52 protein-coding genes and 1 riboswitch (2 of these 53 running past the window's edge) are annotated in these 57210 nt (G+C 59.3%); of the genes, 24 read left to right on the plus strand and 28 right to left on the minus strand.

What is annotated here, in order from left to right; translation table 11 throughout:
- Both BVU99_RS15825 and BVU99_RS15830 read left to right on the plus strand, forming a co-directional pair.
- Positions 1-39, plus strand: the final stretch of a protein-coding gene (locus BVU99_RS15825; RefSeq protein ID WP_025302876.1) for an amino acid permease. The gene continues 1419 nt to the left of window position 1, outside the view; only the last 39 of its 1458 coding nucleotides appear in the window; the start codon falls outside the window, past its left edge; the stop codon is at positions 37-39.
- Positions 40-149: 110 nt separating this feature from the next.
- Positions 150-770, plus strand: coding sequence for a PAS domain-containing protein (locus BVU99_RS15830; RefSeq protein WP_016927684.1), 621 nt, complete (start codon positions 150-152; stop codon positions 768-770).
- A gap of 67 nt (positions 771-837) precedes the next feature.
- Here the strand turns inward: BVU99_RS15830 and BVU99_RS15835 are convergent, their stop codons facing one another.
- The gene (locus tag BVU99_RS15835) at positions 838-1752 is read right to left on the minus strand and encodes a LysR substrate-binding domain-containing protein (protein ID WP_089196524.1); all 915 of its coding nucleotides are present in this window, start codon (positions 1750-1752) and stop codon (positions 838-840) included.
- Between the two features lie 176 nt (positions 1753-1928).
- On the opposite strand from BVU99_RS15835, the gene BVU99_RS15840 reads away from it, so the two are divergent.
- Positions 1929-2705, plus strand: coding sequence for an SDR family oxidoreductase (locus BVU99_RS15840; RefSeq protein ID WP_043137268.1), 777 nt, complete (start codon positions 1929-1931; stop codon positions 2703-2705).
- A gap of 176 nt (positions 2706-2881) precedes the next feature.
- On the opposite strand, the gene BVU99_RS15845 is transcribed toward BVU99_RS15840, so the two are convergent.
- Positions 2882-5071: a TonB-dependent siderophore receptor gene (locus tag BVU99_RS15845; protein WP_099817271.1), complete on the minus strand. Its 2190-nt coding sequence runs from the start codon at positions 5069-5071 to the stop codon at positions 2882-2884.
- 201 nt (positions 5072-5272) lie between these two features.
- On the opposite strand from BVU99_RS15845, the gene fes reads away from it, so the two are divergent.
- From fes to entS, 4 genes are read left to right on the plus strand one after another with little or no spacing between them, the layout of a single operon-like run.
- On the plus strand, positions 5273-6580 hold the full coding sequence (gene fes / locus BVU99_RS15850) for an enterochelin esterase (RefSeq protein WP_235614443.1): 1308 nt from the start codon (positions 5273-5275) through the stop codon (positions 6578-6580).
- A gap of 29 nt (positions 6581-6609) precedes the next feature.
- Positions 6610-6834: an MbtH family protein gene (locus BVU99_RS15855; RefSeq protein WP_025302871.1), complete on the plus strand. Its 225-nt coding sequence runs from the start codon at positions 6610-6612 to the stop codon at positions 6832-6834.
- A gap of 51 nt (positions 6835-6885) precedes the next feature.
- Entirely contained in the window at positions 6886-15396 is an 8511-nt protein-coding gene (locus BVU99_RS15860) for a non-ribosomal peptide synthetase (protein ID WP_099817272.1), read from the plus strand.
- A 60-nt stretch (positions 15397-15456) separates the two neighbouring features.
- Entirely contained in the window at positions 15457-16740 is a 1284-nt protein-coding gene (gene entS / locus BVU99_RS15865; RefSeq protein ID WP_099817273.1) for an enterobactin transporter EntS, read from the plus strand.
- Positions 16741-16744: 4 nt separating this feature from the next.
- Here the strand turns inward: entS and BVU99_RS15870 are convergent, their stop codons facing one another.
- Entirely contained in the window at positions 16745-17104 is a 360-nt protein-coding gene (locus tag BVU99_RS15870; protein ID WP_025302868.1) for a helix-turn-helix domain-containing protein, read from the minus strand.
- A gap of 102 nt (positions 17105-17206) precedes the next feature.
- Between BVU99_RS15870 and BVU99_RS15875 the strand changes: the two genes are divergently transcribed.
- Both BVU99_RS15875 and BVU99_RS15880 read left to right on the plus strand, forming a co-directional pair.
- Positions 17207-17761, plus strand: a complete 555-nt coding sequence (locus BVU99_RS15875) for an NAD(P)H-dependent oxidoreductase (protein WP_043137298.1) — start codon at positions 17207-17209, stop codon at positions 17759-17761.
- 92 nt (positions 17762-17853) lie between these two features.
- Positions 17854-18504 carry a LysE family translocator gene (locus BVU99_RS15880; RefSeq protein ID WP_072008229.1) on the plus strand — a complete coding sequence of 217 codons (651 nt, stop codon included), beginning with the start codon at positions 17854-17856 and terminating at the stop codon, positions 18502-18504.
- Positions 18505-18519: 15 nt separating this feature from the next.
- Here the strand turns inward: BVU99_RS15880 and BVU99_RS15885 are convergent, their stop codons facing one another.
- Positions 18520-19296 carry an NAD(P)H-dependent oxidoreductase gene (locus BVU99_RS15885; protein WP_099817274.1) on the minus strand — a complete coding sequence of 259 codons (777 nt, stop codon included), beginning with the start codon at positions 19294-19296 and terminating at the stop codon, positions 18520-18522.
- Positions 19297-19380: 84 nt separating this feature from the next.
- Between BVU99_RS15885 and BVU99_RS15890 the strand changes: the two genes are divergently transcribed.
- Positions 19381-20274, plus strand: coding sequence for a LysR family transcriptional regulator (locus BVU99_RS15890; RefSeq protein WP_049295626.1), 894 nt, complete (start codon positions 19381-19383; stop codon positions 20272-20274).
- Between the two features lie 22 nt (positions 20275-20296).
- On the opposite strand, the gene BVU99_RS25140 is transcribed toward BVU99_RS15890, so the two are convergent.
- From BVU99_RS25140 to BVU99_RS15910, 5 genes are all read right to left on the minus strand, one after another.
- Positions 20297-20458 carry a hypothetical protein gene (locus BVU99_RS25140; RefSeq protein ID WP_162837924.1) on the minus strand — a complete coding sequence of 54 codons (162 nt, stop codon included), beginning with the start codon at positions 20456-20458 and terminating at the stop codon, positions 20297-20299.
- A 141-nt stretch (positions 20459-20599) separates the two neighbouring features.
- The gene (locus BVU99_RS15895; protein ID WP_337661672.1) at positions 20600-22612 is read right to left on the minus strand and encodes a TonB-dependent copper receptor; all 2013 of its coding nucleotides are present in this window, start codon (positions 22610-22612) and stop codon (positions 20600-20602) included.
- Between the two features lie 280 nt (positions 22613-22892).
- On the minus strand, positions 22893-23294 hold the full coding sequence (locus BVU99_RS15900) for a DUF2946 domain-containing protein (protein WP_071826117.1): 402 nt from the start codon (positions 23292-23294) through the stop codon (positions 22893-22895).
- A 338-nt stretch (positions 23295-23632) separates the two neighbouring features.
- Entirely contained in the window at positions 23633-24934 is a 1302-nt protein-coding gene (locus BVU99_RS15905) for a sorbosone dehydrogenase family protein (protein ID WP_099817275.1), read from the minus strand.
- A gap of 10 nt (positions 24935-24944) precedes the next feature.
- Positions 24945-25370, minus strand: a complete 426-nt coding sequence (locus BVU99_RS15910; RefSeq protein ID WP_025302860.1) for a DUF2231 domain-containing protein — start codon at positions 25368-25370, stop codon at positions 24945-24947.
- Between the two features lie 168 nt (positions 25371-25538).
- Here BVU99_RS15910 and BVU99_RS15915 point away from each other — a divergent pair, with 168 nt between their 5' ends.
- Complete coding sequence (locus BVU99_RS15915) at positions 25539-25997, plus strand: YbaK/EbsC family protein (protein ID WP_025302859.1); 459 nt, start codon at positions 25539-25541, stop codon at positions 25995-25997.
- A gap of 85 nt (positions 25998-26082) precedes the next feature.
- Here the strand turns inward: BVU99_RS15915 and BVU99_RS15920 are convergent, their stop codons facing one another.
- Positions 26083-26460 (minus strand): VOC family protein, encoded by a 378-nt coding sequence (locus BVU99_RS15920; protein ID WP_025302858.1) that lies wholly within the window; start codon positions 26458-26460, stop codon positions 26083-26085.
- Between the two features lie 312 nt (positions 26461-26772).
- On the opposite strand from BVU99_RS15920, the gene BVU99_RS15925 reads away from it, so the two are divergent.
- Entirely contained in the window at positions 26773-27150 is a 378-nt protein-coding gene (locus tag BVU99_RS15925; protein ID WP_099817615.1) for a GrpB family protein, read from the plus strand.
- Positions 27151-27343: 193 nt separating this feature from the next.
- On the opposite strand, the gene BVU99_RS15930 is transcribed toward BVU99_RS15925, so the two are convergent.
- From BVU99_RS15930 to BVU99_RS15940, 3 genes are all read right to left on the minus strand, one after another.
- Positions 27344-27724, minus strand: coding sequence for a nuclear transport factor 2 family protein (locus BVU99_RS15930; protein WP_025302856.1), 381 nt, complete (start codon positions 27722-27724; stop codon positions 27344-27346).
- Between the two features lie 86 nt (positions 27725-27810).
- Positions 27811-28323, minus strand: coding sequence for a hypothetical protein (locus tag BVU99_RS15935; RefSeq protein ID WP_025302855.1), 513 nt, complete (start codon positions 28321-28323; stop codon positions 27811-27813).
- 39 nt (positions 28324-28362) lie between these two features.
- Positions 28363-29373 (minus strand): LacI family DNA-binding transcriptional regulator, encoded by a 1011-nt coding sequence (locus tag BVU99_RS15940; protein WP_049295620.1) that lies wholly within the window; start codon positions 29371-29373, stop codon positions 28363-28365.
- Between the two features lie 317 nt (positions 29374-29690).
- On the opposite strand from BVU99_RS15940, the gene BVU99_RS15945 reads away from it, so the two are divergent.
- The 3 genes from BVU99_RS15945 (at position 29691) to BVU99_RS15955 (ending at position 32809) form a co-directional block, all read left to right on the plus strand.
- On the plus strand, positions 29691-30614 hold the full coding sequence (locus BVU99_RS15945) for a substrate-binding domain-containing protein (RefSeq protein WP_049204043.1): 924 nt from the start codon (positions 29691-29693) through the stop codon (positions 30612-30614).
- Between the two features lie 67 nt (positions 30615-30681).
- The gene (locus tag BVU99_RS15950) at positions 30682-31857 is read left to right on the plus strand and encodes a Gfo/Idh/MocA family oxidoreductase (protein WP_043137340.1); all 1176 of its coding nucleotides are present in this window, start codon (positions 30682-30684) and stop codon (positions 31855-31857) included.
- Between the two features lie 10 nt (positions 31858-31867).
- Entirely contained in the window at positions 31868-32809 is a 942-nt protein-coding gene (locus tag BVU99_RS15955) for a sugar phosphate isomerase/epimerase (RefSeq protein WP_099817616.1), read from the plus strand.
- Positions 32810-32852: 43 nt separating this feature from the next.
- Here the strand turns inward: BVU99_RS15955 and BVU99_RS15960 are convergent, their stop codons facing one another.
- The gene (locus BVU99_RS15960; protein WP_025302850.1) at positions 32853-33938 is read right to left on the minus strand and encodes an NAD(P)-dependent alcohol dehydrogenase; all 1086 of its coding nucleotides are present in this window, start codon (positions 33936-33938) and stop codon (positions 32853-32855) included.
- Between the two features lie 293 nt (positions 33939-34231).
- On the opposite strand from BVU99_RS15960, the gene BVU99_RS15965 reads away from it, so the two are divergent.
- A complete protein-coding gene (locus tag BVU99_RS15965) occupies positions 34232-34645 on the plus strand; it encodes an energy transducer TonB (protein ID WP_049207593.1) in 414 nt (137 codons plus the stop codon).
- A gap of 30 nt (positions 34646-34675) precedes the next feature.
- Here BVU99_RS15965 and BVU99_RS15970 read toward each other — a convergent pair whose 3' ends face one another.
- On the minus strand, positions 34676-34990 hold the full coding sequence (locus BVU99_RS15970; protein ID WP_049204041.1) for a metalloregulator ArsR/SmtB family transcription factor: 315 nt from the start codon (positions 34988-34990) through the stop codon (positions 34676-34678).
- Positions 34991-35175: 185 nt separating this feature from the next.
- Here BVU99_RS15970 and BVU99_RS15975 point away from each other — a divergent pair, with 185 nt between their 5' ends.
- Both BVU99_RS15975 and BVU99_RS15980 read left to right on the plus strand, forming a co-directional pair.
- Complete coding sequence (locus BVU99_RS15975; protein WP_025302848.1) at positions 35176-35598, plus strand: MAPEG family protein; 423 nt, start codon at positions 35176-35178, stop codon at positions 35596-35598.
- Positions 35595-35951 (plus strand): thioredoxin family protein, encoded by a 357-nt coding sequence (locus BVU99_RS15980; RefSeq protein WP_099817617.1) that lies wholly within the window; start codon positions 35595-35597, stop codon positions 35949-35951. The genes BVU99_RS15975 and BVU99_RS15980 overlap by 4 nt, the downstream gene beginning before the upstream one ends.
- Here the strand turns inward: BVU99_RS15980 and BVU99_RS15985 are convergent.
- The 9 genes from BVU99_RS15985 to BVU99_RS16025 form a co-directional block, all read right to left on the minus strand.
- Positions 35932-37467 (minus strand): phospholipase D family protein, encoded by a 1536-nt coding sequence (locus BVU99_RS15985; RefSeq protein ID WP_099817618.1) that lies wholly within the window; start codon positions 37465-37467, stop codon positions 35932-35934. The two genes, BVU99_RS15980 and BVU99_RS15985, sit on opposite strands and share 20 nt — an antisense overlap.
- 186 nt (positions 37468-37653) lie before the next feature.
- The gene (locus BVU99_RS25145; RefSeq protein WP_168186807.1) at positions 37654-37827 is read right to left on the minus strand and encodes a hypothetical protein; all 174 of its coding nucleotides are present in this window, start codon (positions 37825-37827) and stop codon (positions 37654-37656) included.
- Positions 37820-40930, minus strand: a complete 3111-nt coding sequence (locus BVU99_RS15990; RefSeq protein WP_099817619.1) for an efflux RND transporter permease subunit — start codon at positions 40928-40930, stop codon at positions 37820-37822. The genes BVU99_RS25145 and BVU99_RS15990 overlap by 8 nt, the downstream gene beginning before the upstream one ends.
- On the minus strand, positions 40927-42036 hold the full coding sequence (locus BVU99_RS15995; RefSeq protein ID WP_099817620.1) for an efflux RND transporter periplasmic adaptor subunit: 1110 nt from the start codon (positions 42034-42036) through the stop codon (positions 40927-40929). The genes BVU99_RS15990 and BVU99_RS15995 overlap by 4 nt, the downstream gene beginning before the upstream one ends.
- A gap of 70 nt (positions 42037-42106) precedes the next feature.
- Entirely contained in the window at positions 42107-42721 is a 615-nt protein-coding gene (locus BVU99_RS16000) for a TetR/AcrR family transcriptional regulator (RefSeq protein ID WP_089180905.1), read from the minus strand.
- A 390-nt stretch (positions 42722-43111) separates the two neighbouring features.
- Positions 43112-43903 carry a helix-turn-helix transcriptional regulator gene (locus BVU99_RS16010; protein WP_025302842.1) on the minus strand — a complete coding sequence of 264 codons (792 nt, stop codon included), beginning with the start codon at positions 43901-43903 and terminating at the stop codon, positions 43112-43114.
- Between the two features lie 357 nt (positions 43904-44260).
- On the minus strand, positions 44261-44578 hold the full coding sequence (locus BVU99_RS16015; RefSeq protein WP_025302841.1) for a cupin domain-containing protein: 318 nt from the start codon (positions 44576-44578) through the stop codon (positions 44261-44263).
- Between the two features lie 314 nt (positions 44579-44892).
- The gene (locus BVU99_RS16020; protein WP_060447172.1) at positions 44893-45939 is read right to left on the minus strand and encodes an FAD-binding oxidoreductase; all 1047 of its coding nucleotides are present in this window, start codon (positions 45937-45939) and stop codon (positions 44893-44895) included.
- A gap of 17 nt (positions 45940-45956) precedes the next feature.
- Positions 45957-47129 carry an MFS transporter gene (locus BVU99_RS16025; protein ID WP_225735576.1) on the minus strand — a complete coding sequence of 391 codons (1173 nt, stop codon included), beginning with the start codon at positions 47127-47129 and terminating at the stop codon, positions 45957-45959.
- A 181-nt stretch (positions 47130-47310) separates the two neighbouring features.
- Here BVU99_RS16025 and BVU99_RS16030 point away from each other — a divergent pair, with 181 nt between their 5' ends.
- Positions 47311-48180: a LysR substrate-binding domain-containing protein gene (locus BVU99_RS16030; RefSeq protein WP_060433061.1), complete on the plus strand. Its 870-nt coding sequence runs from the start codon at positions 47311-47313 to the stop codon at positions 48178-48180.
- Between the two features lie 82 nt (positions 48181-48262).
- Here BVU99_RS16030 and BVU99_RS16035 read toward each other — a convergent pair whose 3' ends face one another.
- The 3 genes from BVU99_RS16035 to BVU99_RS16045 form a co-directional block, all read right to left on the minus strand.
- Complete coding sequence (locus BVU99_RS16035; protein WP_025302837.1) at positions 48263-48670, minus strand: DUF2000 family protein; 408 nt, start codon at positions 48668-48670, stop codon at positions 48263-48265.
- Positions 48671-48728: 58 nt separating this feature from the next.
- Positions 48729-49577, minus strand: coding sequence for an AraC family transcriptional regulator (locus tag BVU99_RS16040; protein WP_043137364.1), 849 nt, complete (start codon positions 49575-49577; stop codon positions 48729-48731).
- A gap of 71 nt (positions 49578-49648) precedes the next feature.
- Positions 49649-51529: a diguanylate cyclase gene (locus tag BVU99_RS16045; protein WP_060447173.1), complete on the minus strand. Its 1881-nt coding sequence runs from the start codon at positions 51527-51529 to the stop codon at positions 49649-49651.
- A 180-nt stretch (positions 51530-51709) separates the two neighbouring features.
- Positions 51710-51785, plus strand: a riboswitch (Fluoride riboswitch).
- Positions 51786-51825: 40 nt separating this feature from the next.
- Here BVU99_RS16045 and BVU99_RS16050 point away from each other — a divergent pair.
- The 3 genes from BVU99_RS16050 to eno are packed head-to-tail and all read left to right on the plus strand — an operon-like array spanning position 51826 to position 54523.
- Positions 51826-52791 carry a DHHA2 domain-containing protein gene (locus BVU99_RS16050; RefSeq protein WP_060447174.1) on the plus strand — a complete coding sequence of 322 codons (966 nt, stop codon included), beginning with the start codon at positions 51826-51828 and terminating at the stop codon, positions 52789-52791.
- A 3-nt stretch (positions 52792-52794) separates the two neighbouring features.
- Positions 52795-53223, plus strand: coding sequence for a universal stress protein (locus BVU99_RS16055; protein ID WP_025302833.1), 429 nt, complete (start codon positions 52795-52797; stop codon positions 53221-53223).
- 16 nt (positions 53224-53239) lie between these two features.
- The gene (eno, locus tag BVU99_RS16060) at positions 53240-54523 is read left to right on the plus strand and encodes a phosphopyruvate hydratase (RefSeq protein WP_049204031.1); all 1284 of its coding nucleotides are present in this window, start codon (positions 53240-53242) and stop codon (positions 54521-54523) included.
- On the opposite strand, the gene BVU99_RS16065 is transcribed toward eno, so the two are convergent.
- Positions 54520-54927 (minus strand): MerR family transcriptional regulator, encoded by a 408-nt coding sequence (locus tag BVU99_RS16065; protein WP_025302831.1) that lies wholly within the window; start codon positions 54925-54927, stop codon positions 54520-54522. The two genes, eno and BVU99_RS16065, sit on opposite strands and share 4 nt — an antisense overlap.
- 70 nt (positions 54928-54997) lie before the next feature.
- Here BVU99_RS16065 and BVU99_RS16070 point away from each other — a divergent pair, with 70 nt between their 5' ends.
- Both BVU99_RS16070 and BVU99_RS16075 read left to right on the plus strand, forming a co-directional pair.
- Positions 54998-56218 carry an NADH:flavin oxidoreductase/NADH oxidase family protein gene (locus tag BVU99_RS16070; RefSeq protein WP_025302830.1) on the plus strand — a complete coding sequence of 407 codons (1221 nt, stop codon included), beginning with the start codon at positions 54998-55000 and terminating at the stop codon, positions 56216-56218.
- 505 nt (positions 56219-56723) lie between these two features.
- Positions 56724-57210: the 5' portion of a diaminobutyrate--2-oxoglutarate transaminase gene (locus BVU99_RS16075; RefSeq protein ID WP_071826114.1), read on the plus strand. It continues 896 nt past the right edge of the window; 487 of the gene's 1383 nt are visible here — the first part of the coding sequence; its start codon is at positions 56724-56726; its stop codon lies off the right edge, out of view.

The following is a 57210-nucleotide window of genomic DNA, read 5'->3' on the forward strand; positions in this document are numbered from 1 at the left end:
AGCTACGTGTTTTATCGGCGTGGCGCCGAGGCGGAATAACCGGCAAAGGATACGCCGCTTGCCGCCGCTCCACTCGGCAAGCGGCGGCAACTGCGGTATGCTAAGCGGCTGAACAGCAAACCAAACCGGGCCATACGGAGACCCCCAGCGTGCCGAACTCTTCTTCTCAACTCGAACTTTTGCGCTCGGTCGCTGACGGCATCGCGGCGCTGTTTTTCCCGAATGCGGAAGTGGTGATCCACGATCTGGCCACCAACAAGATTGCCTATCTGGCGAACAACCTGTCGAAGCGCAAACCGGGCGACGACGCCGGGCTGGAAGACTTCGAGCTCGATGGCGGCGCCGGCGTGACCGGCCCCTATGAGAAGCTGAACTGGGACGGCAAAAAGATGCGTTCGGTGAGCATTGCCGCACGCGACGAACAGGGCAAGCCCAGCTATCTGCTGTGCATCAACCTGAGCACCGCGATGTTCGAGGACGCCCGCAACGCGCTGGACATGTTCCTGTCGGTCACGCGATTGCAACCTCAGCCACAAGAGCTGTTCAAAGACGACTGGCAGGAGAAGATCAACACTTTCCTGCACGATTGGCTGCGGCGCGAAAACGCCGCGCTCGGCGCGCTGAGCCGCGAACAAAAACGGCGACTGGTCAGCGATCTCTACCATCAGGGCGCGTTCAAGGCCAAAAGCGCCGCGGACTACATCGCCAATGTGCTGTCGATGGGGCGCGCCACGGTGTACAAGCACTTGCGGGAATTGAAGCAGGAGTAAAGGCGGCGGGAAAGGGCACGACGCCCCAGGGCGAATGCCGAGGTAGCGCAATAGCTGCGATGATCGTTTATGAACGGTCTGAGACGACGTCCTGAAGAAGCCAGTCGTGGAAAATTTTCACTTCATCACGCATGACATGTTGCTGCGGGGTGACCAGATAGTAGGACCATCTAAGTGGCCAGCGATGGTCGGGATGGAGATGAACCAACTGCTCGGTCTCGATAAGCTGCTTTACCAGAGCGTTTCGAACGATGGCCACGCCCCTGCCGCTCAGCGCCGACAGGATCACTGCTGAAGTAGAATTGATATGCAGCCCGCTTTCCCGCGTTTCGGGCGCACCGACCGCTCTCAGTACATCACCCCATGATGGAAAATCCGCACCAGGATGCGGCGTGTCATCGTGAATGAGTTTTTGCGTGGCGAGCCATTCACTGCAGGCCATTTTCTCGGGGGGAGCCAGGCGTGGACTGCAGACCAGCACGGCTTCCTCATCCATTAGCCAGGTTTTACTCACGCCGGGCCACTCTCCCTGTCCACAGCGAATGCCGATATCAGCCTCGCCATACGACACGTCCATCAGCTTTTCCGTGACGTTAAGCCGCAGATCGATATTCTCATGCGTTTCCGCAAACCGGTTCAGGCGGTCCATCAGCCAGTTCATCATCAGTACCTGGGACGCCGTCACCACGACCACCGAGCGTGACCGGCGACCACGAAGCTTACTTAAACCGGTTTCCAGTTTATCGAGACCCTGAGTGATATCTTGTAGGGCCTCCTGCGCTTCGTCTACCAGCGTCAGCCGCTCCTTGCCGGAACGGGTGCGGTGAAGAAGCGGGTGTCCGACCCAGTCTTCCAGCGAACGGACCAACTGACCTACGGCGGCGGGTGTGACACCCAGCTCCTGTGCCGCGCCGGTAAAACTGCCATGCCTGGCGGTGGCTTCAAAAGCGTGCAGCCATTTAAGTCGGTTTAACGATCGCATTGTGATCATCCTGATTCATTCTTTTCCTCAGTATACGCCGGCGAGAAAGATTTTCTTTCCTGTGTCGCAATTTCTTCTCAGTCGTCAATCGGTTTTCAGGGTGGCAATCTGGTTTCACACGATGAGAAGCCAGGCTTCTTATTAATGACAACCAGATGAATGTAAAGAGGTTAGCGATGAATACATCTTTTGCTGGCAAAAAACTGTTAGTGGTCGGCGGTACAAGCGGTATGGGCTTCGAAACGGCGAAGCGGGTCCTGAAAAGCGGCAGCAGCGTGGTGCTTGTTGGCCATCGTCAGGACAAAGCCGAGCAGGCCCGTCAGGCGCTGGCTGCAGACGGCCAGGTTTCCGTCATCGTTGCAGACCTGATGAAAGAAGAAGGTCTGCAGCATGTAGTGAACATCATTAACGCCGAACACAAAGATATCAGCCTGCTGGTCAATGCGGCTGGCGTGTTCTTCCCGAAACCGTTTACAGAACATGAAGCGTCAGACTATGACATGTACATGAGCATTAACCGCGCCACGTTTTTTATCACCCGCGACGTAGTGCGCAATATGGTCGAGGCCGATATCAAAGGCGCTATCGTCAATATTGGCTCTATGTGGGCACGACAGGCCATCGGTGCCACACCGTCTTCAGCCTACTCAATGGCCAAAGCCGGTCTGCACGCGCTGACCAAAAACCTGGCTATTGAACTGGGTGAAAAAGGGATCCGTGTGAATGCGGTTTCTCCAGCTGTCGTTCACACGCCGATTTATGAGGGCTTCATTCCGAAAGACGACGTCAAGGATGTGATGAACAGCTTCGACAGCTTTCATCCGATCGGACGCGTGGGTTCACCGGTCGACATCGCGGAAACCATCACTTTCCTGCTTTCTGACAAGACTGGCTGGGTGACCGGCGCTATCTGGGATATCGATGGCGGCGTGATGGCGGGGCGTAACGCCTGATGACCATGCCGCACGAGTTAACCCGCGTGCGGCATGGGGATTGGACAAAGGCGTGGGTTGCAAGGGGCAGCATCTTACGGCCCCTTGCTCATTTTCATTTATCGCCCGAAAACGTCATCAATACCTTCAGAAAAACGCTAACTGACAGACATTACGATGTTGGCCACCCCTTTTTGTTACCAGCGGTAGTTGACCGAAGCGATGATGCTGCGGCCGCTGCCGTAGAAGCAGGCGTACTCGCCGCTGCAGGATGAGACGTATTTCTTGTCCGTCAGGTTCTGCACGTTGAGCTGGAGCGCCGCACCGCGCAGCGCCGACGAAGCCTGGCCGAGGTCATATTTCACCATGGCATCGTACAGCGTGTAGTGCGGCACGTCGTACTGGCCGGTGGCGTCGGCCGGCGCATCGCCGATGTAACGCACGCCGCTGCCGACGGTCAGGCCGTTCAGCGCACCGCTCAGGACGCTGTAGCTGCCCCAGGCGGAGGCCGCGTGGCGCGGGATGCCCGCCGGGCTGTGGCCAATTTCATCCGCCGAGTTGGAGTCTTTGGTCACTACGTCGGTGTAGGTATAAGCGGCGGTCAGCGTGATCTCCGGCGTAGGCTGAGCGTGCACTTCCGCCTCAATCCCTTTGGATTTCACCTCACCGATCTGCTCGTAGGCGGAGGTGAGACGGTTATAAGACGCCACATTGCGCTGGGTAATGTCGAACCAGGAGAGGGTCAGTAGGGTGTTGCCGCCCGGGATCTGGTACTTCACGCCCACCTCGGTTTGCTTGCCGGTGGTCGGCTTGAGCGGATCGGCGCCCGCGGCACTTGGGTACAGGTTAGGATCGAACGAGGTACTGTAGCTGACATACGGTGAAATGCCGTTGTCGAAGGCGTAGAGCAGGCCCGCGCGGCCGGTGAACTGGGCATCGTTATAGGTCTGCTCTTTGCCGCCGCTGGTGCGATCGCGGGTGTTGACCTGCGACCAGTCCTGACGGCCGGACAGCAGCAGGTTCCAGTTATTCCACTCCAGCTGGTCCTGCAGATACACCCCGACCTGATTCAGCGTCTTCAAATCGCTGGAAGCCAGCGCCAACGTGCTGCCATCGATGCTGGGGCGAACCGGGTTGGCCCAGTCGATCGGGTAATCGTTACCGCGATCGCGATACATCTTCGAATCGATATGGCTGTAGCGGTAATCCAACCCGCCCAGCACCGTGTGCTTCACCTCGCCGGTGTCGAACAAACCCTTCAACTGGTTATCCACGCCAAACTCGTTGGTCATCTGCGTTTCATGCTGCGCCATGCGGGTGACGGTGTGGTCGTTGACCGTCGAGTTTACGTTATAAACCAGATATTTATAGTCTTCATCACGGTGGGTGAAGCGCAGGTTCTGGGTAAACGACAGCGCATCGCTGAAGTTATGCTCGAGGCTGTAGCCGATCGACGCCTGTTCGCGCCGCGACTTGTTGAAGCTGGGTTCGCTGACGTTGAAGTCGTAAGGCACGTAGCCCGCGCTGGTCGGGAACAGCGTGCCGGAACGCGGCAGGAAGTTACGCGATCCGGCTTTCGGATCGTTCTGGTAGCTGGTCAACAGCGTAAAGCTGGTATCTTCGTTCGGCAGCCAGGTGAAGGCCGGGGCGATGGCCACCCGTTGCTGCTTGCTGTCTTTGACAAACTCATGTTCGGTTCGGGCGATACCGTTCAGGCGGTAGAACAGGGTGTTGTCGTCGTTAAGTTTGCCGCCAAAATCAAACGCCGTTTCCGCCAGATGGCGGTTGCCGGTGCTGAATTTGACTTCGTGAATGCTCTGGGCGGTGGGGCGTTTACTGGTCATCACCACCACGCCGCCGGGGCTGACCTGGCCGTACAGCACGCCGGCCGGGCCGTGCACCATCTCCACGCGCTCCAGCAGCCAGGGATCGATCTGCCCGGCGCCGCCGTTTTGGCTCGAGAGGCCAAAGTGCAGGCCGTCGAGCAGCTTGGGCGCATAACGGAAGCCGCGGCTGATCACTTCGTCATTGCGGTTGGAGTTGCCGCGGTAGGTGGTGATCACCCCGCTGGTGTAGTTCAGCGCGTCGGCGACCGACGCCGGCTCCTGATCGTTCATCTGCTCGCGCGTGACCACCGAGATGGACTGCGGCGTCTTGCGCAGAGCGGTGGCGGTCTTGGTGCCGGCAGCGCTCTCTTTGGCGACGCTCCCTTTGACCGGCGCGGTCACGCTGTTTTGCGCGTCGGCGGTCACCAGAATCGTCTCGTCCGCTGCGGCGGACGCGTGTGGCGCCAAGGGCAGTAAGGCCAGCGCCGATCCCAGCAACAGACGCTTGGCGGACATCGCCTCCGCGTTCGCGTTTTCTATCCCTTTGTTTTTAATCTTCATTATCTCTCCTGAATACCTACTTTTGTGTGTCATGCCACCCTGATAAACCCCGAAATGCCGACAAGCGGTCTTGTCCCGTCGACGTGGAGACGTCGTGTTTGCACGACGGTAAAAATCCGACAAATAGTATTGAAAATGATAATGAGTATCAATACGATTGTCAGGTTTTGTAAAAGACACTCATGTTATGTAAGGGGCGCTATGGAGTTTTTGCCGGAAAAGAGGCCAGAAAACGGTCGTGAGGGATTGGCGGCGCAGTGGCTGCGTGAAGAGGCGGCAGGGCAATCCGCGTGGTGGCAGAAGGTTGCCGCTCAGGGCACGCCTGTCGTCGAACCGCACGATGACAGTCACGTCAAAATGACCTGGCTATGGCGCGATCCCGCCGGCGATGAACGGCACTCGCCGATATGCCGCGTTTACGCCGATATCAACGGCATTACCGATCACCACAGCACGTCCCCCAGCGGCCTGACCCGGCTCCCCGGCACCGACGTTTGGTACGGCTCGGCCGTAGTCGATCGCCGCTGGCGCGGTAGCTACAGCCTGATCCCCATTACCGACCGGGATCTTCCCCCCGCATTCAGCGACGACGAAACGTTGCGCGACCGCCAGCAGCGTGCCTGGTGGGTATCGCTGTTCCCGTTGGCGATTGCCGATCCGCTGAATCGTCTCTCGTTGGGACCGTCTCATCGCCCGCGGCCCGTATCCCTGGCGCAAGGGCCGGATGCCGACGATCAAAGCGCCTGGCAGGCCGTCGATCGGCCACTGGAGGAGGCGCGGCTGCAGCTTTTCCAGTGGCAGAGCGAACGGCTGGATAATCAGCGGCGAGTTTGGCTGTATGCCAGCGGCGACGCGGCGATGAAAGCGAATCGCCCGCTGGTGCTGCTGCTCGATGGCCAAAACTGGATCGAAAAGCACGCGCTGTTGCCGGTGATCGAGCACGAAACCGCACAAGGGCACCTGCCGGCCGCATGTTGGCTGCTGATCGATGCGATCGACGGCGAACACCGGGAAAACGAGCTGCCTTGCAACGCCGCGTTTTGGCAGGCGGTGATCGACGAACTGTTGCCGCAGGCGCAGCGGCGCGAACCGTTCAGCGAGGCAGGGGCGCGCACCGTCGTCGCCGGCCAGAGCTACGGCGGGCTGGCGGCGTTATATGCCGGGTTGCACTGGCCAGAGCGCTTCGGCCACGTGCTGAGCCAGTCCGGCTCCTTCTGGTGGCCTACGGTGCAATTCGTTACCCAGTTCGAAAAACGCCACGAGCTGGAAGAAGGCTGGCTGATACGCCAGGTTCGGCAACGCAACCCGGCGGCGCCCAAGCTCACCGTGATTCAGCAAGCCGGCGATCGGGAGGCGGACATCGAATTCGTTAATCGCCAGATGCATCAGGCTCTGGCAGCGGCAGGGCACCGCGCCGAATACCGCGTGTTTTCCGGCGGGCACGATGCGCTCTGCTGGCGCGGTGGCCTGGTGGACGGCGTGCGCCAGCTGCTTTCCGCAATGAAGTAATCCCACATTTTGACAGACAGGTAAGGCAAATGACTCAGGAACAACAAAACCCGTTCGATGACGAAAATCTCCGTTTCTCCGTGCTGATCAACGCGCAACAGCAGTACTCGCTGTGGCCGCAGTTTGCCGATACGCCGCAGGGGTGGCGCGTGCTGATGGGGCCGGCGTCGCGCGGCGAATGCATCGACTACATCGAAACGCACTGGCAGGACATGCGGCCGGCGGCGCTGAAAGCGGCGGATGCGCCGCGTTAATCGCCGCACAGCCACATCGATACATTCCGTTTGAGGGAAAGGACAGACACCATGTCAGAAACGCTTTCTTTACCGGATACTCAGGTCGAGTATCGGGATTATCCGCTGGTTGCGGCGCAACCGGGGATCTGGATCGCCGACCAAATCGCGCTGCGGCGTAACAGCTTCGCCGTGGCGCACTACACCGAATTGCACGGCGCTATCGATCGTTCGGCGCTGGAGCGCGCGATCCGTCAGGGGCTGGCCGAAGCGGATACGGTTCAGGCGCGGTTCTTTGAGGCGCAGGACGGCCAGCCGGTGCAGCGTCTCCCGTTGATAGCCGACCCTGCGCGCGTACAGGCGCCGGAGTGGTTCGATTTCAGCGCGCAGCCGGACGCCGAACAGGCGGCGCTGGCGCTGATGAACGACGATCTGGCGCAGGATTTGCCTGCGGACGGCGAACGGTCGCTTTATCGCCATGCGATAATCCGCGTCAGCGCCGATCGTTGGTTTTGGTACCAGCGCTTTCATCATCTGACCCTGGACGGCTTCAGTTTCGAAGCCATCACCCGCCGGATCGCCGATATCTATCGCGCGCTGCGCCACGGGCTGTCGCCGGTGGCCTCGCCGTTTACCCCGTTCGGCAAGGTAGTGGAAGAGTTTCAGCAATGGCAAACGTCGCCCGCACGTGAGCGGGCGGCCGAATTCTGGCGCCAGCATCTGCGCGAACTGCCGTCGCCGCTGTCATTATCGACGGAAAGCCGGGAGGTTGAACCGGGCGCCCGGCCGCTCAAACAGGTGCTGGTGCTGCCGGAGTCACTGTTTGACGAAGCGCTGCGCGACGACGCGTTGCAGGCGCTGCAACCGGCCGACATCGTCACGGCGGCGCTGGCGATGTATCTGGCGCGCATGAGCGGCGAAACCCGCTTCTCAGTCGGTTTTCCTTTCATGCGGCGGATGGGGTCGCAGGCGCTGGCGGCGGTCGGCCCGGTGGTCAACGTGCTGCCGCTGCTGCTGAACGTGACGCCGGAGCTGTCGCTGGCGGACGTCTGCCAGGCGACCGTAGCGCAGATCAAACAGGCGCGCCGCCATCAACGCTATGAGGCGGAGCAGATCAAGCGCGATCTCGGCCTGGTCGGTGGCCATCAGGAACTGTACGGGCCGGTGATCAACGTCAAGGTCTACCACAGCGCCTTGTCGTTCGACGGCCAAGCGGCCGTTACCCATACGCTGGCGATGGGGCCGGTCGATGACCTGGAGTTTGAGATCGGCTTTCGCAACGGCGTGCTGACGCTGTCTTTGGTGGCCAACCCGGCCAAATACTCGCCGCGCACCTTGCATCATCACGCGGAGCGCATCGGCCATTGGCTGCAGCAGTTGGCGCGACAGCCGCACCAGCCGAACGCTCAACTGGCGCTGATCGGCGAAGGGGAGCTAAGGCAACTCGCGGCCTGGGGGCGCGGCGCCGATCTGACGCCGCCGACGGGCATGGTGTCAATCTTGGATGCGTTCCAGCGCCAGGTTGAACGCCAGCCTGAGGCATTGGCGGTGGCCTGCGGCGACGAGCGCCTCAGCTACCGGCAGCTCTCCGAACGGGTGATGCAGTTGGGGCGAGTGCTAATCGAAAGCGGCATCGGCGCTGAAGACGTGGTGGCCATCGGCATTCCGCGCTCGGTGGACACGCTGGTCGCGCTGTTCGGCGTGTTGGCCAGCGGCGCGGCCTATATGCCGCTCGATCTGGATTACCCGCGTGAACGCCTGGCGCTGATGTGCGACGACGCGCGGCCGGTAATGTTGCTGACCCACCGCGCGACGCAGCTCAATATGCCGGATCTGCCGCAGGTATTGTGCCTGGACGACGCAGCGTGCCTGGCGCGCTGCGCGGCTGCCGAGGCCACGCCGATAACGGACGACGAACGGCGTGCGCCGCTGAACGAGGCGCATCTGGCCTATATGATTTACACCTCCGGTTCGACCGGCAAACCCAAGGGCGTGATGTCCACGCACCGCGGGCTGCTGAACCTGTTCCTGTCGCACCAGGCCTCTCTGTTTGGCCCGGCGATCGAAAAATTCCAGGCTCGCCACGCGCGCCGCTTGCGCGCCGGCCATACCGCCTCGTTTTCTTTCGACTCCTCCTGGGAACCGCTGTTCTGCATGATGATGGGCAGCGAACTGGTTATCTTCGACGAGGAGCTGCGCCGCGACCCCTGGGCGCTTCTGGAACAAACCCAACAGACGCCGATCGATCTGCTGGACATCACGCCGTCGTTCTTCTCACAACTGGTGGACTGCGGCCTGCTGAAGGGGCAGTTCCCGCTGCCGGCGTTCGTGATGATCGGCGGTGAGGCGGCAACGCCGACGCTGTGGAACCTGATGCAGCAGCATCCGGAGGTGGAGATCCACAACTATTACGGCCCGTCAGAATATACCGTCGATACCCTCGGCGCGCCGGTCACGGCCGCCGATCAGCCGGTGATCGGGCGTCCCCTCGCCAATACCGCCGTCTGGCTGCTCGACAGCCGGCTGCAGCCGGTGCCGATCGGCGCGGCGGGCGAGCTGTACATTTCCGGCAAAGGCATCGCGCGCGGTTACCTGCGGCGCCCGGATCTGACGGCGGCGCGCTTTGTCGCCAACCCGTTCGCCGAAGGCGAGGTGATGTACCGCAGCGGCGATCTGATGCGCTGGAGCGCGGAGGGTCAGCTGGTATTCATTGGCCGGACCGATCACCAAATCAAGGTGCGCGGCTTCCGCGTCGAGCTGGGTGAGGTGGAAAGCGCCTTGGCCGCCTTGCCGGACGTGGGGCGTGCGGTGGTGATCGCCGAGCCGATCGGCGCTACCTATCGCCTGATCGGCTATTGCTCGGTGCAGAATGACGCGCGGCGCGCCTCACCCACGCTGCAAAGCGAACTGCTGGGGCAACTGGCGCAGCGTCTGCCGGATTATATGGTGCCGGCGATCCTGGTGGTGATGCCGGAGCTGCCGCTTAACGTGAATGGCAAGATTGACCGCCAGGCGCTGCCAAAACCGCAGGAGACGCTGGCGCAAAGCATTCGCGAGCCGGCCACCGAGCAGGAAAGGCTGATTTGCGGCGCCATGGCGCAGCTGCTGGGGATGGATCGCGTCGGCGCCGACGACGATTTCTTCGCGCTCGGCGGCGACAGCATCTCGGCGATGGGGCTGGGTACCGCCCTGCGGCGCAAAGGGTATCTGTTGCGGCCGCGCGAGATCTTCGCGCTGCACACCCCCGCGCGCATGGCGCAGGCGATGCAGCCGCTGGCCGTAGACTCTCAGGCTGCACGCAGCGTACAGCAAGGCCCGATCGACGGGCTGCCGATCCTGCACTGGTTTGCCGAGACGGGCGATATGCATCGCCGCTTCGCGCACGGCGTTTTCCTGCGTGTACCTGCCGAGCTGCAGCCGCAACAGCTGCGTTATGCGTTGGAACAGCTGCACACGGCACACCCGGCGCTGGGCGCGCGGATCCGCGACGGTCAGTTGGTGGTTGAAACCGCCGCCGCCGGTGAGCTGATGCAGGTTAATACCGTGTCCGGTGAGCTGGAATCAGCGGCAGAACAGGCGTTTGATGCCGCGCTTGACCATCTCGATCCGGCGGCCGGCGCCATGATGCAAGCCATCCTGCTGCAGCGCGACGAGCAGAGCCTGGGGCTGGTGCTGGCGATCCACCATCTGGTGGTCGACGGCGTTTCCTGGCGCATCTTGCTCGACGAACTGCGGCAAGTGGCCGACAGCGCCATGCAGGGGCAGCCGATCATGCTGCCGCCGGAAGAAACCTCGCTCTATGAGTGGTCTGCACGCCTACGAGCCGACGTCGAACGCCGCGAAGCCGAGCTGCCGTTCTGGCGGCAGATGCTGGCGGACGACGTGCCGCGTTTGGGCCGGCGCGCGCTGGATCCGCAGACCGATCGCCTCGCCTCGGTGAGCGAACGGCGCACGCTGATCGACAGCCGGCTGACCGCCGCGTTGCTCGGCACCTTGCCGCAGAACTATCGCGCCCAGGTTGAAGAGATCATGCTGTGCGCGCTGGCTCAGGCCTGTCGCCAGCGTTTCCAGGCCGCTTCGCTGCGTTTCTCTCTGGAGTCGCACGGCCGCGCCGAACTGGACGACGGCCTCGATCTGGCCCGCACCGTCGGCTGGCTGACGGCGGAGTATCCGCTGCGCATCGAACTGCATGACGCTGAGCACAATGAGGCCGTGCGCGCGGTGAAACGGGCGACGCGTGCGGTAGCCGATCGCGGCATCGGTTACGGCCAGCTGCGTTATCTGCATCCGCGGCGTGACGAACTGGCGGCGCTGGCGCAGCGCAATGCGCCGGAGATTTTATTCAACTACCTCGGGCGCTTCAGCCAGGACGAGGGGAACTGGGCGCCGCAACGCAGCCAAACCCGCTTCCGCGACGCCTTCGCCGTGGCGCAGGATGCGCAGCAGGCGCTGTCGTATGGCCTGGAGGTGAATATCTTTGTCGAAGAGCGGCGCGACGGCGCCTGCCTGGCGATCAACTGGAGCTGGCTGGAGGGGATTTTCAGCGAGAGCGACATTACGCAGCTGCACAGCGACATCGAGCAAGCGGTGCGTGCACTGTGCGAATTTGCCGAACGGCATCCCGATCGCGCGGCGGCAACGTTGGTGGCGGCCGAGATCGCCCAGCCGGGCGCCGACGATGAGGCGGTGCGCGCCTGGGAGCGGGAGTGCGGGCCGTTAGCCGCGGCGCTGCCGCTGTTGCCGTTGCAACACGGCCTGCTGTTCCATGCACAGACGGCGCAGCAGGGCGGCAGCTATAACTCGCTGACGCGCCTGAGCCTCTGCGGAGAATTGGACGTACATCGCCTTCAGCAGGCGCTGGATGCGGTGATCCGCCGCCATCCGCAGCTGGCCGCCCGATTCAACCGCGAGGGCGAACCGCTGCAGCTGATACCGCAGGAAAGCCATTGGCCGCTGGACAGCCACAGGCTGCTGCCGCTGTCCGACGAGCAAGAAATGCAGGCGCTGAATGAGCTGGAGCAGAAAGAGCTGCAGCGCGATCTGTTCAACCAGCCGGGCGCAATGTTGCATGCGCTGTGGGTCAAACACGGCGATAGCGAACGCCACACGCTGTTCCTCAATGCCCATCACTTGATCGTCGACGGCTGGTCGACGCCGGTAGTGCTCAACGATCTGATGCTGGCCTTGCGTGAAGGCGAGCAGGCGCTGCCGACGCTGCGTTCGAACTACGCCGATATCGTGCGCCGCCTGACCGCGCGGGATGCTGAAGCTTCGCGCCGCATCTGGCGTGATACGCTGCAGGATGTGCGCCCAACGTTGCTGTTCGGTGAAGTGCAGGACGATCGCGTGCATGAGCTGGAAATGACGCTGCCGCCGGCCGAGGAAAGACGCTTGCTGACCCTGTGCCGCGAACGCGGGTTGACGCTCAATACCGTGATGCAGGGCATTTGGGCGCTGCAGCTGGCCAGCTATTGCGGCCATCAGGACGTGGTGTTCGGCTCGCCGGTTTCCGGCCGCTTTGGCCAGATAGAAGGGGTCGAGGAACACGTTGGCCTATTCAGCAACACGCTGCCGGTGCGGGTTCGTCTGCAGCATGACCGTTCGTTGACGGAACAGCTGACCGAACTGCAGCACCGGCAGATTGAACTGCTGGAGCACGACGATTTGGGGTTGGGGGAGATCCAGCACCTGGCCGGGGCGGGCACGCTGTTCGATACGCTGTTGGTGGTAGAGAACTACCCGGACAACGACGCTCTGCTGGGCGGCGAAGGGTCGCTGCGCTGCGACGCCATCCGCAACAAAGGCTATACCCACTATCCGCTGACGCTGTTGGTGCTGCCGGGCGAACGTCTGCGCCTGTTGATGGAGTACCGCGCCTCGGTGCCGCAGCCTGAGCGCTTCGCCGCGCGGCTGATGGCGCTGCTGCAACAGTGGATCGCCCAGCCGGATCTGCCGCTGCCGCGCTGGCAGTTGCAAACCCCGCAGGAACAGGCGCTGATCGCGGCGGTCAACCGCACTGGACAGGCGGTGGCGGACACCACCTTGCATCAGGCGATCGCCGATCAAGCGCGGCGCACGCCGGAACGCATCGCGCTGCAGGATGCCGGGCACAGCCTCAGCTACCGTGACATGCAGCGCCAGGCCGCGCTGTTGGCCGAGCGGCTGACGGCGGCCGGCATTCAGCCGGGCGATATTGTCGCGGTGGCGTTACCACGCTCCGTGCGCCTCAGCCTGGCGCTGACGGCGATTGTGCAGACCGGCGCCGCCTGGTTGCCGCTGGACACCGGCTACCCGGACGAGCGGTTGGCCTACATGGTGGAGGACGCCAAACCACGGTTGATTATCACCGAAAGTGCGTTGGACGCCCGCTTTGCCGCACTGGCGCCGACGCTGCGGTTCGATGTGCTGGACGACAGCGGGCGCGAACCAGCGCCGCGCCCACCGGCGGGGAACGGCGATTATCCCGCCTACGTGCTGTATACCTCCGGCTCTACCGGGCGACCGAAAGGCGTGGTGGTGAACCACCGGGCGATCGTCAACCGCCTGTTCTGGATGCAGCACGAGTATGCGCTCGATGCGCAGGACGTGGTCTTGCAGAAAACGCCGTGCAGCTTCGACGTTTCCGTCTGGGAGTTCTTCTGGCCGCTGATGGTCGGCGCGCGTCTGGTGATGGCGCCGCCGGAGGCGCACCGCGATCCGCAGGCGCTGACGACGTTGATTGACGACTATGGCGTGACCACGCTGCATTTCGTTCCATCCATGTTGGCTATCTGGGTGGAGGCCTTGAACGAGCGGGCGCCACAGCGCGCCGCCGCCAGCCTGAAACGCGTGTTCTGCAGCGGCGAAGCGCTGTCGTGTGAACTGGCCTCCCGCTATCAGGCGTTGGTTACCGCACCGCTGCACAACCTGTATGGCCCGACGGAGGCGGCGGTCGATGTCACCTATCAACCGGCGTCCGGCGCGGCATTGGCGGCGGTGAACGGCGCCGGCGTGCCGATCGGCAAACCGGTCTGGAACACCCAACTGAGCATTCTCGATGCCATGCTGCGGCCGGTACCCGTCGGCTGCGCCGGCGATCTCTACCTGCGCGGCATTCAGCTGGCCGACGGCTATCTGCATCGGCCGGGATTGACGGCGCAGCGGTTTGTCGCCGATCCCGCCGGCAACGGCGCGCGCATGTATCGCACCGGCGATATCGCCCGCTGGCTGGAAGACGGCAGCGTCGAGTATTTGGGGCGCAGCGACGATCAGCTGAAGATCCGTGGCCAGCGTATCGAGCTGGGCGAAATCGAGCAGGCGCTGCTGGCACAGCCGGGGGTAGCGCAAGCGGCGGTGCACGCCATCGAACTGGGCGAGGGCGCGACGGGGCTGGGCGGGGCCGATATGCGCCAGCTGGTTGCCTGGCTGATCGCCCAACCGGGCGTGACGCTGGATACCGGCGCGCTGCATCAGGCGCTGGAGCAACGTTTGCCGGCGCACATGATGCCGGTCAGCTATGTCATGACCGACAGCTTCCCGCTCAGTGCCAGCGGCAAACTGGATCGCAAGGCATTGCCACGGCCGCAGCTGAGCCACCAGAGCGGCCGCACGCCGGAGAGCGACAGCGAGCGCCTGCTGGCAGCGCTGTTCGGGGAACTGCTGGGGCGTGAGACGGTGTATGCCGACGACGACTTCTTCGCGCTGGGCGGCCATTCGCTGCTGGCGATGCGTCTGGCGGCGGAGCTGCGTCGGCGCGTCCCTCGGCCACTGAGCGTCGGGCAGATCATGTTTGCCCGTAGCCTAGAGAAGATGGCGCACCTGCTCGATGACGCGCAGGCCGCCAACTCGGCCGAGAGCCGTGGCGTCGGCGAGTGCCTGCAGCTGCGGGCGGGTCAAGGCCCCGCGCTGTTCTGCCTGCATCCGGCTTCCGGTTTCGCCTGGCAGTACTCGGGGCTGAGCCGTTATCTGCCGGGGAACTACCCGATCATCGGCCTACAGTCGCCAAGGCCGGATGGCGCTATCGCCACCTGCGAGGACATTGAGCAGATGGTCGATCGTCATCTGGCCAATCTGCGCCGCCTGCAGCCGCAGGGACCTTATTACCTGCTGGGCTATTCGCTCGGCGGCACGCTGGCACACTCGATGGCCGCGCGCCTGCAGCAGCAGGGTGAAGAGGTGGCGTTCCTCGGCATGCTGGATACCTATCCGCCGGAAGGCCAGGATTGGACCGGCCCCAGCGAGGAGGACGCGCAGAAAGAGGTGGCGCAGGAGCAGGCCGAGTTTATGGCGGAAGATCATGGCGATCCGGCGCTGATGGCGGAGAAGGCGGCGATGTTCGACAGCATCGTCGCCAACTACCGCGATGCGGTGCGCATTCTGTCTCAGGCGCGCAGCCGGCGCTTCCACGGCACGGCAACGCTGTTTGTCGCCGACCAGACGCTACCGCCGGAGATGGATATCGACGCCGTGTGGGCGCCGTATCTGGATGGATTGATCTGCCATCATCAGCGCTGCGAACACGCGGACATTCTGTCGCCGGCCTCGCTGGAGACGCTTGGGCCGCTGTTGCATTCGCTGCTGACGCGGCAATACGGGTTGGTATAACGCAACCGGGCCGGGGGGCGTGCGTCCCGGCCCGCACTAAAACATGACATGCAGGACACTATGGCCAGACCTTCTTTTTTTCTTGATTTCAGTTTGCTGAGAAGCAATGCGCATTTTCGCGCGATTTTCTGCGCCCGCATGCTGTCGGTGTTTTCCCTCGGCATGTTGGCGGTGGGGGTGCCGATTCAGATCCAGGCGATGACCGGATCCACGTTGCAGGTGGGCGTGGCGGTGGCGCTGGACGGCGTAGGTATGTTTATCGGCCTGATGCTGGGCGGGGTGCTTGCCGATCGCTACGATCGCCGCAAGCTGATCCTGTTTGCGCGCGGCACCTGCGGGCTGGGTTTTGTCGTCCTGAGCCTGAACGCCTTCGCCCCGGCACCGTCGCTGTGGGCGCTCTACCTGCTGGCGGCCTGGGACGGCTTCTTCGGCGCGCTGGGTATGACGGCGCTGATGGCGGTGATCCCGCTGCTGGTCGGGCGTGAAAACCTGGCGGCAGCAGGGGCCTTGAGCATGGTGACGGTGCGCATCGGCGCGATCCTCGCACCGGCGCTGGGCGGGATTATCATCGTGTTCGGGGGTGTCGGTCTCGCCTTCGCCGTCGCGGCGGCAGGGACGCTGGGCACCCTGGTCCCGCTGGTGCGCTTGCCGACGCTGCTGCCGCAGCAGCAGGAGCCGGAACACCCGCTGCGTGCGCTCGCCAGCGGCTTCCAGTTTGTCTGGCGCAATAAGGTGGTCGGCTCGGTGGTGCTGCTGGGGATGCTGATGAGCATCGTCGGCGCCGTCAGGGTGCTGTTCCCGGCGCTGGCGCAGGACGCTTACCACGTTGGCGCGTCCTCTATCGGCCTGATGTACTCCGCGGTGCCGCTCGGTGCGATGCTGGGCGCGCTGACCAGCGGCTGGGTGGGGCGATACGCTCGCCCTGGCGTGCTGATCCTGATCGCCGCTATCGTCGCGTTCACCGCCATCGCGTCACTGGGGCTGTTCAGCCACCTGGCGCCGGCGCTGCTGGCGCTGGTGTGCTACGGCTACGCCAACGCTATCGCCTCACTTCTGCAGTTCATGCTGATCCAGAGCAACACGCCGGATCATTTGCTGGGACGGGTGAACAGCCTGGGCACCGCGCAGGACGTGACCGGCGACTCGATCGGTGCGCTGGGGCTCGGCGTACTGGGCAGGGTATTCACCCCGTTGATGAGCGTGCTGTCGTTTGGTGCATTCGCCGCCGTGCTCGGCGTGCTGGTGGCTTTCAGCGTACGCACGCTGCGCCAGTGCCGGCCGGCGGACGCGTTGGTTGAGCACGACGATCCCGCTCCGGCAACCTCAGCGGCGGCGGACAACTAACCCCTCAGGGCACCGGCTGTTCCGGCCGGTGCTGTTCCCCCCAGTTACACATCATGTCGATCACCGGGATCAGCGAACGCCCGCGTTCGGACAGGCTGTACTCCACCTTGGGCGGGATCTGCGGATACTCCTTTCTCACCACCAAGCGATCTTTTTCCAGCTCTTTCAGCGTCGAACTCAGCGTTTTGTACGAAATGGTGCCGATGCAGCGCTGCAGCTCGTTGAACCGCAATACTGGCTTATACAGCGCCAGCCAGTAGAGAATAATCATTTTATATTTGCCGTTGATCACCGACAGGGTGTAGCCATAGCCGGTGTCTTCGAGACTGATGCCCGTTGGGCTGCAGTGAGATTCGGCGGTCATTTTATACTTTCTCCAAGGTAAGTATGTGTCGTGAGTGTGCGTATTTTACATTCTGTCAGCATACCCTAAGATGCGTCGAAACACCTGACTGGAGAAATCAGTATGAAAACCTTGGTGATCGTGGCCCATCCCGATATGGCGAACTCGGTGGTTAACAAACGTTGGCTGGAGGAACTGCGTCGCTATCCGGAGCGGTATACCGTGCACGAATTGCATCAGGCCTATCCGGACTGGCAGATCGACGTCGCCAAAGAACAGCAGTTGATTGAAGCGCATGACAACATCGTGCTGCAGTTCCCGATTTACTGGTTCAGCAGCCCGCCGCTGCTGAAAAAATGGCTGGACGACGTGCTCACTTACGGCTGGGCCTACGGTTCCCGCAGCGGCTATAAGATGCAGAACAAGAAACTGGCGCTGGCGGTCACGGCGGGCGTGCGTGCAGAAGATTACGCGCGTGAAGGGCGTTATCGCTACTCGCTGGAGGAGATCTTCCGGCCGTTTGAAGTGACCGCCGATTACGTGCGGGCTGATTATGCCTCGTTCTTTGCCTTTTACGGCAAGGAAGCCGCTTCGGACGGGACGGTGGAACCGCTGCAATCCCACGAATTGGATAGCAGCGCGCAAGGCTATCAGGCATTTCTCGCCGCCCTGAGTTAACGACACTCCCCGGATGCGTCTGATAGTGCTGTTGCGAATGTCCGGGGAGGAATATGATTGCCGTATCCTTTGACTCGCCGGTGATAACCCCCATGCCTTCAGCCGAAACGTTTATTGCTTTTCTTGTTGCACTCACCCTTCTGGAACTCTCTCCCGGACCGGACATGATGCTCACGCTGGCCCGGGGTATCGGCCAAGGCCGTCGCATCGCGCTGCTCAATGTTTTCGGCATGGTTTTTGTCGCCGGTATGGTGCAGGTTTCCATGCTGGTGCTCGGCCTCGCCACGCTGTTGCATAGTTATCCGCTGGCGTTGGACGTATTGCGTTGGGTTGGGGCCGCCTATCTGGTCTGGCTGGGGATAAAAATGCTGAAGGTAAGCCGGCAGCGTTCCGATGCCGTGCTGAAACCCCGGATGATGACCGGGTGGCAGGCGGTGAAAGAAGGGGCAATTAACAGCCTGACCAACCCTAAGTCGCTGCTGTTCATGTTTGCTTTCCTCCCGCAGTTTGTTAACCCTGAAACCGGGCCGGTTTGGTTGCAATTGCTCGTTTTAGGTTCCATTCAGAAGCTGGCCGGGATCCTTTCGCTGGGCTCTGTCGCTATGGCCTCCGGCACCGTGGGGCAATGGCTCGCCCGCAATCCTCGGTTGTTGGTGTGGCAGCAGAGATTTACGGGCTTGGTCATGATGGGATTGGGCGCCAAACTCCTCCTCGGGGGCGGCGCTGCGTCAGCGCCGCGATAAGAGGAGCGGTTCGCGCTATTTCAGGTGAATGCTAAAACCGTCTTGCCCCGGCGCGAGATGTGCTTTCAGCGTCAGCTGCGGGATCAGGTAGTCACCGGCGTTCTGCCGCCGAAACGGAATCGGCTCAGTGTGCCACAGATTATCGAGCCGCTGTCCGAGCTGTTCACACAGGGCGGCGAAGCGCGTCTCGTCGGTCTTTCCGGCACGATAGGTGACAAACGGCGGTAACACCTCCAATCCCGGGTAATACAGTATGCCGTGCTGGATCGGAAACAGGATATCGTCGATCGGCCCGTTAATGCCGCGCGGGGCGTAATGGGATTCCCAGCCACCGGCGCTGACGATCAGCATCGCCCGTTTGCCCGCCAACATACCATCGCCGTAACGGTCGCCCCAATGCGTATCGGAATGCTCACCGACGCCATAGGCAAAACCATAGGCATAGACACGCTCGAACCAGCCTTTCAGAATCGCCGGCATCGAGAACCACCACAGCGGAAACTGCAACAGTACCGCGTCCGCCCAGCGCAATTTTTGCTGCTCCCGTTCGATATCGGCGCTCTGCACGCCGTTGGCAAACGCACGCTGGGAATCCAGCGAAGGATCGAAACGGGGCCCTGATGCGCCTTCCAGGCTGTCGTTGGCGTCAAGTGCCGCTTTCCACTTCATGGCGTACAGATCGGACACCTGTACCTGATGACCGGCCTGCGTCAGACGCTCAACGGCGAAGTTTTTCAGTGAGCCGGTCAGCGACTGCGGCTCCGGGTGGGCGTAAACAATCAGCACATTCATAGCAACTCTCCTTGGGGTGAGAGCTGCAGGTTAGGGCATCACAAGGTATATTAGAAATGAATTGCCGTTATCCCAGGTATAATCATGAATAATTTAAGGCGGCTGGATCTCAATCTGCTGGTGACGCTCGACGCGCTGCTGGCGGAGCACAACGTTACGCGCGCGGCGCAGCGGCTCAATTTCTCTCAGCCGGCAGTCAGCGTGCATCTTGCCAAACTGCGGGCGATCTTTGACGATCCGCTGCTGTTGCCCGGCCCGCGCGGCATGCGTCCGACCGCCAGAGCGGAGCAGCTGCGAGAACCGCTGCGCCAGGCGCTGGCGGCGCTTGAGTTGGCGGTAACGCCGGCGACGCCGTTCGATCCCGCCGTGGCGACCGATACCTGGCGTGTGGCCGCCTTCGACTACGGCGAATCCACCATCGTCCTGCCGGCGCTGAACGGTTTGCGCACGGCGGCGCCCGGCACCCGGCTGGCGGTGCTGGAAACCGCGCCGTCACGCATCGCCAAACTGGCGGAACAGGGGGAGATCGATCTGGCGTTTCACACCCGCGAGGGGTCGCCGCCCGGTTTGCGTCAGCGCACGCTGTTCAGTGAACGCTATGTGCTGGTGGGCAGAGTCGGCCATCCCAAGCTGCATGAAAACCTGACGCTGGCGCAATTTTGCCAATTGGAGCAGGTGATGGTTTCGCCGGACGGCGCCGGTTTCTACGGCATCACCGACCAAGCGCTGGCGGACGTGGGGCTGACGCGGCGCGTGGTGCTTTCCGTGCCGCATTTTCTCTTCGTGATCTCGGTGCTGGCGCAGTCCGATTTGGTGGCGATGCTGCCGGAGCGGCTGGTGCGCAATCAGCCTTTATTGCAACAACTCGAGCCGCCGCTGGCGGTGCCGGGTTTTGAAATGACCATGCTGTGGCACGAAAGATCGCATCGGGATCCCGCGCACCGGTGGCTGCGCGAACATATCGTGCGGTCAGTGTAAGCGGGTTAAACAGCGCGGGAAATTACATGAACAGGAAGCGGTCGGCCAGCGGAACGCCGCGTTCGAGGCGCGGTGGCAACGCGTCGTCGCGATCGTCTGGCTGAGTAGCCTGTGGCGCGACATCGTCGGCTTTTTCGATCATCAGCTCGCCGAGCAGGGCCAGAAAACGAGTGAGCTTTTGCATATTCCCTCCGGATCGTTGATTACGTTGAGGGTGATAGTAATCGCCGCTAAACCGAATGGGAAAAACTTAAAACTCATATCCTAAGAACCGGATCGCATATCGCATGACCGGGCGACGGTTGCCCATCGCCCGGTGGATGGCTTAGAAGGTGACGTTAACCTTGGCCCACAGGGTGCGGCCCGGTTCATTCACCGCGCTGTTGGCCGAATAGCCGAAGGCGCTGTTGCCCGCCAGGTTAAGGTGCTCGCTGTAGGTCTTGTTCAGGATATTATCCAGACCGGCGCTCAGCTTGACGTTTTTATTCACCTTGTAGGCGGCGTTGGCGGAGAGCACGCCGAAGCCGGCGCTTTCGGCAAAGTCTTTGCCCACCACGTTGCCTTCGTTGATCGCCACACGGTGCTGGCTGCTGACCAGACGCCACAGACCGGTGCCGCTCCAGTCGCCGTACTCATAGGTCAGCCCCAAGCGTGCCTCCAGCGGCGGGATCTGCGGCAGCGGGCGGCCGTCGCTGGTGTTTTTACCCCAGGAGTAGGCCAGGCTGGCGTCGGTTTTCCAGTGCTCGCTCAGTTGGTAACCCATGCCCATTTCGCCGCCCATGATGTTGGCGTTGACGTTATCGGCCTGGCTGAGACGCGCATTGTGCGGATCGTATTTGAACAGGATGAAATCATCGACGCGGCCCACATAAGCGGAGACCCAGCCGTTGAAGCGCTTGCCGTTGTACTGCGCGCCGATGTCGAGCTGCGTGGTTTTCTCGCTCTTGACGCTGGAGAACGGATCTTTGCTGCCGTTCGGGCCGAGCTTCGGCGAGAATAACTCCCAGTAATCCGGGAAGCGCTCGGTATAACCGACGCCGGCATACAACATCAGCGGCAGGTCGGCCAGCGTATGCTCAAGACGCATAAAGCCGCTCGGCAGGGTGTCTGAACGCTCCCCATCGCTGCCGCTGCGGAAATTCTCCACCAGGGTGCGATCAAGACGCGCGCCACCGATCAGTTTATCCTGCTCGCTGGTGGACCAGGTCAGCTCACTGAAGGCGCCGTAGCTGTTGAACTGGGCGTCTTTTTCCCAGCTGCCGCGGCTCATGCTGCGGTGGGTGTTGGTCTGCGTGTCCAGGCCGCTTTCAAGCTTCACGTCCTGCCACTGCCAGGTGCCCATCACGCGGCCGCCGACGGTGCGGCGATCGAGCTGCATCGTCATGCCGGAAGACATCATGTGCCCGCCGTGGCCCCCCATGCTCATACCGCCATGGCCGCCGTGCCCCCCCATGCCACCGCTGCCCGGCGAGCGCAGGGTGACGTTGTCCATCACGTGGTTGGCGTAGTTGTAGTAGACCTGCGCTTCCAGCTTATCCAGCACCTCGCCGATGTTGGATTTTTCCACCCGCATGCCCAGGCTTTCGCGCTTGAACTGCGAACCGTCCATGCTGCGGCCGGCATAGCGCGCTTCGCCGTTGCCGCGGCCCATGGTCACTTCCAGCAGCGTATCGTTGTCCGGCGTCCAGCCGAGCGCCAGATCGCCGTTCCACTTGTCCCAGCGCGACGGCACACGCGTATTGGTGCCGTCCTGATAATCGTTGGAACGAGATTTGTTGGCCATCACCCGCAAGTAACCTTGCTCGGCGCCGAGGCTGGCGTCGATATTCTCGTCCCAGCGGCCGTTGGAGCCGGTCAGTACGCTGGCGTTGCCCTTGATACCCGGCTCGTCGAAGCGCGGACGTTCACGTTCGAAACGCACGGTGCCCGCCGACGATCCCGGCCCCCACAGCACCGTCTGCGGCCCTTTGGTGATGGTCAGCAGATCGAAGCTTTCCGGCGAGATGTAAGAGGTGGGCGCATCCATTCTCGATGGGCAGGCGCCCAGCATTTCCGAACCGTCGGTGAGGATCTTCAACCGCGAACCGAACATGCCGCGGAACACCGGATCGCCGTTGGTGCCGCCGTTGCGGATCTGAGAAAAGCCGGGAATGGTTTTCAGGTAGTCCGAGCCATCGCTGGCCGGCACCGGCTGGCGCGGAGTTTTCGGTGACGTCACGATGGTCAGCGGAGAGTAGAGCGGTGCGGTAACGGTGATCACGTCGCCATCATTAACCTGGACGCCGGTAGGGGGTTGATGCGCCTGCGCCGCGTGGCCAGCCAGCAGGAACAACGGCATGGCGGTGGTAATGGCACGGGTGACGGCGTTCTTTTTATAAGTCGGTTTAAACATCATCTTTCCTTAAGCTAACTCTATTCCGTTCTTGGCCGAGGGATTATTCAGGCGTAGGGCGGCCTGGCGAAAATCACCATCGGTAAATACGGGAGGTTAATTCCATCGACGTGGAAATAACCGGACTAATAATGTCGTCTCGATGATTAACCGTTAGGCGAGTTAATTCCGCCGGGTTGAAGCAATCAACGGCAATACAGAGAACGGCAATGGGTTTGCGGTTAAATCAGAGGAAAGAGACGGGGGGCGCGCGCGGCTGTAATTCGGTGTGAACGACGTGGGCAAACAGGGGAACGAGGTAATGGATCGGCGGCGGGCGTGAAGCCAGCGACTGGGACCAGAACAGCGGGGCGTGGCTCACGTCCAGCAGCGGCGCGTGCAGCAACAGCACGCAGTAGCCGCAGGCGCTGTCGTCCATCATCATCGCCATGTTGTGGTGGCCGCCGCCGTGCTGCATCAGCGCCTGCGAGGCTTTTTCAGGTTCAGACGGCGGCGAATGCATCCCGTGATGCATCGGCATATCCATGCCGCAATCCGCCATGGCGGTCGTTCCAGCACTTCCGGCGCGTACATGCTCCAGGGATCGCGAGACCACCGGCGCAATGAACAGCATCAGAATGGCAAACATCCCTAACCAGGCGGCGGCCCGATTTCGCGATGCAGAGGGCTGAATTAACGACACAATCAACCTAAAAAAAGGGTTAACACAGGGTAGGGAATTGTACTGGTTTATGTCGAAATGTTAAAACCTTTTATTTCTGGTCAACGCTCTGTTGATGAATATATTATCGGATAAGCGCTTTAATTCTGACCAAAGGCTATTTTTTTGCGCCAATGACATGACGGGGGCAATATTAATGACGGAAAAACTGGCGAGCACGATTATTCCGCTTTATGACGATCTGGCTGGCGCAGAGGGATGAGTGACAATGTCACGGGCGAGTTCACCGGAACCCGCCCGTAACCTTACTTCGCGCTGACGCGCCAGACGGTGTTGCCGACGTCATCCGCAACCAGCAAAGCGCCGGTCTTGTCGATCGCCAGGCCCACAGGGGCGCCATAGAGTTCCTTCTCATCATCGGAGACAAAACCTGTCACCACGGCTTTGAGCTTGCCGACCGGCTTGCCTTGTTCAAACGCCACGTAGCTGACTCGGTAGCCGTTCAGCGGCGAGCGATCCCAGCTGCCGTGCTCGCTGACAAAGGCGCCGCCGCGATACTCGGCCGGCAGAGCGCTCGCGGTGTAGAACAGCAGCCCCAGCGGTGCGACGTGCGAGCTGAGGGCGTAGTCCGGTTTGATGGCTTTCGCCACCAGATCCGGCCGCGCCGGCTGCACCCGACGATCGACGTGCTGGCCGAAATAGCTGTAAGGCCAGCCGTAGAAGCCGCCGTCCTGCACCGAGGTCAGGTAGTCCGGCACCAGATCGGCGCCGATCTCGTCACGCTCGTTGACGATGGCCCACAGCTTGCCGTTGTGCGGTTCCCACTGTAGCCCGGTCGGGTTGCGCAGCCCGCTGGCGAAGATGCGGCTGGCGCCGGAGGCGGTGTCCACTTCCAGTACCGCGGCGCGCCGGTACTCTACGGCCAGGCCATTTTCGGTGATGTTGCTGTTGGAGCCGACGCCAACATACAGCTTTTTGCCGTCCGGGCTGGCCAGCAGAGCTTTGGTCCAGTGGTGATTGATCGTGTTCGGCAGATCGGCCAGCTCTTTACCCGGATCGCTGATGCGCGTTTCGCCCGGTTGATAGGCGTACTGCATGATATTGCCGGTGTTGGCCACGTACAGCGTATTGCCAATCAGCTGGACGCCGAACGGGGAATCGAGCCCCTCGAGGAAGACATGCTTTTCCCAGTTGCCGCCGGCGGTCGGGCGCAGAAGGGTGATACGATTGCCCCCTTTACCGCCTTTACCGGACTGGCCTTTCACCAGGCCGGCGATCAGCTGCTTGGGCGTGCTCACCGCTTCCGTGCCCGGCCCGTTGGCCTCCACGACCAACACATCGCCATTGGGCAGCGCGAGCAACTGACGCGGATGAAGCAAATCGTCCGCCACCTTATCGATTTTCAAGCCTTCCGCCACTTTCGGCGTCTGATCTTGTTGCCAGCCAACGCCCTTAGGCACCTGCATCGGCGGCATCAGAAAGTCTTGCGCCGCCGGCAACGTCGGGTCCGGGCCCATTTGTTGCTCTGGCGAAATGACGGCGCTGTTATCGCAGCCGGCCAAGGCCAATACGGCGGAAAGGGTGAGCGCCAGAGATGAGAGCTTCATGAAAACCTCCTTATTTTGCGCGGGCGCCAAGGGCCAGCAGAATATTCGCCAGGCTGAGCAGCGCGACCACGATCGCAGACAGCACCAGGCCTTGGGGCACCACGGCATACGCATCCCGGCTATGCACGAAAGCGTTGATAATGGCGAGAACGATGGCCAACAGGTTCAGCCAGAAATGGAGTTTGACCGACGAACCCAGCAGCCGGCCGCTGCCGAACCATACTTGCACCAGGTTAATCAGGCGAGGAATGATGGCAAAAATCAGGCCGATGGCGATTAGCCAACTGGCGCCATTGACCCACTGAATATTGGCAGTGCAGGCATAAATGATGTCGAAAATTAGCGCCGCGGTGAAAAATCCATAAGGTATCGGGTTGAGCCATTCATAGACGGCCACTGCGGCCGCTGAGGGCCTTGCTGTCGTTTGCGTGGTCATGCAGGCATCTCCATGAAAAATGATGGGTAAAAAGGCCATTGGCCCCTTAAAGCTTTGTTCAGATCCAGCGATTTGAACAATTTTGATTCTCATTTTTAGCATGCGATGTTAAAACCGAAACCATCACTGCGGCATTATCAATGGCTTAGCAATATCAGGAGGAAGGGCATGAGTATAGAGCGCGTTCAGCGATTTCTGGCCGAGCACGCACCGGAGACGACGGTGACGGTGCTGGCAAAGAACACCGCGACGGTAGCGCTGGCGGCGGAAGCCTTTGGCGTGGAGAGCGGGCAGATCGCCAAGACGCTGTCGTTTCGCGTGAACGATGGCGTGGTGCTGCTGGTGATGGCGGGAACCGCCAGAATCGACAACAAGAAGTACAAGCAATTCTTCGGCGTGAAGGCGCGTATGCTGCCGGCGGAAGAGGTTGAAGCATTAACCGGCTATCCGCCCGGCGGCGTTTGCCCCTTTGCCGCACCGGAAACGGTGAGAATTTACTGCGACCGCAGCCTGTGCAGTTACGGTGAAGTGCTTCCGGCAGGCGGCAGCGATAACTCAGGCGTGAGAATTGCGCCGCAACGTCTGGCCAGCATCACCGGAGCGGAGTGGATTGACGTGACAGGGTAACTATAGGTGACCGTATCACAATTACGTTATGTTAAATAGATTGTATTAATTCTTAATTAATAGACTGTTTTAACAGGGAAAATTACTAATCCATCGGGTGATGGCAAACCGCCTCGATATTGTGGCCATCCGGGGCGATCACAAATGCCGCATAGTAATGGGCATGGTAATTGGGCCGCAAGCCGGGCGCGCCATTGTCTTTGCCGCCGGCGTTTAACGCGGCGTGATAGAACGCATCGACCTGTTCACGGCTGCTTGCGGCAAATGCCAGGTGCAGATGCGCCGGTTTTTCATCGGTCTGAAACAGGCATAATGACACGTTATCTCGATCGCGGCACAGCTCAACGCCATAGTCGGGTTCGCCTTCGGCAACGATCTTTACGCCCAGTGGCGCCAGCGCATTGAGGAAAAACGCTTTGCTGAGGGCAAAGTCGCTGACGCCAAATTTCACATGATCAAACATGGGGAGGCTCCTTGAGCGTGAAAGAATGTTCCCATTCAGTATAGCCAACGCCGTGTTGGGCGCAGAAAGCGATGCAAACGCACGCCAATGCGCATTTAACAGGCAAATACTGCCCGTTTAAGTGACGCGTTTGGATGAAATCTGCAGTATCGTAGCCGCCACGTTTTATCAGATTTCACGTAGCGCGATCAAAAAAGCAGAGGATTTTTGGCCAATACCGGCAGGTAGCCGCCATAGAAAATCATGTCCGGTCATCATTACTGGAGCGGGAAATGGCAGAGCGCATACCGGCCGGCATGTTAACGGCAATTCATCAGCAGGCCGGAGCTGCCGGCCAAACCAGCGATTGATATCTTGCTAGAAGTTGAAAGCCTGGCGACGTTGGATGGTTTGAATGACAGGATGCATGATATGAGAGCTACGCCGCGCGGCGAGAACGGCATAGCCGGCAGGCGTTACTACATCAAGGGAAACGGCAATCATGTATTTACTGCAGGAAGTGAACAGGCGATCCGACATTTGGTGTTCAGAGATTATCTGCGCAAGCATCATGGTGTTGCTCAGCAATATGCGGCAATCAAACGTCAGGCAGCAGAAGACAGCCGGCAAAACCCGGCGGCTTATGGCCGGTTGAAAAACGAATTTGTTCAGCGGCATGAGCAGCTGGCGCTGATATGGTTAACCGCATGAGAAAGCCCATGATCAGACCTGGACGGCAGAATCCACATATCATTACTTAGGTGCGCATAATGTATATTATGTTAAATAGAATTACTGGGTACGCACGGGGGTTATCCTGCCCGTCCTTTCTCACCTCACCTTCAAGGCTTATCAGGCTGACATCCTTTTTTATGTTTAAGCCCATCTATCAACCCATCTCAGTTTAACCCTTAGTCGGCGTACCTTGATGAAAGCGCATCTGCCAACCCGCCTTTTCCGTCAGGAGCCAAATCGATGAGCGTTCGGTGCAACGAACGGCGCGGCCCTGCGCGTCATGCTGAAAACTTTTATACGTCAGCAACACGGCGCCTTCACTGATTTGCGCCAGCTTAAAACCTTCGGCGAAAATTGGCGGATAATCCGTTTCCATCTCCAGCGCCGCAACGGTTTGGCATTTGTCATAACGTAGGCCTGAACGACCAATCTCTTCAAAGTCTTCATGCAACAATGCCGCGACATGTTTCGGATCGCAGCGCGTTGTTGGCTGGTGCAGTTCAACCTCAAGCGCCTGAATTTGGCTAAGCCACTGTGCAAAATGGGTCAAAATGCCCTCCTTTTTTGATCGCGCTACGTGAAATCTGGCAAACTTCGGCGGTCAATCTACATCAGAATGACACTCGTGAAACCTGACTATTCCCAGGATTCCTTCTCATAGGGTTTTTGCCAGTTCTTTTCCGTGACGGGTACGAGTTCCCCGTTGAACGTATAGGTACAACAGCGGCATCTCACCGGCACATCTTCTGCGGTGAATGCCGGGTTCACTTTCTGCAGTATCCCGTGATCATCGATGCATAGTCCGCTGTAATAGCTCGACTCACCACAGCAGACATAGCTCTGCCAGTTTTTACGGTGCAGCGCCACCAGGTAAAAAATAGGCGCTTCTTTATCCAACCGACTTACCGCTTCGCTATGTACTTCATTCCAGGGTTGGCCCACTTTACTGAGCAGAAATTGAAATAGCGGCGTGTAATCCATGCCATGTTGTATCTGCCCATGCATACTTTCACGCAGCGGCAACTGCTCATCGTCCACCTGTTTGCCATGGCGTTCCCAGCGGTACTTACCACCGCTGGCGATGGGCCCTCTGGATGTAACGCTTTCTCTTCTATAGAGTTTCTTCTTTCCATCTCGATGTGCTCTCATCAAGCCTCAATAGTGACATTGTCACACAAAAAGAAATCCTTACGCCGGTTTCCCAGCCAAATGCGACCGCCGAACCCGCAATTCCCCGTGCCGCCAAGCGCCGTCTGCCGTGGCGCGATTGTCGAGCAAGCGATTCAAGGCCTCTTCGACCAGCCGGTCAATACGTTGGCTGTAGCTGGTCAGCGCCCAGTTGGCTGAGCCGGCCTCGTCGATATCGTCGAAACCTACCACGGCCATGGCTGACGACGGTGCTACTTGCCTGAGCGCTTCGAGCGCCCCCAGTGCCAGCACGTCGTTCTCGCAGAACAGCGCTTCAACCCGCTCACTTTCCGGCGTTGCCTGCAGGTATTCACTCATCAGTTGGAAACCGCGCTGGCGATCGTAGTGGCCAGCGGTGAGCACCCGATCCAGCTGAAAACCGGCGGCCATCAGTTTGTCGCGGTAGCCTTCCATGCGCAGCAAATGGCTACTTTGCGTATCCGGCCCCTTCATGTAGCCAAAGCGCCGATGACCTTGCTCTATCAGCAGCGTGGCGATCTCTTCGCCAGCGCGGTAGCCGTCGATGTTCACCACATCAATGTGTTCACTTTCCGTATTGCGGCATACCTGCACCAGCGGGATCTGATGCAGATCTTGCGCAATCGCCGCCCACTCTTGGGTTAACACCGTCGCCAGGAACAGAATGCCATCGACCTGCAGCTGGTCGGCCATCGCCATTACCGCCCGGTAGTTTTCCCCGGCGGTGATGTTCAGCAGCAGCGCCATATAGCCGCGGGTTTGCAGCTGTTTGGTGACCATATCGAGCATCATCATCGAATGCGGGTTCTTCATCTCGTCGATGGCTACGCCTATGATGTGCGTGCGTTTTTGCGACAGGCTGCGCGCCAGCAGATTGGGTCGATAGCCCAGCTCGGCCGCCGCCGCCAGTACGCTTTCACGCGCGCTGTCTGAGATCGACGCGCCGGGCGTAAAAGCGCGCGATACCGTCCATTTGGAGACGCCGGCCTTTTCGGCGACGTCGCTGGCGGTGGCTTTGTGGTGTTTCGTCATGGTTGCGTCGATCCCTGCTTCGGTGAAGTCACACTATACCCTGCTCGCTCAGATCCCCTAAGCGCCTGCCGGCATACCTGCTGCGATTATGTCCCGTTTTTGCACCCGATTGCAATTTGTTATGCAACCGGGTGCAAAAGGTAAAGAGTTTGTGATCGTCCGCGCTGTTTTCACCTTTCCCCTGTTGACCAAATTTTCTTCATGGCCGACATTCACGGTGGCATTCAGAGACTCATCGCGGTTTTGTCTCCTGCTTTGCACCCGGTTGCAAAAGAACTGTTTTTACATAACACCTCTCTTCTCAACAGGATACCGTAATGAAAAAAACCAGACTGCTGTTGATGTTAGCCTGCTCGCTGTTTGTCGTGACCGCCCAGGCCAAGACCTACCAGGTCGGCGTGGCGCTGGCCAACTTCGATCTCAACTTCGTCTCCATCCTACGCAGCCAAATGGCGCGAGAACTGGCTGCGCAACAGCTGCAAGGCCAGTTCGTCGATGCCAAAGGCGATGTCGCCCTGCAGGTGCAGCAGGTAGACGATCTGATTAATCAGGGCGTGGACGCCATTATCCTCAACCCAGTCGATACGCAAGGCGTCCAGCCGATGATAGCGGCCGCCCAACGCGCCGCGGTCCCCCTTATCTTCGTCAACCGCAAACCCGAAGTGCCGCTCAGCGGCGCGACGGCCTACGTCGGCTCCGACTCGGCGCTCAGCGGCCGCCTGCAGATGGAGGCCCTGGCGAAAAAAATGAATTACCGCGGCAACGTGGCGATCCTGATGGGCGCCCTCTCCAACGAAGAAACTCGCGAACGCACCCGTGCAGTGGAAACGGTGATCGCCAAATACAAAGACCTGAAAGTGGTAGAGAAACAAACCGCCAAATGGCAACGCAATGAAGCGGTCGACGTGGTTTCCGGCTGGTTGCTGAACGGCGCGGCGATCGATGCGATCGCCGCCAACAACGATGAGATGGCCATCGGCGCGATCATGGCGCTGAAACAGGCCAAAAAGCGCGACGTGCTGGTTGCCGGTATCGATGGCACGCCCGACGGCCTGCAATTTATCAAAAATGGCGACCTGGCGGTGACCATTTTCCAGGATGCCAAAGCCCAGGCGATCGGTGCGGTGCAGGTGACCCGAGCGATGTTGGATCACGCCAAAACCGAGCCCTATAACTGGGTACCCTACGCCACCGTGACGCGAGAAAACTACCCGCAATTTGCACAGATGAATCAGAAATAAGCCGTTGCCACTCTCTTTTTCAACCCACTTTGCACCCGAGTGCAAAACCACAGTATCAGGAGTCAGCATGTTAAATGGTGAAAGAAGCATCCCTCGCCCGCTGCGTTGGGCGATGATCGGCGGCGGCCGCCTCAGCCAGGTGGGCTACAAACACCGTTCCGGCGCACTGCGCGACAACACCGCCTATCGGCTGGTTGCCGGCGCCTTTGATATCGACGCGGCGCGCGGACGTGAGTTTGGCGTCAATCTCGGCGTGCCCGCCGAACGCTGCTATGACAACTATCAACAGCTGCTGGAGCAAGAAGCTAACCGCGAAGATGGCGTTGAGGTGGTGACCATCGCCACCCCTAACGGCACCCACTATGAAATCACGCGCGCCGCGCTGAATGCCGGCCTGCATGTCATCTGCGAAAAGCCGCTGTTCTTCACCACGGCGGAGGCGAGAGAAATCAAGGCGCTGGCGGCGGAGAAAGGCCTTATCGTCGGCGTAACCTACGGCTTCTCCGGCCATCCGCTGCTGATGCAGATGCGCGCCATGATCGCGAACGGCGACATCGGCGAAATACGCATGGTCGAATTGCAGTACACCCACGGCTTCAATGCCAACGAAAGCGCGGACACGTTCGAGGCACAAAAGTGGCGCGTCGACCCGAAAATCGCCGGCCCCTCTTTTGTGCTGGGTGATATTTCCACCCACACCTTCTACATCTCGCAGCTGGTGATGCCCGACATGAAAATTGCCTCCCTACTGTGCGATCGCCAAAGCTTTATCTCTTCCCGCGCTCCGTTGGAAGACAACGCCATGGTGCTCATGCACTACGAAAACGGCGCCGTTGGGCGCATGTGGGCTTCTGCCATCAACGCCGGCGCGATGGACAGCCAAAGCATCCGCGTGGTGGGCTCACGCGCCAGCCTGCAATGGAGCGATTCCACGCCCGGCGAATTGCGCTATGAGATCCAGGGGCGGCCCAACCAAACGCTGCACCACGGCATGCCCTATCTGGACGACAGCGCGCTGGCCGAAGAGCGGCTCGGCGCGCTGCATACCGAAGGGCTGGCCGAATCCTGGGCCAATATCTACCTCAAGTTCGCCATCGCGATCAGCGCCAGTCAGCGCGGCGATCGGCAGACGCTGGCCGCGCTGATCTATCCGGATATCGATGCCGGATTGGAAGGCGTGCGCTGGATTGAAAACTGCGTTCGCTCCGCCGACAACGGCGCCACCTGGGTCAATTACCAATAAGGAAAGCACCATGAAACTTTCGTTCTGTACCGACAGCCTGGGCCATTTACCCTTCGAGCCGATGCTGGATCGGCTGCTGGAGCTGGGGGTGCGCGGCGTGGAAATGACCACCGGCGGTTGGTCCTCTGCGCCCCATCTGGATGCCGACGATCTGCTGGCCAATCCCGCCAAACGCCGGCAGCTGCAACAGGCGCTGGCCAGCCGCGGCATGGAGATTGCCGCGCTCAATGTCTCCGGCAATCCGCTCGATCCGGGCGAGCTGGGGCAGCGCCATCTGCGGCAAACCGATAATACGCTGGAGCTGGCTGGCCTGTTGGGGGTGAAGAAGATCGTCATGATGAGCGGCCTGCCGCCGGCCAGCCCGCATGACACCATCCCCAACTGGATCACCTATACCGTCAGCTGGCCGCCGACGGTGAAAAACTGTCTGGATTATCAATGGAATGAGGTGGCGATCCCCTATTGGCAGGCACTGGTCGCCCGAGCCAAAGCGTGCGGCGTTGAGCGCTTTGCGCTGGAAAACTTCAGCGCCATGCTGGTGTGGAACCCGGAAACGCTGTTCCGGCTGCGCGAGGCCGTTGGCCCGATGGTGGGCCTGAACCTCGATCCCAGCCATTTGATCTGGATGGGCGCGGATCCCATCGCGGTCGCTCGCGCCCTTGGTCCCGCCATTCACCATGTACACGGCAAAGACGTTCGCCTGGAACGCGGTGTCGTCGAAGTTAACGGACTGCTGGAAACCAAACCGATCGACGAGGTGGCCGGCCGCGCCTGGAACTATGTCGCCGTCGGCTGCGGCCGGGATCTGCAGTGGTGGAAGGAATTCTTCTCGGTGGTGCGCATGATGGGCTACAACGACTGGGTGTCGTTGGAAATGGAAGATTTGACCATGTCGGTCGATGCCGGCATCGTCTCTTCCGTTCAGGCGCTACAGCAGACGATCAGCCAATAACACCCTGCGCGGCGGCCACGGCCGCTGCGCAGAGTTCATCACGTTACGGGGTTATCGCCAACTTAATCACGCCATCGCGCTTTTCGGAGAACAGGTGGTAAGCCTCGGCAATATTCTCCAGTTGAAAACGATGCGTCACGAACGGCGTGAGATCCAAACCGCCATGCTGGATCACGTTCATCATTCTGCGCATCCGTTCCTTGCCGCCGGGGCACAGAGCCGACCGAATCGTATGATCGCCAAGCCCATAGGCAAACGCCTCGACAGGCAATTGAATATCGTCGCTATAGACGCCAAGGCTGGACAATGTGCCACCGGGTTTTAAGACTCGCAGCGCCTGATTAAAGGTGGCCTGCGTCCCCAAACACTCGATGCTGGCATCCACGCCGCGCCCTGCCGTAATCTTGAATATTTCATCAATCACATCGGTTTCCTTGTAATTCAACAAGACGTTTGCCCCCATTTTTCCCGCCATCATCAGCTTTTCGGGAGAGCTGCTGATGGCAATAATCAGGCTGGCGCCCCGCAGGCGAGCCCCCGCGGTGGCACATAAGCCGATCGGGCCCTGGGCGAAAATGGCTACCGTATCGCCAATGTTAATGTTGGCATTTTCTGCCCCTTTGAAACCGGTAGACATCACATCCGGACACATTAGCACCTGTTCATCCGTCAGACCGTCGGGGATGAGCGCCAGATTAGCTTCCGCATCAGGCACCAAGACATATTCAGCCTGAGTGCCGTCGATAACGTTGCCGAAGCGCCAACCCGCCGTGGCTTTATAGCCATGGCAGCGGCATTCAGGTAAATAGGAACCGTCCTGCGCGGGAAAGCCGTCCTGACATGAATAGGAGGTAAAAGAGGGGCAAATAGCCCCAGCCAATGCCCGCTGCCCCTCTTGAAAGCCTTTAACATTGCTTCCCAACTTTTCAATAATGCCGACCGGCTCATGGCCAATGGTCAACCTACGCGGCACCGCGTACTCTCCCTTGAGGATATGAATATCCGTGCCGCAGATTGTCGTCGTGGTTATTTTGAGCAAGGCATCGTTGGGACCAGGGGAAGGAATAGGTTTTTCAATGAGTTCTATTCGCCCCTTTTCGATAAAGGCAGCGGCTTTCATCATGCGCATGGCGGAAGATCCTTTGGTTTCTGCCGAAGTGGCTACAGAAAAGAATAATCCAATCGGTCATTTTTTCCGATTTTACCGCCTTGGGAAATAATTAAACACGCCAGTAATCTTTATCGGTAAATAATATAAAAAATATAATTCAATGAAATAACATCCAATAAAATCTGCTTTGTCACGCTGCCGAAAAACACGGTCGATTTATATCGACAGACGCTGCATCATTTCTCTTTCCAAATACTCTACGCTCAGCGAAAATATACGTTATCTGATTGATAAGTCATGCAGGAAATGCCATGTCACGACTCACCCTCCTCCCGCTGAGCCTGGCACTTGCCGGCTGCGTGCCAATGCAGCCTGATGGCTGTGAAAAAGCCAGTGCGGTGAATGATTGCGTTTATGCCTGGCGTGCAGGCAGCGATGTTCCAACGGCAAAGCAACCGCCTAACTTGGGATGCGACGGACAAGTTTTTTATGAGCGGCCGCACTATTCCGCCTCTGCGAAGGCAGAAAAACGCGAAGGCGAAGTGAGCGCAACGTTTGATGTTGATGATAAGGGTAAAGCCAGAAATATCGTGCTGACGGGCACCCCAGAGTTCTATCGCGACACCAAAAGCGCCATCGCACGCAGCTGCTGGACACCGGGCCGTGTTCATGAAACGGCGTTGTTTACTTTTAAACTCTCTGGTGATGCGGACGCCAACCGATAAGCGAATCTCGGCCGGCGATCAACGCCCTGTTCACTTCGGCGCGTAAATCTCTCTGAGCGTGGCGATCACTTTCGCCACGTTTGGGTTATCGATGCGGTAAAACAAGGTTTGCGCTTCGCGTCGGTACGTCACCAGACCTTCATTGCGCATTTTCGCCAGGTGCTGCGACAGCGCCGATTGGCTTAGCGGCACCAATTGTTGTAGCTCCCCCACGGCAATCTCATCGTGTTTCAATAGCAGGCACAGCACCAGCAAGCGGTGTTCGTTGCCTATCGCTTTCAACAGCCTGGCGGCTTCAATCGCCCCTTCGATCAGAAAGGGATCTTGGCTAGCTTTTGCATTCATGGTCAATCACGGCCCCGTCATCATTCAGCCGCATTATAGCGGCTTTCAGACGCTGGCACAGCATTATATTAGCACCATTTAAATTAGATATTGCTAATTTACATAAATCTAATATAACCTTGTATTCATGCCAAGTGGCTCTCCCTGAGGCCGCAGGCCTTCCCCAACACAAGTGAGAATGCATTATGAATATGCCAACCCTGGTACTGCTGGCGTTTGCCGGCTGGACCTTATTGATTCTATTCGGCACCGTCGGCGTTTATCGCTGGTCCAGAATTTTAACCGGCCGTGCCACGGTGAGCGAATGGCAAGCGAACAAACCACAGGGCAGCGATAGCTACCAGCGCGCCATTGCGGCGCATCGCAACTGCATTGAAAATTTGCCGGTTTATACGGCCCTCGTCGTGGCGATAGCTGTATTTCAGGTGGAAAGCACGACGCTGAATGTCTTGTCTCTGGTGCTGCTCGGCGCGCGCATGGCGCAGAGTCTGGTTCACATCGGTTTCGAGCAGACGGAAAACGTCGCCACATGGCGTTTCGCTTTCTTTTTCACACAAATCGTCACGATGTTTTGGATGGGGATAGAGATCGTCGGGAGCCTGCCATGACGATCACGAACCTGGCAGAGCCCCATGAGGTGGCCCATTTCCTCTATGATGCGGATAAACCCAAGGGGCAGCGGGCCATCCTCTACTTTTCCGCCTCCTGGTGTCGCCCCTGCCAAAATATGCAGGGGATCGTTGAACAGCTGCACCGTCACGCCAACGAGATCGCCTTCGGCAGCATTGACGTCGCGCAGGCGCCGACGCTCGCCCCTGCGTTTGGCATCAAATCCGTGCCCTCCCTCGCCCTGTTTGAGGATGCGCGCCTCGTTGCGATCATCGCGGGCGAGGTTCCCTTGCAGCGGTTGACTCAACAGGTGTTGACGGCCTTCGCCGGCGTTACAACATCCACTCGATAGGCAACCAGCCGGCCACGGTAAGAACGATGCGTTTTACCCAGCCGGCACCGGGTTCTTGCTGGTGTACCTCGGTATGGCCGTCTTCGAAGGCTTCTTTCCACACCATTTTGCCTTCGGGCGTCAATACCGGCCGATAGGCGGCGTACTCAAGCGGGCCATCAAACAGTTGGCGGGTGTCGGCCGCCAGCGCCGGGCTGTCGATCAAGAATCCCATTTCGCAGTTCAGGTGCGCCGAGCGCGGATCGAAATTGAACGATCCGATAAACACCCGCTTATCGTCGATGGCGAAGGTTTTGGCATGCAGCGCCGCGCCGGACAGCCCCAGCGGCTTGAGCTCCTTGCGCCCGGTCGGTTGACCGGCGCGCAGCTTCAGCTCGAACAGTTCGACGCCCGCCTGCAGCAGCTCACGTCGGTATTTGGCGTAGCCCGCATGCACCACCAGCACGTCGGTGGTGTTCATCGCGTTGGTCAGCACGCGAATGGATTTCCCCTGTTTGGCAAGCGATTCAAAGAAAGTCGCCCCTTCTCGCCCCGGCACGAAATAGGCGGAGACCAGATCCAATTGCTGGCTGACGCCTCCGATGATCTTACCCAGTTGCGTCACCATCAAACGATCGCGCGAAGCCTTGCCCAACCCTTTCGCCGGATCGTCGGCCACCAGCTCTACCTGGGTGAATTCCGGCTGTATGGCGCCATCGCGAAAGCGCACCGCGCTGGTTTCCAGCTGCACCGCCAGTTTACGGGCGCGCTCGCTGGTTTCGGTGGCGACGGCCTGCGTCAGGAAGGCGGAAAGATCGCCTTTTCCCCGAATAATCTGCTCAACGCCGAACACCGAGGCGCTGTTCCAGTAGCGATCGAAGACCTCGGCGGTCTCCGCCACCACGTTGCCGACGCTCAACACGTCGAGATCGAGGAAATAGTTTTCGTCACCGACCTGAAAATACTCGTCGCCGATGTTGCGGCCGCCGATGATCGCCACGGCGCCGTCGACGATGTAGGACTTGTTATGCATGCGCCGGTTCATGCGCATAAAGTCGAAGGCGTAACCGGCCAGCTTCGGCGTACGTACGGTGGACGGATTGAACAGACGGATCTCGACGTTTTCCTGGGCGTTCAGCGCCGCCAGCGTCTCATCCATGGCGACGCCGTTATCGTCCAGCAGCAGCCGCACGCGCACCCCACGTTGGGCCGCGTCATACAGGGTTTTCAGCAGGATCTGCCCGGAGGTGTCGTTATGCCAGATGTAGTACTGAGCGTCGATAGACCTTTCCGCCATCCGCGCCAGCGCCAGGCGGCTGGCGAACGCATCGTGGCCGCTGACCAGCGGCACCACGCCGCTCAGGCCGGAATGTGCCGCCATCTGTTCGGCGGCCCGCGCCGGCAATAGCGCGGTAGGATCCGCCGGCAATGCCGCCTGCGGCAGACGCTGCGAAATATCCGGCAAACGAAAGATGACTCTTGCCGCAATAATGGCGATCGTCACGGCGATAATCAGATACACGACAATTTTTATCACGGGAGGCGGCCTCGGAGGTTGACTGCTTTGCTTTATACGTCATTAGGTTGCTTCAATCTATAGGAGAAGCGCGCTATGCGCGAGGTCCGCTTGGAAAACGAAAAATATCTTACGTTACTATCCAAATCATGCCAGTTGCGCCGTATTGCGCAACTGGCATATCTATCGGCTTTAATTTATTCCAGCTTAGGCATGATGCTTAAATGACGAACATCCATTTCTGTCAGCGCAACGCCATTCAACGGCGAAGCGCCATTGATATCCCTGACGGTACCAACCTCTGGCTTTAAGGGCCAAGGCGGCAGCCCTGCCAATGCCTGATGAAACGCCGGCAATCAGAACAGCTTTATATTCAGACATTTTTTAATCCTTCAGACGTGAAATGGCTTTCGGTTGGCAAGGTTGCCGTTGGGCTCTTTATCCGGAACCAGATAGCATACATAGCAGGCAGGAACACCAGCGTAATAATGGTTCCACCCAGTGTCCCGCCTATCAGGGTATAGGCCAGGGTTCCCCAGAATACCGAGTGGGTTAACGGGATAAAGGCCAGAATGGCCGCCATCGCCGTCAGCAGTACAGGCCTGGAGCGCTGTACCGTTGCCTCAATGACCGCATGATAGGGTTCAAGCCCTTCCTGCTCGTTGTGATGAATCTGCCCGATGAGGATCAGCGTGTTACGCATCAAGATCCCTGACAGGGCAATCAAACCAACCAGCGCATTGATACCAAAGGGCTGGTTGAAGAGCAGCAAGGTTGGCACCACACCGACCAGCCCCAGAGGTGCGGTCATAAAGACCATCACCATCGCCGACATCGAACGCACCTGAAGGATAATGATCAGCAATGTCATGGCTATCATGATAGGGAATAACGGCACCATCGCTTGGGTAGCTTTCCCTGACTCCTCAATAGAGCCCGCCTGTTCAACCCGGTATCCATTCGGAAGCGTTGTGATGATGGGCTGCAGTTGTTTAAAAATCGCAGTGGAAACATCAGGTGCCTGAAGGGATTCGGCAATATCGCCTCGCACGGTAATGGTTAGCATACGGTCACGACGTCGCAGGACCGGGTCTTCCATGCGCACTTCGACCTCGCCAACCTGCGATAACGGAATACGCTGCCCTGCAGAACCGACCAGGGTGAAACCCTCTATTTTCGCCGGATCAAGTCTGATATCGCCGGCAGCGCGTCCCACGACCTGCACCGAACGGATATCTTCGCGCACCGCGGTGATAGGAACACCCGAAAGCAAGAATTGAAGCTGCTGGGCCACGGCATTTGACGTCAGCCCCACGGCCTGCAGGCGGTCCTGATTCAGGGTGAAATGCAGTGTTGGCACGCGTGAGCCCCAATCCGTGTTGACCGTTCTCATCAGCGGGCTGGCCTGCATCAGCATTTTCACCTTGTCCGCGATGTCTCGTAATACCGTCGGATCAGGCCCTGTCACACGGAAGGCAACCGGATAGGGTGAGTAAGGGCCAAACACCAGTTGGGTCACGCGAACTCGCGCCTCAGGAGCCAGTCCATCAGCCGCAGCCTGGCGAAGACGGAACTTGAGCGCCTCACGGGCTCCCTCACTGTCCGTCAGGATAACAATTTTCGCAAAAGAGGGATCAGGTAGCTCGGGTGCCATGGCGAGATAAAAACGAGGAGCCCCTTGCCCGATATAAGCCGTCACGATTTTTGCTTCTTTCTGGTGCTTCAGCCAGTCCTCAATTTTCGTCACGGCGGCGCTGGTTTGTTCAATGGACGAGCCATACGGCATCTGGACGTCCACAAGGACCTCTGGCCGGTCAGACGTCGGGAAAAACTGTTTTTTCACCAGCGCCATGCCGAGAACAGCAACGGTGAATACCGCGACGACAGAAGCCGCGACCAGCCATTTTCGCGCGATGACCTGCGCCAGTAACTGACGAAAACGGTTGTAGCGGCGGGTGTTGTAGATAGCTGTGTGCCCCCCTTGAACCGTTTTGATATCCGGCAGCATTTTCACCCCAAGGTAAGGGGTGAACACCACTGCCACCACCCAGGAGGCAATCAATGCAATTCCCACAATCCAGAACATATTGCTGGTATATTCACCCGCCGTGGATTGTGCAAAACCGTTGGGCATAAAGCCAACGGCCGTCACCAGGGTGCCTGCCAGCATCGGCGCAGCAGTGTGGCTCCATGCATAGGCTGAGGCTTTGATTCGGTCGTACCCCTCCTCCATTTTCACCACCATCATTTCAATGGCAATGATGGCGTCATCCACCAACAACCCCAGGGCCAGGATGAGCGAGCCCAGGGTAATACGGTCGAAGTTTTTACCTGACGCCTCCATGACCACAAAGACGACAGCCAGCGTCAGGGGCACAGCAGCAGCGACCACCACACCCACACGCCAACCCATACTGAGAAAGCAGACCACCATCACGACCAGCAACGCGACGAAAAATTTGATCATGAACTCATCTACGGCGGAACTGATGTTAACTGACTGATCGGTGACTTTCACGAATGTCATGCCGAGTGGCATGTCCGCATTGATGCTGGCGGCTTCCTTATCCAGCGCTTTACCCAGCTCCAGACCATTCCAGCCCTCACGCATCACGATACCCAGCAGAAGTGCAGGTTCGCCCTGATTACGCACCATAAAGGTCGCCGGATCTTCGTAGCCACGCTCGACCGTCGCCACATCGGAAAGCTTTAGCGTCCTCCCTTGCACCACAACCGGCGTTTCACGAATTTTTTCCAGTGTGTCAAAAGCCCCATCCAGACGGATAAAAACCTGCGGCCCACGGGTATCTATCGAGCCCGCAGGTGTCAGCACGTTCTGGTTGTTCAGGGCTGCAAAGATATCCTGGGCAGAGACCCCCAGGGTTGCCAGACGGTCATGGGAAAATGAGACAAATATCCGCTCGGCCTGCTCACCGATAATATTGACTTTTTTTACCCCGGGAACATGTAATAAGCGCTGGCGTAATGACTCGGCATCGCGCACCAGTAGCCGCTGTGACTCGCCTTTTGCCTTCAGCGCAAAGAGCGCAAACGTGACATCCGAAAACTCATCGTTAACCATCGGCCCAGACACCCCTGCCGGCAAGTTTTTAGCCTCGTCGCTGAGTTTTTTGCGTGCCTGATAGAACGCTTCCTGGACCTCTGAGGGGGGAGTGCTGTCCACCAATGAGAGCATGGTAAAAGCCAGACCGGGACGCGTGTAGGTCTCTGTGCGGTCATACCACTTGAGCTCCTGGAGACGCTTCTCCAGCGGTTCGGCCACCTGATCCTGCATTTCCTTAGCCGTTGCTCCAGGCCAGGCGGAAATGATGGTCATCTGCTTGACCGTAAAAGGCGGGTCTTCTGCGCGCCCCAGCCCAAGGAACGAGAGAATACCGGCAACGGTGATCAACAGGATAAGAAACAGCGTAACGGAACGCTCGCGTACGGCGAGCGCGGAAAGATTGAAACGTCCGCGACTCATGGACGACTCCCGGCGACACGGATATCGCTCTGCTTCGCCAGCCGGACTGTCTCACCATCATGCAGTAGATGAGCGCCCAGCGCTACGACCTGTTCGCCAGGCTTAAGGCTGCCGGTTACGCTTGCTGCATCATCCCCGAGGCTCACGACCTGTACGGACCGCCAGGTCACTCTGGCGGGATTTCCTGAAATGCTCCAGACCCCCGGACCTTTACCCGCGTCAAAAACAGCCGCTAAAGGCACCTGCAGCAACGGCTGCGATGCTCTGCTCTGCGCAATATGGATGGTGACAGTGGCCCCCAGAGGGGCACCAGACAATGGACCGTCGAGCACGTACCTTGCTTCAAACGTGCGCGTCAGCGGATCGGCTGCATCAGAGAGTAACCGTAGCTTCGCGGAAACAGAGGGTGTATCGCTGCCGTACAGAGAGGCCTGTGCCACGCTTCCAATTACCGGGCGCAGCGTCTCAGGCAGTTGGACGACCGCTTCGCGTTGTCCAGCCCTCGCCAGCCTGATAACTGGCTGTCCGGCACTGACCACCTGACCTGGCTCGGCCAGCGTGTCCATCACCACTCCGTCGGCGTCAGCGACCAGGACTGCATAGCCCATGGCGTTTTGCGCCACATTCGCCTGCGCCTGGGCGGCACTGAGGTCAGCCCTGGCCGTCTCTGCGGCAGCCTTAACCTGATCGTAAGCGGATGCCGACACAGCACCTGTAGTGACCAGACCGCGATAACGCGATTCATCATCCGCTGTCTGTCGGGCTCGCGCTTTTGCTGCGGCGACTGCCTGCTGTTGAGCCTGAGCCTGTAGGCTCAGATCAACCGGGTCCAGACGCATTAACGGCTGACCACGTTTCACGGTCTGACCGGTATCGACGAGACGTTCCAGGATTTTGCCTTGAACCCTGAAACCAAGGTCGCTCTGAATTCGTGCAACCACCACCCCCGTAAAAGCACGGGAAAAGTCGGTTGCATTGATCGCTGCGGCAGACCTGACCAGAGGTGGCAGACTGCGTGGATCGCGGTTATCGGAAGCCTCACCGCAGGCCACAAGGGCAAACGGCAACAGACAGACAGCAAAGGTGACAGGTTTAAGTCCGAGCATGGGTTCCCTTAATTAACAGGACAGGAACCCATACTTATACTTGTGACCATTATTGTCAATGGTCACAAAGTCAGGGTGACAAACTTCTCAAGATCAGTGATGGCAGCAACACCGCCGCTGCTTGGACGGTGTCCAAATTATATTGCAGCTGAACCGGGCTGATATAGGGACGCATGACCATAAAAATCGCATCCGCCGCCTCATCCAGTGGCGTTTTTCTTTCGAACTCACCTGCCTGGCGCCCTTCAACAATGATCTGCTCGATTAGCTGCCGCAGGTGCTGCTCATGAGCTTGTGCTGAGGGCCATTTATCACGCACAGCAACAGCCGCAATATCGTGCAACTTACGGTCATGAAAAAATAAATCACAGCCAGATTCTGACAATGCCTTGAATAACCGCCTTATTTTCTCTGCAGCTGTCGGCGCATCCGCAATCGCTGCGTGGACAATATCCCTTATGATCGCCAGCCGATTAGCGCAGATCACTTCTCCAATCGCCTGCTTGGAATCGAAAAATTTATAGATATAAGCTTTTGAAAAACCAATTGCTTTGGCGAGGTCGGAAACCGTTGTTTTTTCGTAGCCATAGTGACCGAAATGCTCAGTGGCCGCGTCAACGACCTGATCGCGGACACTGTGGTCGGAAGGTCCCCTGGAAGGGGTTTCATTCATCTGTTTAGTCATTTTCCCATCCTAGCTCAATGAAACCCGGCTGACAACGAGTGACCAATTGGTAATGTGGTCACAATTCAAATTCGGTTCAAGGCTTCTTCCTGTTTGCCCTAAATACACTTGCACTCTGGCAGACTTTTCGCCGGATGATACAGCGCCCCCGGGCACTCCACTTAATCAACAAAGCGGAACATCTCACCATGAATAATGACGTCATCATCATCGGCGGCAGCTTTGCCGGTCTCGCCGCAGCCCTGCTATCAATATGGTTAATGCCCGCGCGGACAGCCTCTCTGATACTCCCTCAGTCACCACGGCGCGATGGCGAGTATCTTCGCTCAGCAGTCGATGCTCACCTGAGTGCAAGCAACAACAATCTCCAAGCGGATCACTGCCATAAGGCTATAGCGTAAAGCGCGAAGGCGAAACGCCAAACAGTTTTTTGAACGCCACCGAATAGGCGCTGTGGCTCTCATAACCGCTTTCGAAGGCGGCGTGGATGATCGAGTTGCCCGCCAGCAGCAGCGGGATGGACGACAACAGCCGTAGACGCTGTTTCCACTGACCAAAGGTGATGCCGGTTTGTTGAGTGAAGTGACGCTGGAAGGTTTTCGCGCTGATCGACAATGAATCCGCCCAGATCTCAATGCCGCGATCGTCGGCCGGCGTGATGACCAACTGCCGGCAAATGTCAGCCATTCTCGCTTCCATCGGCCAAGGGAGATGCAGCGCCAGCTGCGGCTGCAGGCTCAGTTCCTCGAGGAACAATGCTCTGAGCAACGCGTGGCGTTTGGTCTCCTCGCCCTCGGGCGCCAGCGTCGCCAACTGGGCGATCAGCTCGCGCAGCAGCGGCGACACCTGCAAGACGCCGTCGCGCAACGGCAACCGCGCGGCGGTGAATTCATCAACAAAAATCCCGTAAACGCAAATGTTGCTCTGCATGACCAGCTGATGTTCTACCCCCGGCCGCAGCCAGACTGCGGTGGTAGGCGGTACGATCCAGCGTCCGCAGCTCGCCTCGACCGCCATAACACCCTGTTGCGAATAGAGCAAATGGCAGCGTTTATGAGAGTGGTAAGGAATGACAAAGCCCGCCGGGTAGTGTTTCACCAGCCCCGTCACCTCGAACGCAGAGTTTTCGTGGCTGCTGAGGTCAATGCGTTTCGTTTCGGCGTTGTCGACGTCGAATCCCATGGTCGTTTGTCCCTTTTGATAACGCGAATGTCTTTTATTTGATAGAGAGGCCGCATGATCCTCCATATAGTGACGTTCTCGCAAGCCACACCAGGGGCCTTATGCGAAGAAACTCACTATTTACACCAAAATTTCATCGTTCTGCTTAAAACGAAGGCGATGACGTTGCGCATGCGCTGCGCAATGGCGGCTCGTTGCGGGGGCGACGCGGCCGAAAGTGATGGAAAGGGAAAGCGCGGTGGCTTAAATCAGGAGGTATGCGCATCAATCAGCAGGTAGCTCAGCCTGGGGGGCGGCTTAATGCTAAAGGGATAGGGAGAGCGCCTAGGCTCTCCTCCATCCAGAATGGTTATCTCGTCAACGGGCCAACTCGGCGCCGTCCAGCTCGGAAATCGCCAGACAAATCACTTCCGTGATGGCCTGTACCGTATAGGCGGTCTTGGCAGGAATGATTAACATCTCATGGGGTTGCAACGTCTGATCGTCAACCTTCAGTTCACCGCTCAGCACCATCAGTTTCACCCAGCCCGGATGAAAACGCGCCGGTTGTTGGCTGCCCGCATCGAGCTTCAGCAACGCCGTATGGCCAGGCGTCTCCCGTTTCAAAATGTGAAAGTGTACCCCATCGTAAGGCATGTTTTCGTAATGCAGTGACGCCAGTGTTCTCTTATGCATGGTAAGTGTCCTCGTGACCTGTGAGTAGCTGCTCCGCCTTCGGTCGCCGTAAAAACGATTGGCGGCTGTCCCTACCGAAAGCACCGGCTCGCAGCCTCTTGGCGAACGGATTAACTGTCGTACTTGCAGCGGCCAGATCGACCGCCGTTTCATGCCTAACCTGCCTCAGGCATGCTACTAAATATATAAGAGCCTCGCCGAGGGCGCAAAAAACCGCTGCAGGGTTGAGCGTATTACGGTGCTGATCCGTAGTCGGAAAACCTGAACGGCGAGACCAAGGCGCCGTCTGCCGGAGATCGCGATGGTCTCCCCCTTCACACCCCATCATTAATAAATCGCGCCGGGCGATAAGCGTGCGGAATGGCGGAATTGACGCCATGCAGCAGCTCGTCTCCGATCAGCCGGCCAAGCGTCGGTGCGCACATCACGGCCGGATGCATCACCGCCACATAGAGGCAGGTGGCGCCCAGCGGCCCAACGATGGGATAACCGTCGCGCGGCCGGGGGCGCATCCCCACCGAACACGCCTGCAGTTTCAAGGGCGCCGTGCCTGGCAGGCGCCCTTCAATCGCCGATTGCGCTTCGCCCTCCACGCGATTTTCATCGCCGTGCGCAGGATAATCTTCCGCCGCCAGCAGATCGCCATTTTGTGCATGACGCACTTCGATGTCGTCGCCCGCAATCAGCGTGTTCACCACCTGCGCCGCCGCGTGATAGCGTAACAAAATGGCCGGCGACGCCTCGATCGGCAGCGAGAATCCGCTACCGTCCAACAGCGCCGAGATCCCCGTGCCGCAGGCGAGCACCACCCGATCGGCGGTAATCGCGCCTTCCTCGGTAACGATGCCGATTATCTGCCCGTCTTCACGCAAAAATCCGCTGACGGTTCGCCCCAGGAACAACTCCCCGCCCCACGCGCGAACGCATTCGAGCAACCGCTGCGTCACTTCTTGCGGATCGACGGCGCCGTCACGCGCCGCAAAATAGGCTTGGCTATCGGGCTGCCTGAGCCCCGGTTCCAGCGCGGTCACCTCGGCGGAGGGCAAAAGCCGATTATCGGGGTTTTGCGTCGCCGGCGCCTGACCATAGCTGAGCGCGCCGGACCAATTCACCCAGAGATCCGGGATCTCCTGCGCCAGGCGTATCCAGTCAGCGACGATCTCGCGCCGCAGAAACGCGTCGGGCGCGCCCTCAGGCACGCCTTCGCTGATCCAGCCGAACGAGCGGCCTGTGGCTCCCGCCGCGGGATGCGCCTGCTCAACCACGATAACGTGCTGCCCTTGGCGCGCGAGATGATAGGCGATCGATGCGCCGACAATCCCGGCGCCCACGATAACCATGCGTGATGATGTTCCATTCATTTAATGATGTCCGAACCTCATTTCAAGTGTTGTCGCCAAAGCAATCCTGCCGCCAGGCAGGCTACCCCGCCGCCGCAGGCCAACACGGCATAAGACGTGCCCCAGCTCTGGGTGGTATCCATCACGATGCCAAAGGATAACGGGGCGAACGACCCGATGCCGAACCCCAGCAACGATCGCCAGCCCATCACGCTGCCGAGCTGTTGCGGCGGCACGTTGTCCGCCATCGCCGCCGACAGCACGCCGGAGTCGCCAAGAATAAAGAAACTGCCGATGCTGACGAACAGCAGCGTCCAGCCCGGCCCCCAGTTCGCCGACCACCCCATCAGCAGCGATCCCAACGCACCGGCGGCGCCCACAAACGTCAGCACCGAGGCACGATTGAAATAGTCGGAAACGGTGCCGACAATCAGCGTGGCGATCATGCCGGCCAGGTGGATCACCGCCGCGGCGATCAATCCGGCGCTGAGCGGATCCAGAGAGAAACCGCTCAACGCCTCGCTGACCAGGCTGGGTGCCCAGGCCCAGTTACCGAGCAGTTCCCAGCTGTGAGCGATATACCCGATCAGCAACAGCAGGGTCGCATAGGTGATAGCATAGCTTTCTCGTTTCGTCTTCCTCCCCAGCGTGCGCGGTTGCGGTTCCTGATAACCGACCAGGGCCAACGAACCCGCCAGCGCCCCCAGTAGCGCACCGGCGGCGCACAGGGCAAACGCCACGCCGGCGCCCCAGCGCATGGCGCTCCAACCGGCGATGAAAACCGACAGAAAATACCCCAATGAACTGGCCGCCAGGATCATGCCGATGGCGTAACCGCGTCGGGCCGGGCCGTTCATCCCCATCGCTAACAGCAGCGCCGGCGTATAGGCGCCGCCCTGCGTCAGGCCGACGAAGGCCATCAACACCAGTGCGCCGATATACGAATGGGCAAACACGGCGAACAGCATCAGCGCACCGGCACCCAGCCAGGAAAACAGCAGATACACCCGACGCGCGCCCAGCGAATCACACCACCAGGAAGCCACCAGCAACGCCAGGGCGTTGGTCAGGCTGAACACCGTCTGCACTGTACCGGCGGAGGCGGCGTCGAGCTGCCACTCGCTTCTGATGGTCGGCAGCGCGCCGGCGAACATCATGGTGCCCAGGCAGAGGCCGGCCCGGCTCACGCAAAGCAAAAAGAAAGCTCGCATCTCAGGGGCGCCTCCCTGTCAACCGCAGGGTGAGGATAACGCCATTAACACGCATGACCGATAGCCAAAAGATCCGCATCATAAACTCAGCAATCAGAAGGAGATGCCTCATCATAGTGAGCAAAATCAACGGCTGACAAACGATCTTTCCTCCCTCACTTGGTTGAGCTAGACTCAACCTATGAAAAAAATTCACTCCCTGCCGCACCTGTCCGCTTTCGAAGCCGCCGCCCGTCTCGGCAGCTTCAGCGCCGCTGCGGATGAGCTGTTTCTCACTACCGGCGCGGTCAGTCGCCACATCCGCAGCCTGGAAGAACAGCTGGAGCTCAAACTGTTTTATCGCGGACACAAGTCCGTGCGGCTGACGCAGGCCGGCGAGAATTTTTCCCGCACTGCGTCCCGAGTGATAAGCGAATTGTTTTCGGCGGAAAGCGCACTGAAAGCGAGCGCCGGCCGGCAGCGGCTGGTGGTACACAGCCTGCCGACGTTCACCATGCACTGGCTGATGCCGAAATTGGCAGCGTTCAACGAGATTCATCCGGAGGTCGCGATTGATATCACCACCGCCACTGGGGCCGTCGATCGCAATATGCCGTTTGACCTGGCGATCCGGCGCGATCCCGCGCACTTCTCCGGACTGAAAGCGATCCCTTTTTTGCAGGAAGACAGCCTGTTGGTCTGCAGCCAGAGCTATTTGCGCACCATGCCGATCAGCGCGCCAGACAATCTGGCCGGGCATACCGCCATTCGCATCCGCGCCCGTGAGGATTTATGGCACAGCTGGTTGAATACCTATCCGACGGCACTGGACGCCTCGCCGCCGCCGCTGACGCTCGACCATACCTTCGCCGCCATTCAGGCGGCCGAAGACGGCCTGGGACTGGCCGTCGTGCCTTACCTGTTCTGCGCCAAACATCTGTCGTCTGGCCGGCTGGTGTCGCCTTTCCCAGCGTTGACTATCCGAACCGGCGTTTATTCCCTGCTGCTGCGCGATCGGGACGATGAGGTCGTGAGCCAATTCGCCGCCTGGCTGCAGACGTTCCAGGCGTAAGCGCCGTATCGGAAACGCGTCACCCTCCTGGACATGCGCGAGCGTTTCGCGCGTCCAGTCGGTAAACCAGGCAAAGACATTCTCAGGCGTGGAGCGTCAGGCCTTTTATCGCCTTATCCACCGCTTTCTTCGGCCCGCGCAACGCCAGGCCGACCAAATCCAGATTGTCCGCGTCTTCAGCGAGAAAAACCTGCCGGTTGGCTGCATCGTGCCCGGTCGCAAACATGGCGTGCACATAGGGAACCAACGTCAATTCCCGCTCCAGCCCTTTGCGATGCACATTTTGCAGGCCCGGCAGATCCGCGGCAAAAATCAGCATCGGCTGCCCGGAAATGCCGCCGTAGCGTCTGCCTTGCGCATCCACATAACACTCGCCGATGATTTCCGGGGCGGCGGCGGCGATGCCCGTCGCCAGAAAGGCCACCACATTCAGCCGCTGCCAGGTCTGCAGATCGTCGCGTACGATAAACGCTATCTTGGTATCAAACATGTTTCGCTCTACTCCGTTGTGCTCTTAAAATAAAAGCGCATCATCGGCGATGGGCGAATCAGCGGTATAGAACGTTTGTGCACTGACGTTGATAGGCCGCCGGCGATAAACGGTAGGCGCGCTGGAACCAGCGGCCCAAGTGGCTCTGATCGGCAAAGCCCACCTGCATCGCGACCTGCGCCGGTTCTTCCCCCTGCGCCAACAACAAGCGTGCAGCCCGCAGCCTCAGCCGGACCAGGTAAGCATGCGGCGACTGGCCGAAGGCCCGGGTGAACTGGCGAGTCAGGCGGAAGCGGTCCAGGCCGCACTGAAGCGCAAGTTCATCCAGGCTGGGGTTACCCGCCATGTGCTCGTGCAGGTAGTCTCGTAAGCGATTCATCACAATCAAAGCATCATCGCTTTGGGACGTTGGCCTGACGCGTATATGCCGCGCCAAAAGCGTCAGCAGTTGATCCAGGCTTTGATCGCGCGCCAGCCGGCCTTCCCCCTGATGCAACGCAAAAAAAGCCTGTTGTATCGCGGTCGCCAGCATCGGATCGTCGGTCAACGTGCTGTGGAAGGCGCCTTCCAGCACAGAAACGTCCCCTAATCCGCGGCGGTTCATCGCATCGGAAACCCAATGCTGCGGCAGATAAAGCATGGCATAGGTAAACCCTTCGGCCTGCGGCGCATGACCATCGTGCACCGCGCCCGGCTCGATCAGCATGGCGCGTCCCGGCCGGCTGGTATGCAAGGAACGATGACAGTTGAAACGTTGTAAACCTTGCTGCGTCACGCCCACCAGCATTTCGTCATGATCGTGGGGATCGTAGGCATGCCCCTGAAAGTGGGCATTGACGCTTTCGATGCCGGTTTCGTCATCGCGCCGCAGTTCCAGCCAGTCTTTGTGTTGATGATTAGACGCCATGCAGTCAGTCCGGAGTTCTGCCCATAGGAAAGAAGAAAACAGCTTACCCTGAGACGGTCACCGTTTCACGCTCATAACTCGCAGATGGCATAAGTGCCCTTACCGGCCGATTTCGCCTGATACATCGCGCCGTCGGCGCGGGTCAACAGCATCTCCTCCGTCACGTCAGTGTGTGAGGAAATCGCCGCCCCCAGGCTGGCGGACAGGCTCACCGTCTGCTGCCCGATCTGCGAAATATCAGCCAGCCGCGCCAACACGTTTTCGCAAAATTCGCTGACCTCGCGCTGCGGTTCCGCCAACGGCCACAGGATGACCGTGAATTCGTCACCGGCCAGGCGCGAAACGCTATGGCGCTCGCCGGCGCAGGCGCTGAGCAACCTGGCGAACGTCTTGAGGATCAGATCGCCGAAGTCATGGCCATAGCTGTCATTGAGGGCTTTGAAACCATCGAGATCGATGAACACCAGCGCCATTTGCCGCTGTTCGCAACAGGCTTGCACCGTGCTGGACAACCGACGCAGAAAAGCGCGGCGGTTGGTCAACCCAGTCAGCATGTCGTGCGTAGCATCGTACTCCAGCCGTTGCTGCAGGCGCTTCAACTCGGTAATGTCCATGGACAGAATGTAAAACCCCTGAGCCTCGCACGGCACCAGCGTAGTGTGGATCATCAGCAACCCCTTCTGGGTCTGGAGCTCATTTTCGAAGCTCACCATTTCCCCCGCCAGGGCCCTGTCTATCATCGGTTTCGCTATCTGATAAACGTTCTCCCCCATAAAATCGCGCACCGTCATTCCTCTAAGGCGGCTTTCTTCCAGGCCAAACCAGGTTTTATAGGCGCTGTTAGCGAACAGGTAGCGTTCATTACCGTCGATTTGGCTGATCAACGCCGGCATGTTGTCAGTAATGGCCCGCAGGCGTTCCTTCTCCGTGCTGAGCTGATATTCGGCGAGTACCCGGGTTTCAATCTCTTCGTTGAGTTTCTTGACGACCACGTTCAGCTCCCGCGTGCGGATTTCGACGCGTTGTTCCAGCTCGTGTTGCAGAGCGAACAGATCGGCCTCCGCCGCCTTGCGCTCGCTGATATCGACGATAACCGAGATGAAATGATCCGGTTTGCCGTTAGGCAGCCGGTTTAACGCCACCGTCAGCTGCACCCAGACGATCGAGCCATCGGCACGGAAATAGCGTTTCTCCAGCGAGTAAGTACTGATCTCGTTTCTCAGCAGTTGCTGCAGTTTTTCTAGATCGGTGTTGAGATCGAGCGGATAGGTAATGTCCTGAAAGGTGCGATCCATCAGCTCGCGCTCGGAATAGTGCAACATTTCGCAGATGCGCGGATTGACCCGCAGCCAATACCCCTGCAGTGACACCAGCGCCATCCCTACCGCCGCCTGGGCGAAGGTCTGTTCGAACAAGGCTTCCGAGCGTTGCAGGTTGGACTTCAGGTTTTCGGTATAGACATGGCGTTCAATGCTCTGCAGGTACTCTTCCACCACGGCGGCGAAGTCGTGCAGGTCGGCCACCTGTTCCGGAGAAAACGGCTGCGGCTGGCTGTCGATAATGCACAGGGTGCCGAGCGGCAAACCGTCGAGCGACAGCAGCGGTTGCCCAACGTAGAAACCGATTCGCGGCCCGCCGATCACCAGCGGATTGTCGAAAAAACGCGGGTCGTTGGCGGTATCGGGCACCACCAGCGCTTCACGTTGCAAGATCGCATGGCCACAAAATGAGATGTTACGCGGCGTTTCCCGGACATCCAGACCGTAGCGCGATAGAAACCATTGGCGATCCCGGTCGATCAATGACACCAGCGCAATGGTGACGCCGAAGTATTTCGCCGCCAGCCGTGTAATACGATCCAGTTTTTCCACCGAGTTCGAATCCAGCACGTTCAGCGAGTTCAGTACCGACAGACGTTCGGCTTCGTTTTCGGGGAAGCAGGGTTCAAGCATGTTGTCTCCCATTGTGTCACCCACGGATCCGGCGCAGCCAGCCTGCGTGATTCCGTTCAGCCTATCCGTCGGTTAGCGGCAAATATCCTTGTCCATCATAGACTCACTCAGTATCAATCCGATTGCGCATTCTCGCCAGCTTTGCCGGGCGTTGCGTTTGCCACCGCGCTGCGCTACAGTCGTTCACAAGGTGATGGTGTTCCACCTTTCCCAACCGCCGCGTTCGCTCGAACCGGATGATGACGCCTGATATACAACTTCGCTTTATTTTTTAGGCAGGTATGTCAGGAGTCGCTATGAATGAAATCTCACGTCTTACCCCTTTTCCATCCCAGCCTGATCTCGCCGTGCGGGAAATGCCGCTGTACGTTTTCGGCCATAAAAATCCCGACAGCGACAGCATCTGCAGCGCGCTGGTGGTCGCGGACTGGCTCAATCACCTCGGCAAACCGGCCGTCGCTTTCCGCCTTGGCGAATTGACGCCGGAAACCCGCTACATACTGGCCGCCGCCGGCGTACAAACGCCTGCGCTGCTGACAGACGATCTCCGTGACCGCAAAGTCTGGCTGGTGGATTTTACCGACGTCGAACAAGGGCCGGCCTCATTGCCCGACAGCGATGTGGTCGGCGTTATCGATCATCACCGGCTGGGCACCTTGATCACCCGCAACCCGCCCGATGTCTGGATCCGCGCCGTTGGCTGTTGCGCCACCGTGATCCTGTCCATACTGACGTCAGATACGCCGATGCCGCTTTCTTCCGCCCAGGCCACGCTGCTGCTGGGCGCGATTTTGAGCGATACCGTTGCGCTGAGCGCACCGACCACCACCGAACAGGATCGGGTGGCGGTCGCGCGGTTATGCGCAATCTCTCACGTTGACTATGACGCCTTCATCGCCGGATTGCTTGCCGCCAAAACCGATCTTTCGGGGCAATCCGCCCCGCAGTTGCTGCACCGTGACGCTAAGAATTACCGCATCCATAGCGTCTCGCTGCTGCTGTCGCAGATAGAAGTGCGGGCTATGAGCGATATCGATCCGCTGTTGCCCGCGCTGCAACAGGCGCTCGATCAGGCTAAGCAGGAGGCCGGGCTGGAGATGGCCGCGCTGCTGGTTACCGATATCACCCGCCACCGCTCTACCCTGTATTTCTCGTCGAACCGGGTGCTCGCCATTCGGCAGGTGTCGCTGCCCGGCATGACGAGCCGGAAAAAAGAGGTTTTACCGTGGTTAACCCTACAGATTGCTAACGCAGGGAGATAAGTCATGTCGCTCTATCAACATGCTTTACTGCTGGTGCAGGATGAACGCGACGGCCGGCTGCTGTTGCGCCATGCCGAACGCCTCAATCAGCAGATGAATACGCGCATTACCGTGGCGCACATCAGCGCCGACTATGCCGAGCTGGACTACCTCAGCGATGCACAAACCAAAGATCGCCAGTCCAGCGAGGTGATCGCTGCCAAAGCCATGCTCAGCCGGCTGGTGGAAGACTGCACAATCCCCCTGGAGGTGCGCGCAATTGTCAGTATTCACCGCTTCAAAGACATCGAGGCCCTGATTGCCCGTGAAGGCGTCGATCTGTTGCTGCTCGGCCATCAGAACCGTCCGTTCGGCGTCTTTGCCTCCTTCGGCTTCGAGTTCATTAACCATTTGTCGATCGACGTGCTGATAAAGCACGTGCCCACTCCCTAGAATGAGGTGATCATCCATGAGCTATGAAATTGAAAACGTAACCGCCAGAGAGATCCTGGATTCGCGCGGCAACCCCACCGTCGAAGTTGAAATGACTGCGGCGGGCGTCGTGGCACGGGCTTCGGTTCCCTCCGGCGCCAGCACCGGTTCACGCGAGGCGGTGGAACACCGCGACGGCGATCCGCACCGTTACGGCGGTAAAGGCGTTCAGGAAGCGGTGCAAAGCGTCAAAACGGCGATCAATGAAGCGCTGCGCGGGGTGGATGTACGCCAACAAGGGGAGATTGACCGCCGGTTGATCGCACTGGACGGCAGCGAGAACAAGAGCCGATTGGGGGCCAACGCCCTGCTCGGCGTTTCTCTGGCCGCCGCCCGCCTCGCGGCGCAATTGTCGCAGCTGCCGCTGTATCGTTATCTGGGCGGTCTCGGCGCCAACCTGCTGCCGGTGCCCTGCATGAATATCATCAACGGCGGCGTGCATGCCCGCTGGCAAGGTGCGGACTTTCAGGAATTTATGATAGCGCCGCTGGGCGCGCCGTCGCTGCGCGAGGCCGTGCGCTGGGGCAGTGAAGTTTATCAGGCGCTGCGCCAAATTCTGTTGGAGAAAGGCCTGTCGGTCGGCGTTGGCGACGAAGGCGGTTTTGCGCCGGCGGTTGCCTCTAACCGGCAACCACTGGAGCTGATCGTACAGGCGATAGAGAAAGCCGGTTATCAACCGGGAGACGATATCGCCATTTGCATGGACCCGGCCTCGAGTGAATTCTATGCCAACGGCAAATACCGCCTGCGCAGCGAAAACGCTGAACTGGATGCCGAACAGATGACGGCCTATTACCAGCGGCTGGTGCAAGATTTTCCCATCGTGCTGATTGAAGACGGTTTGGCCGAGGACGACTGGGCGGGCTGGCGCATTCTCAGCGACGCCCTGGGCGATCAGGTGGAACTGGTCGGTGACGATCTGTTCGTCACCAACGTGAAATACATCCAGCGCGGGATTGATGAAAGATTGGCCAATGCGGCGCTGATCAAGCTGAACCAGATTGGCACGCTGAGCGAAACTTTCGCCGCCGTGCAGCTTTGCCAGGCAAATGGCTGGGGCGCCTTTATCTCACACCGCAGCGGCGAAACCGTCGACAGCTTTATCGCCGATATGACGGTTGCGATGCGAGCTGGCCATGTGAAAACCGGCGCGCCGTGCCGCGGCGAGCGGATCGAAAAATACAATCAGCTGATGCGCATCGAAGACCAATTGGGCATCGCGGCGGTATATGCCGGGCGCGCCGCCTTTAAACACCGTTAATCTTTGCAGGCCGGCCACGCACCGGCCTGTTTTTCATTTTTTGCGCGGCATAATCCCGCCACGCCGGATTCCAACAGAATACGCCGCGTCGCCATCAACGTCTCACGCTGCTCGTTCAGCGTCGCCATCATCCGCTCGATTTCCGCCAGCCGGCTGTCGACGCCCTGTATCAACCCATCCTGATAGGCGCTGCCCTGCAGCGCCAATACCCCGCGGATCGCCTGCAGCGAAAACCCCAGATTCTGGCCGATTTGGATCAGGTGCAGCCGCTCCAGCGCGCTTTCGCTATACACCCGATATCCGTTAACGCCGCGCACCGCTTTGGGCAGCAGACCCTGCTGTTCGTAGTAACGTATCGCCGAGGCGGCCATGCCGGCGCGCTCCGCCAACTCTCCGATTTTCATGCCCTATTGACCTTAAAGTTAACTTTAACCCTAGTATAGCGCCATTCCCCCTGCGACAGGAACGTACCCGATGTTTACCCCACTGATTCTGCCCAACGGCAGCCGCTTACCCAACCGTCTGGCCAAGGCCGCGTTGGAAGAAAATCTGGCCGATGAGGGCCAACTGCCCGGCCCCGCGCTATGGCGCCTGTATCGCCACTGGGGTATCGGCGGCGCCGGCCTCATCATCACCGGCAACGTGATGATCGACGGACGCGCCATGACCGGCCCCGGCGGCGTAGTGTTGGAACAGGATACGCCGCTCGAGGCGTTCAAAACCTGGGCGGCGGCCTCGCGCCAAGAAGGCGCGCAGGTATGGATGCAGCTCAGCCACCCGGGCCGTCAGGTGATGGCCAACATGGGCGGCAACGCCTGGGCACCCTCCGCCATCCCAATGGCGATGGGCAAGTACAGCAAGCAGTTTGCCCCGCCGCAGGCCATGAGCGAAGCGCAGATTGCCGAGGTGATCGCCCGCTTCGCCGCCAGCGCGCACGCCGCCGAACAGGCCGGGTTTACCGGCGTGCAGATCCATGCGGCGCACGGCTACCTCATCTCCCAGTTCTTGTCGCCGTTGTCCAACCAGCGCAGCGATCGTTGGGGGGGCGAGCTGGCGAATCGCGCCCGCCTGCTGCTGGAGGTGGTGCGCGCGGTGCGCCAGCGTGTCTCGCCAGGCTTTTGCGTGGCGGTCAAACTGAACTCCGCCGATTTTCAGCGTGGCGGCTTTTCGCCGGACGAGGCCCGACAGGTATTGTTGATGCTCAACGAACTGCCGGTCGATCTGGTGGAGTTGTCAGGCGGGAGTTATGAGAGCCCGGCGATGCAGGGCGAAGCGGCGGACGACAGCACCCTGGCGCGCGAAGCCTATTTTCTGACCTTCGCCCGCGATCTCGCCGCAGTGGCCCGCATGCCAGTGATGACTACTGGCGGCATCGCCCGCCCGTCGGTGGCGCAACGGGTGCTGAACAGCGGCATCGCGGTGGTCGGCATCGCCACCGCCATGGCGGAAATTCCCGATCTGCCGCACCGCTGGCAAACCGGCGAAGCCCCTCATGCGCTGCCCGCGCCGGTAAAATGGCGCGATAAAACGCTGACGCTGCTCGCTCGTATGGCGCTGATCAAGCGCCGCATGCACGCCCTGAGCCGCGATCGGACGCGCAACGTGCGTTACTCCCCGCTGTGGTCGCTGCTCATCGACCGGTGGCGCACCCGCCGCACTCTGCGGCGCTATCACGCCTGGTTACGGCAACGTTAATAACCGCGGTGCCGGCAGACTCGCCGGCACCGCACAAAAATCCCGCTTTTTTGATCGCGCTACGTAAAATCTGCAAGAAATCACCACTCTGGGTACTGCGCTTTTAACGCTCGACCGCTTATATTCATCACAAATTTTGTGTATATAACCGCTATAGGACTTAAGGTGGTGAATAGATGAAAATAAGCCGCTATTTTCTATTTATGTTATTAATCGGAAATTCACCTTAATAATAAATGCATTAAAGAAGTAGCCAAAGGAAAGCAGAAAAGGATTTTTACGCAATGTTAAAGAAATGTTGTTTTTTGCTGGCAAAACCAACGGTCGACAAATCAACAACATATTGATGAGCCTAAGAAAAAACTAAACAATTCAAAACAAAATCGGCTATTGAGTCCCAGGCAAAAAAGCCATATATTGGTCGCGCTTTTCACAAGGCAGTTACTTTTCTAATTCATTAATTCAATCGTTGCGTCTTGAGACCTTCGGTTGTAGGAGAGATATGATGACGGATAAAGTCCGTATTGATACTTTAGTTGCAAACTCATTAAACGGAAACAATGAAACCTATTTGGCGCGTCAAGCCGAATTTGAGTCGAATGTTAGGAGTTATCCGCGCAAATTGCCGTTGGCAATTGCGAAAGCCCAGGGCGTTTGGATCACTGATGTTGAGAATAATCAATATCTTGATTGCCTGGCCGGGGCGGGAACGTTGGCTCTTGGACATAATCACCCCGACGTCCTGCAAAGCATCCAAAATGTCATTACCAGCGGCTTGCCGTTACATACTCTCGATCTCACGACCCCGTTGAAAGATCGTTTCTCCGATTACCTGCTCTCTCTGTTGCCTGGCGAAGGCAAAGGGTATTGCCTGCAGTTCTGCGGCCCGTCCGGCGCCGATGCGGTGGAAGCCGCGCTGAAGCTGGCGAAAAAGCACACCGGCCGTTCCGGCGTGATCAGCTTCTCCGGCGGCTATCACGGCATGACCCACG

Origin of the sequence: Serratia sp. OLAL2, assembly GCF_002752475.1 — a bacterium.
Lineage (GTDB): Bacteria > Pseudomonadota > Gammaproteobacteria > Enterobacterales > Enterobacteriaceae > Serratia > Serratia bockelmannii.

Excerpts from the sequence above, each read along its gene's own strand:
- BVU99_RS15835 (WP_089196524.1), bottom strand. The coding sequence starts at position 1,752 with ATGCGATCGTTAAACCGACTTAAATGGCTGCACGCTTTTGAAGCCACC.
- BVU99_RS15840 (WP_043137268.1), top strand. The coding sequence starts at position 1,929 with ATGAATACATCTTTTGCTGGCAAAAAACTGTTAGTGGTCGGCGGTACA.
- BVU99_RS15845 (WP_099817271.1), bottom strand. The coding sequence starts at position 5,071 with ATGAAGATTAAAAACAAAGGGATAGAAAACGCGAACGCGGAGGCGATG.
- fes (WP_235614443.1), top strand. The coding sequence starts at position 5,273 with ATGGAGTTTTTGCCGGAAAAGAGGCCAGAAAACGGTCGTGAGGGATTG.
- BVU99_RS15855 (WP_025302871.1), top strand. The coding sequence starts at position 6,610 with ATGACTCAGGAACAACAAAACCCGTTCGATGACGAAAATCTCCGTTTC.
- BVU99_RS15860 (WP_099817272.1), top strand. The coding sequence starts at position 6,886 with ATGTCAGAAACGCTTTCTTTACCGGATACTCAGGTCGAGTATCGGGAT.
- entS (WP_099817273.1), top strand. The coding sequence starts at position 15,457 with ATGGCCAGACCTTCTTTTTTTCTTGATTTCAGTTTGCTGAGAAGCAAT.
- BVU99_RS15870 (WP_025302868.1), bottom strand. The coding sequence starts at position 17,104 with ATGACCGCCGAATCTCACTGCAGCCCAACGGGCATCAGTCTCGAAGAC.
- BVU99_RS15875 (WP_043137298.1), top strand. The coding sequence starts at position 17,207 with ATGAAAACCTTGGTGATCGTGGCCCATCCCGATATGGCGAACTCGGTG.
- BVU99_RS15880 (WP_072008229.1), top strand. The coding sequence starts at position 17,854 with ATGCCTTCAGCCGAAACGTTTATTGCTTTTCTTGTTGCACTCACCCTT.
- BVU99_RS15885 (WP_099817274.1), bottom strand. The coding sequence starts at position 19,296 with ATGAATGTGCTGATTGTTTACGCCCACCCGGAGCCGCAGTCGCTGACC.
- BVU99_RS15890 (WP_049295626.1), top strand. The coding sequence starts at position 19,381 with ATGAATAATTTAAGGCGGCTGGATCTCAATCTGCTGGTGACGCTCGAC.
- BVU99_RS25140 (WP_162837924.1), bottom strand. The coding sequence starts at position 20,458 with ATGCAAAAGCTCACTCGTTTTCTGGCCCTGCTCGGCGAGCTGATGATC.
- BVU99_RS15895 (WP_337661672.1), bottom strand. The coding sequence starts at position 22,612 with ATGCCGTTGTTCCTGCTGGCTGGCCACGCGGCGCAGGCGCATCAACCC.
- BVU99_RS15900 (WP_071826117.1), bottom strand. The coding sequence starts at position 23,294 with ATGTTTGCCATTCTGATGCTGTTCATTGCGCCGGTGGTCTCGCGATCC.
- BVU99_RS15905 (WP_099817275.1), bottom strand. The coding sequence starts at position 24,934 with ATGAAGCTCTCATCTCTGGCGCTCACCCTTTCCGCCGTATTGGCCTTG.
- BVU99_RS15910 (WP_025302860.1), bottom strand. The coding sequence starts at position 25,370 with ATGACCACGCAAACGACAGCAAGGCCCTCAGCGGCCGCAGTGGCCGTC.
- BVU99_RS15915 (WP_025302859.1), top strand. The coding sequence starts at position 25,539 with ATGAGTATAGAGCGCGTTCAGCGATTTCTGGCCGAGCACGCACCGGAG.
- BVU99_RS15920 (WP_025302858.1), bottom strand. The coding sequence starts at position 26,460 with ATGTTTGATCATGTGAAATTTGGCGTCAGCGACTTTGCCCTCAGCAAA.
- BVU99_RS15935 (WP_025302855.1), bottom strand. The coding sequence starts at position 28,323 with ATGAGAGCACATCGAGATGGAAAGAAGAAACTCTATAGAAGAGAAAGC.
- BVU99_RS15940 (WP_049295620.1), bottom strand. The coding sequence starts at position 29,373 with ATGACGAAACACCACAAAGCCACCGCCAGCGACGTCGCCGAAAAGGCC.
- BVU99_RS15945 (WP_049204043.1), top strand. The coding sequence starts at position 29,691 with ATGAAAAAAACCAGACTGCTGTTGATGTTAGCCTGCTCGCTGTTTGTC.
- BVU99_RS15950 (WP_043137340.1), top strand. The coding sequence starts at position 30,682 with ATGTTAAATGGTGAAAGAAGCATCCCTCGCCCGCTGCGTTGGGCGATG.
- BVU99_RS15955 (WP_099817616.1), top strand. The coding sequence starts at position 31,868 with ATGAAACTTTCGTTCTGTACCGACAGCCTGGGCCATTTACCCTTCGAG.
- BVU99_RS15960 (WP_025302850.1), bottom strand. The coding sequence starts at position 33,938 with ATGCGCATGATGAAAGCCGCTGCCTTTATCGAAAAGGGGCGAATAGAA.
- BVU99_RS15965 (WP_049207593.1), top strand. The coding sequence starts at position 34,232 with ATGTCACGACTCACCCTCCTCCCGCTGAGCCTGGCACTTGCCGGCTGC.
- BVU99_RS15970 (WP_049204041.1), bottom strand. The coding sequence starts at position 34,990 with ATGAATGCAAAAGCTAGCCAAGATCCCTTTCTGATCGAAGGGGCGATT.
- BVU99_RS15975 (WP_025302848.1), top strand. The coding sequence starts at position 35,176 with ATGAATATGCCAACCCTGGTACTGCTGGCGTTTGCCGGCTGGACCTTA.
- BVU99_RS15980 (WP_099817617.1), top strand. The coding sequence starts at position 35,595 with ATGACGATCACGAACCTGGCAGAGCCCCATGAGGTGGCCCATTTCCTC.
- BVU99_RS25145 (WP_168186807.1), bottom strand. The coding sequence starts at position 37,827 with ATGTCTGAATATAAAGCTGTTCTGATTGCCGGCGTTTCATCAGGCATT.
- BVU99_RS15990 (WP_099817619.1), bottom strand. The coding sequence starts at position 40,930 with ATGAGTCGCGGACGTTTCAATCTTTCCGCGCTCGCCGTACGCGAGCGT.
- BVU99_RS15995 (WP_099817620.1), bottom strand. The coding sequence starts at position 42,036 with ATGCTCGGACTTAAACCTGTCACCTTTGCTGTCTGTCTGTTGCCGTTT.
- BVU99_RS16000 (WP_089180905.1), bottom strand. The coding sequence starts at position 42,721 with ATGACTAAACAGATGAATGAAACCCCTTCCAGGGGACCTTCCGACCAC.
- BVU99_RS16010 (WP_025302842.1), bottom strand. The coding sequence starts at position 43,903 with ATGGGATTCGACGTCGACAACGCCGAAACGAAACGCATTGACCTCAGC.
- BVU99_RS16015 (WP_025302841.1), bottom strand. The coding sequence starts at position 44,578 with ATGCATAAGAGAACACTGGCGTCACTGCATTACGAAAACATGCCTTAC.
- BVU99_RS16020 (WP_060447172.1), bottom strand. The coding sequence starts at position 45,939 with ATGAATGGAACATCATCACGCATGGTTATCGTGGGCGCCGGGATTGTC.
- BVU99_RS16025 (WP_225735576.1), bottom strand. The coding sequence starts at position 47,129 with ATGCGAGCTTTCTTTTTGCTTTGCGTGAGCCGGGCCGGCCTCTGCCTG.
- BVU99_RS16030 (WP_060433061.1), top strand. The coding sequence starts at position 47,311 with ATGAAAAAAATTCACTCCCTGCCGCACCTGTCCGCTTTCGAAGCCGCC.
- BVU99_RS16035 (WP_025302837.1), bottom strand. The coding sequence starts at position 48,670 with ATGTTTGATACCAAGATAGCGTTTATCGTACGCGACGATCTGCAGACC.
- BVU99_RS16040 (WP_043137364.1), bottom strand. The coding sequence starts at position 49,577 with ATGGCGTCTAATCATCAACACAAAGACTGGCTGGAACTGCGGCGCGAT.
- BVU99_RS16045 (WP_060447173.1), bottom strand. The coding sequence starts at position 51,529 with ATGCTTGAACCCTGCTTCCCCGAAAACGAAGCCGAACGTCTGTCGGTA.
- BVU99_RS16050 (WP_060447174.1), top strand. The coding sequence starts at position 51,826 with ATGAATGAAATCTCACGTCTTACCCCTTTTCCATCCCAGCCTGATCTC.
- BVU99_RS16055 (WP_025302833.1), top strand. The coding sequence starts at position 52,795 with ATGTCGCTCTATCAACATGCTTTACTGCTGGTGCAGGATGAACGCGAC.
- eno (WP_049204031.1), top strand. The coding sequence starts at position 53,240 with ATGAGCTATGAAATTGAAAACGTAACCGCCAGAGAGATCCTGGATTCG.
- BVU99_RS16065 (WP_025302831.1), bottom strand. The coding sequence starts at position 54,927 with ATGAAAATCGGAGAGTTGGCGGAGCGCGCCGGCATGGCCGCCTCGGCG.
- BVU99_RS16070 (WP_025302830.1), top strand. The coding sequence starts at position 54,998 with ATGTTTACCCCACTGATTCTGCCCAACGGCAGCCGCTTACCCAACCGT.